Genomic DNA, 57,671 nt, shown 5'->3' on the forward strand with positions numbered 1-57,671 from the left:
AGCCTTAGAGGCGAACAGTGATGTTTTGACTGGGTGTTTTTGAGTTTGAGTATTCACGTGCCTTCAACCTTTTGTAACAAAATTGTTTCGCAATAGTTAAATCTTGCACTTTGACAGACGATAAATCGAACGGTAAATTTCTTACATTCGATAAAAAAAACTTATCACCTTACTGAGACTATGGTGAATAAAGGGATGGTAAGGAGTCCGAGTTGAGCATTAAATTTCAACAATTAAAGCATTTTGTGATGGTGGTCGAAGAAGGCGGTTTTCGCGCAGCATCACATCGCGCCAACCGTTCTCAGGCCGCATTATCCACATCAATAAAAGAGCTGGAAAAGATATTGGGACAAGCATTATTCGAAGCGGGTAACAAAGCCAAGTTAACCCCATTTGGTGAAATCTGCTTGCCGAAGATCGTTCAGTTTCTCAATATCTACACAGCGCTAGACAATGATTTGCGAGCTGCTGCAGCCGGCCAGCAAGGAAGGGTAAAAATTGCCAGTGTGCCCTCTGTCGCCGCTAAACTCATTCCGAGCGTTTTAGGGGCATTCTGCGAGCAACACCCAAACGTAGAAGTCAGTTTGATCGATGACAATGCCGCAGGGGTCGAAGCGAGATTACTCTCTGGCGAGGTTGATTTAGCACTGGGAAACCCGTCTCATCTCGATGATGACAACATGACGTTCACGCCTTTATTATCGGATCCGATTGGTGTGGTGTGTTTGAGTGATAATCCGATTGCGACTAGCCGAGAAGGCATTGAGTGGCAAACATTGCTCAAGCAGCCATTTATTCGTAACGGGACCTGCACTTTGCTTGATCCGACGCCTGCCCGAGCTCTAAGTCAGCAAGCCCTCTACTCGGTAGAGAACATTACCTCGCTGTTTTCCGTATTAGAACTGGGCATCGGTGTCACAACCCTGCCGAAATTGGCCTTCCCTACCAATGAAACCAAATTGGTATGGATACCACTTATCGACCCGCCATTGGAAAGACAAATCGGTATCTTCACGCTCAGCGACCGCACTATTTCTCCGCAGGCACAAGCGTTTCACGATTTATGTGTGGAGTACTTAAACTATCAGGATGATGAGAGTCGGGGGTGATTGTTTGATCTAAAAACAAACCCCGCCAAAATCAGCGGGGCCAGAACTAAAACCATTTTGGCTGGTTGAGTGTCAGCCAGTGGGATATACGCCGTGCTACTTCGTCTGGCCGCTCCATGCTGGAGAGATGGCCGCAGTTTGGTAATACGTGCAGTGTCACATCTGGGATGTGCTTGAAAAGCTTCTAGGCCGACATTGAGCGCCATTTGCTCGATTCTCGCCGTCAGAATCAACCCCGACATCAACACCTCAGGCGCTATCCATTGAGGCAGTAGTTTTGTCATGTTGCACTTCTTACAGCAAGGCTTTTTCCTTTTATGACTACGTACCTATTTATGTTAGGCTTGCTGTGAATTTCTTACCAAATGAATGATGGTCCATGAACTCAACTAAGCAGACGGTGACTTCGAAAGATGTCGCAAAACTCGCCGGCGTTTCTCAATCGACCGTTTCTCGCGTATTTATCCCTGGCAGTTCAGTGTCAGAGAAAACAAAGCAGAAAGTCTACGAAGCGGCGAAAGCGCTCAATTACCGCCCTAACGCGTTTGCACGTAGTCTTACAACCAACGAATCAAAGCTGATTGGCTTGGTTTTTCCTGATGCTGATTATCCAATTCATATGAAAACCCTGCAGCTCATTTCGTCAGAACTGCAAAAACTGGGTTACTCAGCAGTTTTGATTCCGTGGCAAGTTGACGACAAAGAAAATCATTCTATCCCGAATATTTTCCAGTACCGAGTAGACGGCGTGATTGCGGCTTCTGCCACATTCAACAAAAGCCTCTATGAAGAGTGTGAAGAGTTTAATATTCCCATCGTTCAGTACGCGCGCGTGGTGGAAGAAACCAAAAGCAGTTACGTGATCAGCGACAACTACGAAGCAGGACAGCAAGCCGCTCAGTTGTTATTGGATTGTGGTGTGAAACATCCAGTTTATCTGACGGGAGAAGTGCCTACCTTTACCAATGATGAACGGCACAAAGGCTTCAGTAGTGAGTTTGAAGATTTAACCGGTACACTCCCTCAGGTTGTTGAAGCAAACTATGACTATACTGCTGCGCTTGACGATATTCGTCAGTTGCTAAAAAAGAATGATCGCCCCGATGCGGTGTTCTGTGCAACGGATAATCTCGCGATGGCATTAATGGACGTTGCTCGCTACGAATTCAACTTACGTATTCCACAAGACTTGCAGGTAATCGGTTTCGATAACATCCCCCAGACTGAATGGCTGAGTTATCAGTTAACGACGTTCAGGCAAGACTTCAAACGTCTGGCAAGAGAAAGTGTCAAAATTGTGGTAGACCAAATCGACGAGCAAAACACCAGTATGGTTAAAATGATGGTGCCGGTGAAACTGCTCGAGCGAAACACCACCAGCCGTTAAACTAAAAGCGGGTAACTTTACTCCAACCAACTCACTTTCAGGGCATGTATGGACGCATTACTTCAGCAATTGAGTTTCTCACTGTCGATTACCGGCCCTATTTGTTTGATGCTGTTGTTAGGTGTGTTTTTCAAACGCATCGGCCTGATTAACGACAATTTCATAGAAGTCGCCTCGAAATTAGTCTTTCAGGTGACCCTACCAACGATGTTGTTCCTCAGTATTGTCGTATCTGAACATAACTTCACTGCTGCCAGTCGCTTCCTTGGATTTGCCGCGTTTGCGAGCATTACCTTTTTTGTCTTTACCACGGTCTCTGTCGCACTGTTATTCAAGTCTTCTCCCGACAAAGGCGTCATCACCCAAGGTGGCTATCGCGCCAACACGGGCATCATTGGCATTGCTTACGTGGCGAATGCGTTTGGAGAACAAGGGATCGCGCTCGCTGCACTGTATGTCGCCATCACCACTTTCATTTACAACGTTCAGGCGGTTATCTGCTTAGCACCCAAAGGGGGAACTTCCCCCGCCAAAGCCGCTAAAGTGATGCTGAGAACGTTAACCAAGAATCCACTGATCATCGCCATTGTCTCTGGCATTGTATTCTATCTGCTTTCTATACCTGTCCCAACGGTCGCTGTTGATGCGGGTAATTACCTGGCGAAAATGACCCTACCACTGGCTTTGTTGTGCACCGGCGGCTCACTGGATTTGAGTAAGATGAGAAAAGAAAAAGGGCCAGCGTGGTTTGCCAGTAGCTACAAGCTGGTACTGGCTCCTTTGCTGATCACCAGCGCTGCCTATTGGTATGGCTTTAGAGGGCTAGAGCTTGCGATCCTGTTTTTCATGAACGCCTCACCCGTTGCAGCAGCAAGCTATGTAATGACCCGCTCAATGGGCGGAAACTCAATACTGGCTGCTAACATTGTTGCCATGACGACGGTTATCTCAACTCTCACCTGTACCGCAGGACTAGTCCTACTTGTTAACATCGGGCTGATTTAAGTCAGCGTCATCAGTTAGAGAAAAATGTAGTTCAACACGGCGACCTGAATTGGTTGCGCTATTGTCGTAATACCAGCCGTACTGACTGATTAGGCGCTCGGTTAGCTCAAGACCTAGCCCAAAACCCAACTCCTCTTCCCCATCACCTTGGGATACGTTGTGATTGGTGATAACCAGTCGACTTCCAGACTGCTCGATAATCACTTCCCCCTGATAAGTATGCTGAAACGCATTACGAACCAAATTAGTTATGATGATTCGACACAGCCCGTGCGGTAATGATTGCTGCGTGGCATCTACTGTGATACTCACTTTGACCGCTTTTCCTTGCAGTAAATATTCGAGTTCATGATCGATCTGAGTAATGAGGTCACCAATCACGAGATCACTGAATGGCAGTGTCTTGTCTTCTTGTCGGTTGAGCCACAATAGCGTTTCAGTCAAATCTGTCATTGTGTACCCTGCCCGCTCAATGCGTTCCAACACTTCAAGCTGCTTGTCCTCATCCAACTTCTTGAGGATCATCTTTTTCAGTAGCTCTGAATTGGTACGGGTGACAGCAATCGGCGTTCTTAATTCATGACTAGCATAACCCAAAAAGCGCTGCTCTCGTTCAAGGCCTTCCTGTACAGAGCTGAGACTAGATTTAATAATTTCTGCTAGTGTGTTGAGCTCACTGTAGTCAAACCCCGGAATTGGCTGGCTGAGCTTTTCTTTGTCCAGAGATTTTGCCCAATCTTTGAGTTCTTCAACAGGAGTCGAGACACTACGAATAAAAGCAATGAGTATCAAAGAAAACGCGAAGATTGCAGCAATAGCAACAAACACGATGTAGATAAACTGGGGCATTTCACCCGGAGAAAATTCATTATCGAGAAACAACACCGACGCGTACCTGACGTCTCCTTTGTGCTCCATTTTCATTGCGAAATAGCCCGCTTTAGGCGATTCAATAAGAGGGACTCCGACAACTTTTTTAAGTACTTCATTGAGAACCAGTTCGTTTGGATTCAGGTTGTCTTGAATTGGCTGAGGTAAGTCTTGCCATCGTCTTGCCACTGTCAGGTCATTGATTTTCACTGGAGTGTTATCCGTCAATTCAACTTGGTACGCCTGCGTTCGCATGAACCCTGTCATAGCCATATCCAAACCTGAAAAGAAGTAACTTACCGCAACACCAGACATCGCTATAATCGTCAACGACCCTGTCAGTAGCATGGCAAACAAAAAATAAAGCCTCAGGCTACGTCTTATTTTCATTGAGAAGTCTCTTGTTTCAATGCAAAGCCACGTCCTGTGATCGTATGAATCAATTTGGTTTCAAAACGGCTATCGACGGCTTTTCTAAGATTAAACATATGCACCTTTAGGCTATTACTGTCTGGTTGCTCATCTCCCCACACACTCTGCATCAATTTTTCACGAGAGACAGTATTTGGACTCGCCCTAACCAACGTTTCAAGTAGCTTGAATCCGATTGGAGAGAGCTTTAATGACTCACTAGATCGGGTGGCGGTCTGAGTCTGCAAGTCAACTTCGAGATCGGAAACAGAAAGCTTAGTGACCTGCCCGCTGCGCCGACGAGACAAAACCTGCGCTCGAATAATCAGCTCTTCCATAGCAAAAGGCTTCACCAAATAGTCATCCGCTCCTTTCGAAAAGCCTGTTAACTTGTCATCAAGGGTATCTTTTGCCGTCAACATCAGAACAGGCACGTCAATCCCTTGCTCTCTGAGCCTTGCACACACTTCCAGGCCATTCATTTTTGGCAAGTTCAAATCTAGAATCACCGTGTCGTACTGGCCTTGTTGAATCAGGTTTAATCCGGACAAGCCATTTGCAGCGTGGTCACACTGAATATCTTCCAGAGCGAGGTAGTCAACAATCGCCTTAGCTAAATCCAGATCATCTTCGACCAGTAACAGCTGCAAGTTTTCCATGACTACCTCTTACTCTATGAAACTACTATTAATTTAGACGTTAAACGCTTTGAGCGAGCTTTTTCTCACCCAACACCGCTGCCTTCACTTTGTTCAGACCATTGTGAATATCACATTGGATCAGTAGAAGTGATGGGGTCAGCACCAATGTAATCATTGTTGCGAACAAAATACCGTAGCCTAATGCAGCGGCGGCTGGAATTAGGAACTGTGCTTGCATCGAGGTTTCGCTCAGCAATGGTGCCAAACCAGCAAAGGTCGTGACTGATGTCAGCAACACTGCCCTGATTCTGCTACTGCATGATTCAACAATCGCTTCACTCACCGGAACGTTGTGCTTTCGCGTCAGTTCATTGAAGCGTGATACCAGCAATAAGCTGTCATTGACCACGACACCACTCAAGGCAAGGATACCATTTAGCGACAGGATACTGATCGTCAGATCATTCAGCCAGTGACCTAAGATTGCTCCGACTATACCAAACGGAATCGCTACCATAATGATGAGCGGTTGAACGTAAGACTTTAATGGTATCGCCAGCAATGCAAAGATCACTACCAAAGCCATAATGAAGGTCGATTGCATTGAGTCTGTCGACTCTTGTTGCTGCTCCGCTTCGCCAGTAAAGTCAATTTTTAGCATCGGGTATTCCGATTTAAGCTGTGGAACCAGTGTTTTCTCCAACTGGGCCACCAGCTCATTCGAGGACACGACATCTTTATCCACTACCGCGGTTAAATAAACAGCACGTAAGTTGTCAATACGCGTAATTTCCGCTTGCTGATAGTCCGAATAGACATTCGCGACCGATAGCATTGGCACCACTGTACCATCAGGAGTGCGGACACTCGATTGTTGAATATCAGCCAGCGTTTGGCGATCACCTTCTGGATAGCGAACTCGAACTTTGACTTCATCTTTCCCACGCTGGAAGCGCTGAACAATGTCACCCCCGAAGGATTGTAATACCTGCTTCGCGAGGCTCGAAGTATCCATCCCTAGCGCACGCCCCTGCTCGGTCAGCTCAAAACGGTACTGCGGCTCACCAAGATCTAAGTTGTCATCAATACCGCTCACACCCGGTGTCTGTTCCAAAGCCTGTTTAAATGTATTACCAGCCTGAGTTAGAATCGTGTCATCGCTGGCTTTGAGCTCCACTTTAAAGTTATCGACCATTTCCATTGACGAGAGAACCTTAAGCTTCTTCATCCCTTCCATCTGCCCGGACATCTGCAACCACAAGTCAGCAAACTCACCTGAGCTGTATGTCGCATCCGTAGCAAGTTCTACTTGGACGGTTCCAGTGCGGTCTTCATCGGCAATCACCTGAAGGCTAGTAATGTAAGATGTATTCTGATCGTTGCTCTCGCTACTCGCTCTCAACTGCTGATCTGCTTTAAGCGCATTGGCTTCCAGTTCAAGAAGATTTGTTTGAGTCTGACCAAAGCTGGAATCGTTATACATACTTATTTCTGCACTAACGGTATCGCCTGCAATATCAGGGAAGAAAGCGATTCTCACCGCTCCGGTCAGTGGCATACCAATCACGAGAATGAACAGAGCGATAAAGGCCATGACCACAGCATAACGGAACTTTAACGCCTGCTTAATCACCTGTTTGTACACTTTATGATTGAACCACTCCAACCCGCTGTCCGCGCCTTGTTGAATGCGGTTCCAGATGCCTTTCTTATCACTTCGATGCGTATTGATATGGGCAAGATGCGACGGAAGAATGAACTTGGATTCAACCAATGATAGTAGCAAACAGATGGTAACCACAGTGGCAAACTGAGCATAAATCTGCCCCATTTTTCCATCAACCGCCGCAATTGAAAGAAACGCCACGACGGTTGTCAGTACGCCAAACACAGTCGGCGCCGCCACCTTTAATGTTCCGACAATCGTGCTATTGAGCGAGTCACCCTCTTTACGTCGTGTCGAATAAATACTTTCCCCGACGACCACGGCGTCATCAACGACGATTCCCAGTGCCATGATAAAACCAAACGTGGTCATCTCATTGATGGTTAAGCCAACGAAGGAGTCGGTCATAAAGAACAATGTGCCGAAGAATACGAACGGTAAGCTCGCCGCAACCCAAAATGCGACACGAATGTTCAAAAACAGCGCCAGTACGATAAACACCAGAACAATACCTGTGAGGGCATTTTTGGCCAGAAGAGACAATCGCTCTTTGATCAGCGTACTTTTGTCATACCAAGTCTCAACACTGACGTTGTCAGGCAACAGGTTACTGCTACGCCACTGTTCTACCACTTGTTTGGCTTGTTCTACGATTTGCACAACGTCGCTGTACTCATCCATGACAATCTGAATGCCCATCGCGTTGCTTTGGTTGTATCGTGACAGGCTGAAAGTGTCTTCCTCAAAAGTATCCGTGACACGGGCAATATCGCCTAGCGTAATTTGGCTACCGTCGGAATGGGTAAGAACAGGGATCGCTTTAAAGTCTTCAATCTCGTAAGCCTGCTCAGAGACCTTAAGACGTACAGTTTTCTCATCATTGCGCAAACTGGTTGAAATACTAGTGGATGACTCCGCATTGATCGCATCCGATACATCGGTGAGCGTTAAACCATAGGCTTGCAATCGACTTTCATTGACCTCGACCGAAATCATAGGATCAATTTCTGCTTTGATCTCCAGATCACGAATCGCACTTTCGGCAAGCAAATCGGCTTTAAGCTGCTCCGCTAAATCCTGCAATGTAGCGCGGTCCGCGTCGCCATAAAGTTGAACCCACAAAGCATGATCCTGCATCCGAGCCTTATCAATCACAGGATTGTCGGCTTCCGCTGGTAGATTGTTGATGGCGTCCACTTTGGTCTTCACGTCAGTCAGCAAAGTACCTAGACTGTAGTTGGTCTCTTTTTCGATGGAAACGTGACTACCCGATGCGCTGGAAGTTGACGTAATGCGTTTTATGCCGGCGACCGTTTCCAGAGCTTCTTCAATCTTTATCGATATCCCCTCTTCTGCCTGAATAGGATCGCCACTGTCATAATTGACAGACACAGTCACGATGTCCGGTTCTAGACTTGGGAAGGCTTCCTTGCGTAATGAATTGACCGAAAATAAGCCGACGATAATCACCCCTAACATGAGCAGGTTAGCGGCAACCGGATTTTGCGCGAACCAAGCGATCATGCCCTTTGGCGTTTTGGTTTGGTGCTCCATATTACCCCTCCTCCGTTGGTGTAACTTTCATACCTGGTTTGAAATTACTCAGCGGCCTGACAACCACTTGAGCCCTTTCTTCAGCCAAACTCGGAGTGACGTACACTTTGCCATCACGACCAAACAGTTTGCTGGCGTTCGATTTGTGCAGCAAACCTTGCTCATCTACCGTCCAGATTTCGCCCTGCTGAGATATCGCTGACGCCGGCACTTCCCAAAGGCCATTAACTTCAGCTCCGCTCAGTGTCGCTTTCACAAAGGTCCCCGGATAGAGAGGCGAGTCGGCTTCGAGAGGTTTATCTACAACCACAACCAGTGAGCGCTGGCGCGTGTCCTGAGTCACATGTTGGAACTTTCTCTCAACCTGACCAAGCCATTGGTGAGCACCGCTACTGTCAGTCAATGTCACCTGCCAGTCCCCCATATCGTTGGAGGTTGGCAGATTTGCCCATTGCTGCTCTGACAGTGGCACTTCCACTTCAACACGTTCAATACTGTATAAAGTGGCGACTGCGCCGCCCGCACTCAAATAGCTCCCCGGCTGAACCTCTCTGCTCACGACTAGCGCCGTAAAAGGCGCACGTATTACCGTGTCTTTTAGGTCTTTTTCTGCTTTGTTTAACGCCTGCTTTGCATTGGCTAATTTTGCTTCAGCGCTGGCGAGTTGAGGCTCTCTAAGGACCAGTGGTGAGTTCGGCTCGCCACTCAGACCTGAACGTTGCCATTCCGATTTAGCCTGCTCTCCTTCTCGCTGCTCTTCCAACAACTCAAGCTCAGCTGTTGCAACATCAGATTTGGCCTGAGCCAACGCCTGCTGATATGGCGTATCATCCAGCTTTGCCAGTATCGTACCTTTAGTGACTACTTTTCCTGTCTCAAAGTCATCAGACAAGGTGCTCACTCGCCCACTGACTTCACTGGCATAGTTAAGTTGATAACGAGACCGAGTTTCTCCATAACCCACAACCTGAGCCTGATAGCTTGCACTGGTTGTCATCTGCACTGCAACTTGCTGGAGGTTTAAGCTTTCTTTCACCAATGGCTGCTGCAAAGTTTCCGTTGCTTGTTGCTCAGACTGGCTATTCTCGCTCGCCTGAGCCATGTGACTACCGTTATAGCCAATGGCGGCAAAGATGCTTCCGGCAGCTGCAAGAGTCACCGCTAGAGTGATGGCATTTTTTTTCATGATGATACTCCCAAGCCCAGAGCTAGGCCTAAATCGATTCGGTTTAATAAACGTTGATAAGTGGCATTAACCAGTTGTGCTTCGGTGTCGTAGGTCTGCTGCTGAACGGTCAGTAAATCAAAGATGTCGACCAGACCTTTTCGATATTTCTCTTCGTAACTGACAAAGCTACGCTTCGAACTTGTGAAGGCTTGATTAAGATGCAGTTGCTGCTTTTCAAGTGAATACTCCTGCCCGACAGCGTTTTCCACTTCATTGATCGCTGTGAGCAAGGCTTCCTGATAAGCCCAATAGCTTTGCTCTGTGGTGAGTTGAGCAATTTCAGCCTGAGATTTAAGCTTTCCGCCCTGAAAAAGTGGCGCTGATAGCTGTCCGAGTAGGCTCCACAATGGATCCGTTAGCAAGGCCTCGCTGGGTGACTGCGCAATATCCGTTAAACTTGCCGTCAAGCTGAACGATGGCAACATGGCTTTGTAAGCTGCGTTGGTACGAAGGGCTTCAGCTTCGATATTGTAGAAAGCTTGCTGTAGATCTGGTCGGCCTGCCATATTCTGCTGGGCAAGAGAATCGAGAGGGTTGACGACTTGTGGAAACATCATCGCTACCTCTGGCTGCTGCAACTCGGATTGCCATTGCCCGGTTAACAGTTGGAGGCTACGTCTGCTCTGTTCTAGATTTTCTTCATACTCAGCGACAGTTGAGCGCGTCGACGCTGTGCTTGTCTTCGCGTTATCTAAGTCTTCCAGACTGCCTAGTCCCACTTGATAGCGCTCTAATACCAACACCTCATTGTTTTCCAACACATCCAGCCTTCTCAGCTCAATATCAAGTAATTGCTGATTGACGCTGATTTCTAACCAATTACGCATGATATTGGCCGCCAGCAAATCTTTTGCTGATTGCAAGCTTGCCTGAGAGGCCGCAACATCTTTTCGTGCTGCCTCACTGCTATCTGCCAGTTTTTGCCACAGATCCAGCTCCCAGCTCACGGTCAGCTCACCAGTGTAGCTGTCGTCGGTATCTTCTTTGGATTGACCTGTAAAGCTGGCATTCGCCGTAGGTAGCTGGTCTGCCACCGTGACTCCTTGCTGAGCATAAGCAATTTTCAGCGCGATCACGCTTTGCTGCAAACTAGGGCTATGAGCAAACGCGGCTTGTAAGTATTGCTCAAGCTCAGGGACAGAGATCAGATCCGTCAGTTGAGTCGGTTGGCTGATGTCGTCAGCCTCAAGTGAAAGTTGTCGCTCCGCTACCACCTGCGCCAGCAGTTGCTCAACAGACTGAGCACTATTCTGCTCAGCCTGTGTGGCAAAGTCGGCATCGGTCCCCGTCGCACAGCCCATAACGCCTGCCAGCGTCAGAGCAAGAATGGAATATCGCAATGTCATCGTTATCTTCTCCCGCAATTGTGCGAGAAAAGTAACAAACAGAGGGGTTAAGGCAGGGTTAAGACATTTCTAATACCCCTAAAGTAGTATTCTATACTTCTTTTTGCTTTGACATTGCTTCAAAAATGATGTGCAACTAGATTTATAAAAAGAATGAACTCACGGAAGGTACTAAGTGCCTGTTAGAGTGGACATAAAATGGAAAAGAAAACGTTATTGTGGATAGGGCTCTTTATCACGGCTGCCTCTATTGGCCTTCTACTCTATGAAGGCTTCAGCTCATCACATTCAAAACACAATGACGCAGAGCATGATCACGCCTCAGAACCCGAACACCATGACTCACACCAGCACGACCATAAACACAGTGAAACAGAACAAGACAAACGCTACGGCTTGATCTACCCCATTCCAGAACACCCAGAGTTTGACCGTACTCAAGCCAAGATCGGTTGGGTGCTTTTTCGTGACCCTAACCTTTCATCTAACAAAAAGGTCAGTTGCGAGAGCTGCCATAATCTACGCACTAACGGCGCTGAAACGACGGCGGTTTCTACTGGAGTAGAAGGCCTTGGAACCCGTAACTCCCCTACGGTATTTAATGCGAGCCTGAATTACCGTTTTTTCTGGGACGGTCGGGTAAACAGCCTCCATGAGCAGCTTGATGGCCCCATTCATGACCCGGTTGAGATGGACTCAAATTGGTCAAAAATTACCGAATACGTCAGCCAGTCTCCTATCTACCAACAATATTTTCTGCAGGCAGAGCTTCCTATTACAGAACACAACATTAAGACAGCTCTGGTTGAGTTTATGAATGCCCTCAGCACACCAAACTCCCCGTTTGATCAATATTTAGCAGGCAATGAAAACGCACTCAGCCCTGAAGCGAAACTCGGATGGCAAACCTTTCAGAAAGAAGGGTGTGTTCGTTGTCATCAGGGCAGCAACATCGGCGGCGGTATGGTCATGCGATTTGGCTACTTTGGCCAGTCGACTACTGGAGAAAATCGCAGCTCTGATAAAGGACGGTTCAACACTACTCAGGATGAGAACGATCTTTACCTCTTTCGTGTCGCCAGCCTAAGAAACGTCGCCCTGACGCCACCCTACTTCCACGATGGAAAGACACAGCACCTCTCAGAAGCAATTAAAATCATGGGTGAAAGCCAGTTAGGAAAAACGTTTGACGACGAAACCATCGCCTATCTCGAAGCTTTCCTGAATTCGTTAAGTGGAGATAGACCAGCCATCTTGCAGGAGTTTGAAAATGAATAAAATCAGGCTCGCCTTTGCAGCATTTATTCTCATTTTTATCGCCATGTGTTCATACGTCTATATGGCCTATGGCGAATTGAACAAATTGGCCAAATACGATGAGCAAGTACGAAGCATGGGACATGAAGTGATTGAACTGCGTGATGAAGTAATTGGTGCTTCCATCCGCGGTATTTCTGACCCTTATCAAATGGCCAATCAACTTGTGGAACTCGAAAGAGAACTGACGGAATTTCAGAAACGACATCAACAAGCAGACTTGCATTCAACGCTTTTTCAGAGCTTGCCAACCCAAACGCTACTCAATGATTTCCATTCATCTGCCATGAGTTTGGCGGGCACACTCGATCAAACCATCGGCTTAATCGTTGCTCGTGAATTTGTTTTACACTCCCTAAAGAACAAATTGATGGATGGAGGCGGCTTTAGATCCGACAACCAATCACTTGAGCAAATTATTTCCCATATGCTGGATGAAAACGCAATCGGTGCCGATGAAGAAGTCACGCGATTTGCTCAAACTTTTGTTCAGGTCAATGCACAACGAGAGCGGCTGTTATCCACCTTGCTGTCACACGACAGTGTTGTGTTCCTTGAACAAGCGGAGTTCGACCTCACTGCGACATCAGCTCGACTTAGAGACACTATCTCCCAAGTCTTGATTGGTGCTGCCATACTGTTTGTTGCTTTGGCAACGTTTGGCTTTATTGCCCGCATCGCCGAACTCAACCGTAACAATAATGCGTATCAGCTCGCCACTGAAAACGCCGAAAAAGCCAATGAAGCGAAGTCTATTTTTCTCGCCACCATGAGCCACGAACTGCGAACACCCATGAACGGTGTATTAGGTATCGCACAAATCATCAAAGATGAATCTCAAGAGCTGGAAACCAAGAAACAGGCTCAAATCCTTATCGATTCAGGTCAACACCTGATGACGATACTCAATGACATACTTGATTTCTCCAAGGTCGAGCAAGGAAAACTGGAGCTTGAGATTCATCCTTTCTCCATAGGCGAATTAGTACTCAGTCTGGAAAAAACACTAGGCCCCCAAGCCGTCAACAAAGGCCTACAACTAGTCACCCGCAACAAAGTGCCCGCCAATATCGAGCTGCATGGCGACCCTGCACGAACTCGGCAGATTCTGTTTAACCTAGTCGGCAACGCGATCAAATTTACCCAAACGGGTAAGATTGAAATCGAATTCGCACTCGACACGTCGACGCCGCCCAATGTCTGTATTAGCGTCACCGATAGCGGCATAGGAATAGAACGCGAGAAGCTTGACACTATTTTTACTCCATTTGAGCAAGCAGAGCTCTCCACAACGCGTAAATTTGGCGGTACCGGACTCGGTTTATCTATTGTTAAGCGGTTGGTCGAAATGATGGGCGGCAAAGTGTCCGTTTTCAGCCAGCCAAATGTGGGAACACAATTCACCCTCACTATCCCATTTGAACTCAAAGAGTTGGAAATAAGCGAAGCTCAAGTGCAACCCTCAGATGAGCTTTCCTTACTTGATAACTTCACCGTTCTGCTGGTCGAAGACAACCGAGTGAATGCTATGGTAGCGAGGAAGTTCTGCGAGTCTATGGGACTATTGGTTGATCATGCCAATGACGGGCTTGAGGCAATCAGCCGTCTTAAGCATTCCAATTATGATCTGATCATTATGGATAACCACATGCCAAACATGAATGGTCTGGATGCGATTGAACATATACGTACCAAACTCAACCTAAATACTGTCATTTTTGCTTGTACTGCCGACGTATTCAAAGAAGCACACGATGAATTCATCGCCCGAGGCGCCGATTTTGTCCTGACTAAACCTCTACAGAAGAGCAGTCTACAGAACGCATTAAGTCAGTTTTCACGTCAGTTTTCCACCCACCGGGAAGTGGCTGAAGCCGTGAAACAGTTACCTCAAAACGCAAACAACATATCGACTCTCATCCGCTTCCCCGTTGATAAGTTGCCGCTTACAGAAGAGGAAGTCTCACAGAGCCCGCTAATCAATCAGCTTGAACTTCAGGATAGAGAAAAAGTTGAATTGCTCGAATCATTAATATTTGAGTTGGATACTAAAACCGACTCTCTGATCGAACTACATTCCAATACAACGCCAACCGAACTTCACGCTATTCTGCACGCCATCAAAGGTATCGCTCTCGAGTTCTCTATGGGAGAAGTTCTACTGTTGACGAAAAAGACAGAAGACATTGCAAGACAAGGGGAAATTCCTGAAATCGAGCTGCTGCAAAAACTAGTCAACCGGCTGATGGTGAATAGCCACGAAGCCAGCCGATTGATAACCCGATTAAATCCGCACAACAAGACTGGCTAAGGTAAAGCAACATTATGAAATGGACCTTCACGAAAAGTCGATACGAACTACACGCCGCTCTTGCCCTACTAGCAGGATTGTTCTTGTACCTAGATTTAATAATGCCAGCTGAAGTGGCATCAGGCCTCCCCTACATCGCCATAATCCTGCTCTCCATGGCATTGAGAAACCAACATTCTATCGTTGCTTGGGCGATTATCTGTACCTTACTCACTCTCGTGGGCCATTACGTAACGTCCGCTGGGAACGCTGTTTGGAGTGAGATAGCAAATCGTCTGCTCGCAATTTCTGCAATCTGGGTCCTCACGATAGTATCGCTGGCTATCAAGGATCGAGAGCAGAAGCTATCAAAGCTTGAAATCGAGCTGGCTGTTTCTGATTTTCGTTCAACACAGGGATTTGTCGCAGAGTATGCCCGCGATGCCATCGTGGTAACAGACCCCGAGGGGTACACAACATGGGTCAACGAGGGTTTTGTGCAGTTGACGGGTTACCAACTGGACGAGATAAAAGGTAAAAAGCCAGGTGATATTCTCCAAGGTCCAAACACCAATATCAAGCAAGTCCAAGCACTGTCAAGTGCCATCAAACAAGCGAAGCAAATCGATTGTGAGCTGATTAATTACAACAAGGATGGTACTGAATACTGGATTGACATCTCGATTGCTCCTGTATTTAAAGACGGAGTACTCACGCGCTTTGTGGCTGTCGAAAGGGATATTACTGAACGAAAACAGTTAGAAGAGCAACTTAAGAAAGAGGTTCAATTAGCGAAGTCAGCCATGGAGAACAAGTCACGTTTCATGCGGCTGATTAATCATGAACTCAAAGTCTATAGCAACAGTATCGTTATACCGCTAAAACAAATCGAACGCAGCGATGACCTTTCACAGATCAAATCATTAGCCACTCGACTCAAGCATTCCGGTGATTTACTCCATGCTTCGATCAAACATATTCTCACCCTGTCGGCGACGGATGTGGATTCTCTGGCAAGCAAAGCGGAAGAGATTAAATTGGCCGAGCACTTGCAATCATTGAGTAAAAAGTTAATACCGCTCGCCAACGGTAACGACGTCAACTTCTCCACTCAATTTAACGTCAACGACAGCAAACAATATCTGCTTGATGGGAACTTACTCAACCAAACCGTGTGCTTCTTCGCCCTCACAACGATTAACCAAGCCCCAGGAGGAGACGTTGAAGTAAGCGCAGAAGTGATTGACGATAGAGACTCGGAATCTCTAATTGTACAGATACGTTCTACCGACAAGGGAGTTAGCTGTCGTTTGATGTCTGAACTGCCAGGAAGTCCTTTGCAGCGTCATGGATTGATGGAAGGCATCTGTGCCGGCTTCCACAAAGTTGAAGCTCTCATTTGCCAAAACGGCGGAAATATTCAATTAAGTTATACCCCGGAAGGTCACTCACTTATATCAATCAGAGTGCCGCTAACACATACAGAGAAAGAAACACCAGATAAGGCTTCGAACGGTACTCGTATTTTGATCGCGGAAGATAACCAAGTGAATGCACTTATTTTGTCGAAATTCCTCAAAGGGTTGGGTTATTACAATATTGATCGTGCAAAAGACGGGCAGGAAGCCGTAGAGATGGCGCTAGCGGGCAATTATGAATACATCTTTATGGATAATCACATGCCACGACTCACTGGGTTAGAAGCGACCAAACTGATTATTCAGTTTCACAACATTCCAACCACAATAATTGCCTGTACGGCTGACACTACTAACACCGCAAGGCAGCAGTTCTATCAGTACGGAGCAAAAGAAGTACTGCTTAAACCCGTTAAAAAAGATGCGCTGTATGCTGCAATGGAGACTTCTTCTCAATCAAATGGCCAAAGTGTTGGAAATGGCTAGGGGCCACAGTGTGCCCCTACCTGCCTTACACGGCTTTAATTTCTAACGTTTTGTTGATTCCGGCTTCATCGACAAAATCTTGATCATGACTGACCAAAATAAAAGGGCCTGGGTACGTAGATAATGCTTTGGCCAGCCGTTGCTTTGAATCGATATCGAGATGATTGTCTGGTTCATCAAGCAAAAGTAACGGCGAACAAGATTGGTGGCTCACCATTAATACCGCTAACTTCATTTTTTCTCCACCACTCAGCGCTGAGACCATCTTGTAAACACTGTCTCTGCGAAAGCCAACCCCAGCTAACAAAGTCCGAGCGTCACTCTCTGCCAGCTTGGGGCAAGAATTGCGTAACGTATCCAACATACTCATATTCGGACAAAGCAAACTAAAATGTTGATCTAGATAGACAGTCTTTACATTACATTTAATTCCTTGCTCAAGGCGTCCCGATGGTAAATTCAGTGCTTTCAATAAAGTCGATTTACCACAACCATTGTTTCCAGATAGGTGTATTCGGTCTTTTGTTCCCACCCTTATGCTCACGGTTTGCCAACGACTTTTATCTACGCTGAAATCCGCAATGGAAGCCAGATTGTGTCTCTTGTCCCCTTGAACATGGGCAAGATAAAAACTCTGCTCCTTCCCGTCTTCCTGCTGGCTTTTTAACGTCTCCAGCTTGTGTTGGTTCCTCTTCAACTGATTGCTCTGATTTGTAATAGCAGCAGAGCGAGTGACTTGCGCGCTGTCTTTCATCGCGTCCATAAGAATTTTTGGCTGACTGCCTGATCTTCTTGCGCGGTTGCCCATCGCCTCTCGCTGCTGAGCTTTTTCGGCATTGAGCTGGATCTGACGCTCAATCTCCTTCTTTTCGGACTTGAGGTGGTCGATCTTGCTGCTTAAAGCCTGTTTCTCTACGTCATATTGGCGCTGGAATTCATCATAGCCACCACGATAGCTTTTCAAACCTAATGATGAGAGGTGGCAGATAACATCCGCACAACGTAGCAACGCTCTATCATGACTGACCAATAGAATCTTACCGGGGAATGCTTTGAGTTTATTTATCAACCACTGCTTTCCTTGGGTATCGAGATGATTAGTTGGCTCATCAAGCAACAAAATATCCGGGCTTTGTTGAAACAGATGATAAAGCTGCAGCTTAGCCAATTGCCCTCCACTTAGGTGGCAACAAAAGTCGTCCAATGACAGAGCAATGCTCAACTGAGCCACAAGCTCGATTGCTCGCTGCTCTACCTCCCAGTCATCGCTAAGGCGGTCAAAATCTTCCTGCCGCGTGCTTCCTTGCTCTATCGCTCTCAGAGCCTGACGTTTGTCATCGATGCCAAGGTATTGCGCAATGGTCATATCACTGACTAACAACTCTGAAGGTAGCTGAGAGTAGGTAGCAATCCTCCCTTGACGTTCGACATTGCCAGCGTCAGGCAAGCAGTCCCCCGTCAAGATGGAAAGCAACACCGACTTACCACTGCCATTTTTTCCCGTTAGGCCAGTAATACCATGATTCAACGATAGATTGATCGAACGGAATAACCATTCACCCGTTTCGAGCTGATGTGAAATTTGAGATGCAATTAATGCCGGCATATCGCCTCCTTTTTAATTCAAAAAGGGGTCGCCATTGTGCGGTGATATGGCCGAGCGTATAAAATGCCGAGATGAGCCAGATAAACTGGCAAGAACCACCATTGGTGGATTTTAGAAATGTACTAAGATTGCGGCAACGCCCACTAACCCCGAGTGTCCAAAGTGTTGTTTATATTGGATGTCAGGAAGTTAGCTGTTCATTTAGGCATTGGCTCCTAGTAAAGTGATGCGCGAATTATAACCAGCTTCGTTCAAACGTTGCAATACGTGAAGCGGATAGTGCCAAACAAAAGATAAGATCTAAAAGGTCGCAAACACCCTTTCTAGATCACTGCTGAGATTGTTTTTGTTTATAGAGGTTACTGCACCTAAAAACTTGGCAGCCTGCAGGCTGCTTTCCGCAGAGGCATGTGTATAGCCACTCGACATAGCAATAACCGCGGTATCCGGATGATGACTCTTAAGGTGCTGTATCACCTCGTAACCATCCATTTCCGGCATAAACACATCGGTCAAAACAACATCAAAGTGATTTTCAGCCAAGAGCTGAGGGACCTCTGAACTATGAGTACAAATTTCTACTTCAAACTTGTCAGCAAATCGCTGCTCCATAAAGCTTTCTATCAACGCAGCGATCGTGGGCGAGTCGTCTACAATCAACAGTTTCATTTTATTTCCTAGCCAAAATAACTCTGGGTTATCAATTTTTTCTATCTGTATGAGTTAAGACCTATTTCCGTTACTTATCAATATATCTTGCTTGTTGTTTCGAGTAACAACAAACAGTAAAGCTAAATCACTTGGAAATGTTGGTATCAAACGATTCACCAAACCCTAGCGATTCTTGCCAACATAAAACCAGTTTGTCAGCTTCAACCATCAACTCATTAAGCATCACAATTCATATTAATCAGTTATTTCTCACCAATAAATATCTCAAGAAAAAGTAATAATAAAGAGCATTTACTCTAATAAAAATACTTTAAAGACTGTGTAAATAAGACTAATTAAGAATAAAAAATGTTCATTTGTGATTTTCTTTCCACAAATGTTAATTCGATGTTATCAAATAAATGCTAGTGTCTTGGTGTTATTTTTTGTCACGAAATTAAACCACATCCATCTCCACGACTTAGAAATGGGACCAAACTATGGACAGCTACGTCACTGAAAACCTCAACAAGCGTATTGAAACTCGGCTACCGCGGCTAAACAAAGTGGTTTTTGTCATCAAAGGAGAAAAAGGAAAAGGTCTTGGGCACTGCTACCGTGCATGGACGATTGCGCAATCCTTACCCAGTTTCATTGAATCCAAGTTTGTACTGACTCCAAATAGCTCCCTTGGTTTATCCTTTTGCGAGCAAAAAAACATCTCACAATACCAACTAGCGGCAAGCGACGACGACTTATTGAACATCATCGCCCAAGCAAAGCCTGATCTGATTATTAATGATGTCCTCAATACATCCGAAGCGTATGTGAGTACGCTGAAAAAGCTCAACACTCCAATCATCAATTTTGAGGATCTCGGCACTGGTGGAATACATGCAGACTGCGTCATTAATGCCGTCTATCCGAAAACCGGCCTGGGCCAAGAGCTGTCTGGCCATGATTATGTTGATATAAGAAAAGAGTTTTTTCTCCACCGAAAAAACAGCAACACCTTAAGCCCTTCGGTGCGTAGCATTCTGCTGACTTTTGGTGGCGAAGACCCAAGCAATCTAACCCAAAAAACCTTGGAAGTCATCGCCCGCAACGACTACCTCTGCCAATTGAACTATGTCATCGCTTTAGGCGGTTCTTATCAACAGCCAAAAGAAGTCATGCGGTTCATACAGGAAAAATCACTTAACGCGGAAGTGTTTATCGGCCAGGACATCGCACCGCTGATGACTCAGGTGGACATGGCGATTACCGCCAATTGCCGAACTGTCTTTGAAGCCGCTTTTATGCGCTTACCTACCGTTGTGATCTCGGCCAATGCGAGAGAGTGCCTTCATACCTTCTATCGAGATGCCCTTTTTCCATACTGCGGAAATGGCCAACTGGTGGATCATTCTGTTATTGAACGTCAGATCTTACGACTCGCCACCAATAATCAGTTGAGGCGCGCTATCTCACACCAGCTACAGACATTCGATTTGAGCAACGGCATGAACAGAATCATCAATCAAATTATCCAACTGCTCAATCGCAGTTCTTCTAATTGCAACACCGAATACCAACACATTACAGAGAAAGCATTATGAACGAGCAACACACAACAACATTCCCCAAGTGGCCTGCATTTCACCCCGACTCTCTTCGGGATGTTATAGAGCCACTGAAGTCTGGTGAGGTCAATTACTGGACTGGAAACAAAGGGCGAGAATTCGAAGACGCCTTTGCGAAGTGGTGCGGCTCTGATTTTGCCATCAGTTGCTCGTCTGGTACCTCTGCTCTGCACACCATCATCAGTGCGATGGACATTGGCCCGGGCGATGAAATCATCGTGCCTTCTTACAGCTTTATCGCCTCTTCCTATGCGGTTTTACAGGCTGGTGCCATCCCGATTTTCTGTGATGTAAGCGCCGATCACACGATCAATCCTGACAAAATTGAAGCTTTGGTGACTAAGCGTACCCGCGCGATTATCGTCGTTCATTTGTATGGTGTGGTCTGCGATATGCAGCCAATTATGGAAATCGCTGAACGCTATCAAATCAAGGTGATTGAAGATGCCGCACAGTGCATTGGAGGCCAATATTATAACCAGAAAGTCGGTACATTGGGTCATGCGGCGGCCTTTAGTTTTTGTCAAAGCAAGCATTTCACCACTGGCGGTGAAGGTGGAATGATTACCACCAATGATGAGAACCTAGCGTGGGAATGTCGCTCGTTTAGAGACCATGGTTTCGACGTTAAACACAAGCTGGCGTTACTGGAGATGGAAGAAAAGGAAAAATACATCCATCACCGTGTTGGCTACAACTATCGAATGACCGAAATTCAGTCGATTATCGGCCTCAACGAGTTGAAGCGTTTTGACGACTGGAACCTACTCAACCGACGCAAAAATGCCTTCATTTATCGCGAATGTTTATCTCAGTGCCAATACATTGAAAGCCTGCCGCTCGATACACCAGACAGACAAAATGCTTACTGGCTATTCCCAATTGTTTTCGACCAGTCATTTGATGAGCAACGCACAGAGTCCGTCTACAAGAAGCTGGTTGAGAAAGGAATTCCGGTAACCAAAGTGCTGTGGCCTGAAGCATACCGTGAAAAAGCCTACACCGATTTGATTGGTTTCGGTAAAGCCAACTTCCCATTTCACTCAAGCGAATACACAGACCCTCAATCGGTCAAGTATGACAATCAGATATGCCCAATGGCGTATTCGCTTTCTAAGCGCACACTCAACCTGCACCTCCACCCAACCTGGAATGCAGAGCACATTGAAAAATGTGCATCAACACTACTCGACGTATTGGCAGAAATTCACGGAGGCAATCATGGATAGTAAAAATGCCCGCTACTGGGATGAGAAACGAGCGCAGCTTGCAGAACAAGGTTATACCGTTATCGAGTCCATTGTCCCGCAGGAGTTATGCCAGTCATCCATAGAAGCGATCTGCTCTTTTATGGAAGTCGACCTCAACAATAGAGACACCTGGTACAAACAGGACCCAATCAATGACACGGGTTCCGTCCCGATGCATCATCACCCAGCATTTTGGCAGGTTCGTCAACATCCAGACGTTTATCAGGCCTTCGCTCAGCTTCTAAACGAAGAACAATTGTGGGTCACCATGGATCGCGCTTCTTTTAAGCCGCCGTGCCGTTATGACCTGCCGCAATATGGCAATGATTCGAATCGAATGCATTGGGATTACGATTTCCGTCAAATGGACATTCCTGTCTACCAAGGATTGATCTACCTGACTGATACAGAAAAAGAACAAGGTGCGTTTGGTGGTCTACCACAAGTGTATCGCCAGATTATCGACAACACGTTCCACGATCCAAGCTTGTTTGATCAATTCACCATTAATGGATTGTATCTGGAGGATGTCTACCCTTTCACCGAGCAAGACATCACGAAGATAGATGCCCCTGCTGGCAGTTTGGTCATCTTTGACAGCCGCTTACCTCATGGCAACGTTTGTACTCACCATCTCGACCCTCGTCTTGTTCAGTTTATTGCTATGTACAAAGCCGACAGCGAAGAGCACGTACCCCCTGTACTGTACCAATCACGAGAAGAGCGCGTAAATTGCTACCAAAACGCTCGCCCACCAGCGTGGCTACGTGGCTGGCGCGGTCAGCTCGATCCTGAACCCTTTACACCGCTTGAACTCTCGCCTCTTGGCAGGAAATTGGTAGGACTAGAGTCATGGTAAAGCCAAGTCACTCACGGCAGCCAAGTTGGCTGGCAGTTACTATGCCCGCTCTGTGCCTGTTCTTTGCGTTAGGCTTGAACATTGGCAGCTGGGCATCGCGACTCGCTGACTTGAAAATCGCTATGAGCATTACCGACATGGAGCTCGGTTTTTTCCTTCTCGCGACAAGTCTTGGGGCAATCTCCGCTTTTCCGCTCACCATCTGGCTACTGCGCCATGTAGGTGCGCGAAAAATGGCACTGCTACTGGGAAGTGTTGCCGCTTGTTTGCTCCCTTTAATCATGAACAACACTTCCTATCACTTAAGTTTGGTTTTGATGTTTATTGAGGGCATATGCTGCGCAGGGCTTAACGCCGCGATTAACACTTACGGCAGTGACATCGAACGTAAACACGACATTAAATGCATGTCCCGCTTGCATGCAGTGTTCAGTTTGGGATTGGCGGCAGCGGCTTTGATTTCAATGGGTCTGATTCGCTTTGTTTCGTCCGAACTGATTGTTCATGGCGCCGTCATTTGTGTATCGCTTCTGACATTGTTTGCCGTTGCTTATCGAACCTCGGAGCAGTGCCGAACATCCGATTCAGACGACAAACAGCCTGAACCAAAACTGATCAACAAAACAACCTTAGTGCTTGGCATCATCGTCCTGAGTGCAACCATCATTGAGGGCTCAATGAATGATTGGAGCGCGATCTATCTCAAAGATGTGATTGACGTCAGCCCCTCACTCGCCCCTTCGGGTGTATTGGTGTTCTCCGCTGCGATGTTTATTGGCCGACTCTTTGCTGACAGCCTGCGCTCGCAATACAACGACGCCATCCTGATTGCCTTTGCCGGACTTATCGTCAACGTTTCACTCGCAACAGGCGTGTGGCTGTCTGGGCTTTACGCTTCATGGATATCATTCGCTATTGTCAGCTTAACCGTCTCTTTGGTTTCACCCATCATTTACGCTTCAGCGGCTGCCATTGGCCCCGGGTGTTTATCGCTAATTTCCACCTTTGGTTCCATTGGCGGTTTAGCGGGCCCACCGACTATCGGTTTCATCGCCACGCATTTTGGCCTGACCAGCGGCATGTATTTCGTCGCCGCCAGCGGCTTAGTCATTGGTATTGCGGCCTTAAAGCTTGCCAAGCATCAGCACACACCTCAATACGCATCACTTTAGGAAAACAGCATGTTAATCAGTATCATTATTCCGACTTACAACTGCGCTAACCTTCTAGAGAAGACGCTCGAATCACTTTGCCAACAGTCTTTACAAACCGAGTACTTCGAAGTCATCGTTGCTGATGATGGCTCGTCAGATAATACCGAACAGCTGGTCAAAAGCTTTGCTTCTCGTCTGAACATCGGTTACTGCTTTCAACCCGATTTAGGATTCAGAGCGGCGAGCGCACGTAATCTCGGCAGCCAGCAAGCGGTTGGCGAATACCTATTTTATTTGGATAGCGGCGTAGTTCTTGAACAGCACGCACTACAAATACACCTTGCCGAAATGGAAAGAAACCCCGATCACATCCAGATTGGATTCTGCCACGGTTTTGAAGAGCACTTCGTCGCTAACAATACTTTCTCTCAGTTGCTCGATAGCAACGATTTCAACACGCTATTTGACTCTTTGACGCAACAGGACTCGAACTTGGATTGCCGCCAGCAACTGCTCAATCAAATCGGGCACATGAGAGGCTTCGACACTCATCCGTGGTTGTTTTTCTGGGGCGGGCATCTATTTGCTAAAACCTCTGATTTTATTGAAGCCGGCGGTTTTGATGAGAACTTTACCCATTGGGGCGGCGAAGATGTCGAACTGGGGCTGAGGCTATTTAACGCGGGACATAAGTTTACGCTTCTGTTGGATGCCAAGGCCTACCACATCCCACATCCAAAAGCAGAAACTGCCGGCTCAGAAGCAACACATAACAACTGCCATTACATCCACGATAAGCACCAGTTACCGATTACAGAACGTATGTTGGCAGAGAGTTGGGAAGACATCGTCCGGAGCGTTAGTTAATCAGGGCAATCAAACCTATGAGCCGTCCAAAACCTTCTTAACATTATCGGGCGTAAATCATTGCTATTGAGTGAAATCAGGAAGCGACCATGACAAGTGTATGTGATATTTCGAGCAGAGAGCCATTACAATCTGCGGCGATGTCTGCTGAAAGCGTTGCCAAACTAAACCTTAGAACCGGAGGGCAGCAAGAGCCTATTATAGTAAAGCATTCGCCTCCCCTGAATGATCCTAGCCTGAACATCGCCGCTTTACTCGGGCGTGAGGCTATCACTTCAAACCAGCAGCTACTGGCAAAAAACATTACCGGCAAGAATGTCATGGTGACAGGCGCTGGCGGCTCGATTGGCTCAGAATTGTGCCGACAAGTTCTCAAGCAAAACCCCAAGAGTCTGATTCTGTTTGAGCTGAATGAATATAACCTCTATCAAATTGATCAAGAGTTAAGCGGCGGTGCGAAAAACAGCACAGGCACAGTAAAAATTATTCCAATACTGGGCTCAGTCCAAACCGAGCAACGCCTGATAACGCTCATGAAAAACCACAAAGTGGACACCATCTACCACACCGCCGCCTATAAGCATGTTCCATTGGTCGAAGACAATATCATCGCGGGCATCCAGAACAATGTGTTTGGTACGTTATCATGTGCTCAAGCCGCGATTGAGGCCAAAGTAGAAAACTTTACCCTTATCTCCACGGATAAGGCCGTCAGACCGACCAATATCATGGGCGCCAGTAAACGACTGGCTGAGTTAGTTCTGCAAGCTTTAGCAGACAAAAAAACCGCGACTACCTTTACCATTGTCCGATTTGGCAATGTCCTTGGTTCATCGGGTTCGGTTGTTCCACTGTTCAAAAAGCAGATCGAAGCAGGCGGCCCAATCACTATTACCCATCCGGAAATCGTCCGCTATTTCATGCTCACTCAAGAAGCAGCGGAACTGGTCATTCAAGCCAGCGCTATGGGCCATAATGGACAGGTATTTGTGCTGGATATGGGCGAGCCGGTCAAGATCGTTGAGCTGGCACGTAAGATGATTCAATTATCAGGCAAGAAAGAAGGTTTACTTGGCAACACGCATCACGATGAAATTGCTATCCAGTTCATTGGTCTTCGTCCGGGCGAGAAACTGTATGAAGAGTTACTGATTGGCGGCAACGTAGAAGAAACCTGCCACCATAAAATAATGACGGCCATGGAAGAGAAGCTCAATTGGCAGGAGATGGCGTTAGTCTTAAACGAGCTTGAACGGAACTGCAACGAACATGATGTGGTCGCCATCAAGCAGACACTTCTGTCAGCACCAACGGGCTACCAAACCGCTAACGTTCACAAAGAAACCAGCGACGTTTGCTAACGAGGTAAAACGAACCGGAAACCTAAATGGGCTTCCGGTTGAATTTCTTATAGTGAAACGGTCTTTTTGCTACGCAGTGATTCCAGCGCCGCATCAGCCAGTCTGAGCGCATATTCGCCATCATCACCTGAACACTCAGGCTCAGCGCCATTGAGCACATCAACAAAGTGTTGCCATTCGGCGATGTAAGCGTCTTTGTATCGCTCTAGGAAGAAATGCATTGGCTTGGCTGATTGCCTGCCCTGCTCGCTAATCTGGCTGACCAAGTTTTCATTTTGGTTTGCCGCCTGAAGCATGCCAAACTCACCATGAAGCTCGATACGTTGATCATAACCATACCCTGAGCGGCGGCTGTTCTGGATCGTTGCCATTGCACCGGAAGGAAATTCCAACACCAAGACGCCAGTGTCGATATCACCCGCAGCTCCGATTTCTGGGTTCACTTTACAGCTGCCATGCGCCGTAATGGAAACAGGATCTTCTCCAAGAATAAAACGTGCCATATCTAAGTCGTGAATCGTCATGTCGCGGAACATGCCTCCAGACACCTTAACGTAATCAGCGCCCGGTGGTTCTGGATCGCGAGACGTGATAGTCAGCGTTGCCGGCTCACCAATTGCTCCCTGATTCAATTTGTTTTTCAGTGTTCTGAATTGAGGATCGTAACGTCGGTTAAAACCGACTAGCATTGGAACTTGATGCTGCTTAACCACCGCTAAACAGTCTCTGACTCGACTCAAATCAAGATCGATTGGTTTCTCACAGAAAATGGCTTTCCCTGCTTTTGCCGCCAGTTCGATCAAATCTGCGTGTGTATCCGTTGCAGAACAAATACACACAGCATCAATCTCACTGTCTTGCATTGCTTCTTCGATACTCTGTCGCTTAGCGCCATACTGCTGACACAGCATATTGGCATTAACGTCATAAGGGTCGATGACAGAAAACAAACGGGTTTCCGGGTGATTGGCAATGTTAACAGCATGCACTTGTCCAATCCGCCCTGCTCCAAACAGTGCGATATTAAACATTCTGTACTCCTTACAGATTAGGTAGGAAAGAGGCCCACTGGCATATCTCAGTGGGCATAAATGTGCGTGATTGGGGGTGACGCACTTTTCAGGAGCGCTTATGTACGCTCAAACTTTAGCGATATAAGTTCTTACTCAGGCTAATCACTCAGTATCTGAACTCTTTGCGTATTGCTCAGAATTAATCCAAGCGTGGTCTTTTTCCCATGTGAACAACCATTTTCGAGTTGGGCCAGCCATCACATTGAGGTAGTAGCTGTTATAACCCGCCATTGTCGCCACTGGGTGGTAACCTTTTGGCACCATAACCACGTCTTTGTTATAAACCGCCATACACTCATCCAACTCGCGATCATCGGTATACACGCGCTGCATGCAGAACCCTTGCTCAGGATCGAGTCGGTGGTAGTAGGTTTCTTCGAGATAGGTTTCCGCAGGCTCTGCATCTTGATCGTGTTTATGACTCGGATACGAACTGGTGCAGCCTTCATCGGTGTATACCTCAACCACTAACAAGCTGTCTGCTTCTTTGTCATCAGGAAGAATATTGTGCACATAGCGCTGATTCTGTCCCTGACCGCGATGTTCCGCATCAATATCTTGCGGAGCGATCAAGCGAGTTGGAAAGTTTCCCTTCCCCGGCGCCTGACATACGGCCAGCTCTAGCTGTGTATTTGCCACAACCTGCACAGCTTCTTTTGGTGCCACATACACAGCGTAAGGTTTGGTTTTCTCAAACGGAGACATACGCTGACCGATGTTTTCAAAACTCTGGCTATCGGTAGAAATGGTCGCTTTGCCAGCAACCAATACCAAGCAGAGCTCATCCTCATTAGCATCCAGTTGTATCGAATCACCAGCGTTCAACTCGTAAACCTTAAAGCCAACGTATTGCCAGCCAGCCGATTGCGGCGTAATAGACTGCACAAGCCCTTGTGCGCCATCGGGCTGATATTTGGAAAGCAGATACGACATTGCGAGACACTCCATTCTTCACAATAAAACGAATTTTCCATTACACTATCAAATGAAATAATTATTTCACCAATATTTTAGTTTGAAATATTCATTTTGTGGACTGAGTAACAAATAGCCAAAGTAGCTCAAATACTGAAACGACTAGCCAGATAAAAGTAAGCTCTTCATACGCTCTAACATCGCGGATGCGACATCATGATGATCATGTTCCCACAGTTGATCATTTAGGAACTCGCCGGAATAAAATCCGTCATAGCCAGTGGCACGAATAGCATTAAGATATTCCTCGAGCGGGATATCGCCATCACCAGGTAAGTAACCGCGCAGTAGCCTTTCGTCAGGCCATTCTTGATTAGGTTCAGGACGTTTGCCATCGGAAATATGGACGTTATAAATGAGAGATGAATCCAACGAGGCGAACTCTTCTGGTGATGCGCCGCGGCAGGCCCAGAAATGCCAGATATCAAGCACGAAACCAAAATTGTCTCTAGCCACCGCATCATGCAATTTGAGGCAATCACTGAGTTTAGCGATGGGTGTCCATGCCGCACCTTCGTATTGAAAGCGAATGCCAAAATCTCGGCCAATATCGGCAATGGAACGTATGTTTCGTGCCGTCAGTTGAATATTGTCTTCGACGCTGAGCCCGTTCAGCCCTTCAAAGGCGTTAAGCTGAATGGTCGGCGCACCAATATCGGCTGCAAACTGACACAAGGTTTCTGTCTCTTTCCACAAGGTTTTCTGCTGGCTTTTGTCGGTTGTTTCAACACCACCAATAATATCGATCGCACTGGGCGTGATACCAAACTGGTCAAGGCGAGATTTAAACTGCTCAGCGGTAAATCCAGCATGAATATAACGCCAGAGTTTTTCCGTGTGGATTTCTAATCCCTGATATCCGGTTTCTTTGGCAAGGCGAATATCGGACAGGATGTTGCTGTGCAACGAGCACATGCCATGAAGAGCAAAACGCATAAGAGCTCCTTATTGGGAGTCTGAAAGATTTTGGGCCACACAGAGGATCGTGACCCTTCGATTAAGTGAGAATTAACCGATTTCCCGACACATCAGGCTGACTGCCAGAGTTTGTGCCAGATACATGGAGCTACTGAGCGAGCGGAAACCCATGACTTCCCCTTCCTTCACTTCAAAACAAACATCGTACTTGCTGCCATTTTCCGTCATTTGGTTGTCGGTAATAGCAACGATAGGCACCTGCTTCTCGTGCGCATTTTCCACCAATTCACTGGTTTCCGGCGCGTAAGGCGTGAATGTCACACACAACAGGACATCTTTTTTGTTCATACGCTTTGTCAGAGGTTTCAGCATACCACCATGATCATCGATTAAGACCACGTTATTGTCTGACTTCATCAGTGCGTACCAGAGATAGAATGCAACCGGATAAGCGCGGCGCATGCCTTGAATGTAGATGGTTTCTGCTTCATCAAGCAGAGAGACCGCTTTTTCGAGTTTTTGTGGAGAAACGGCTATTTGTAACTGCTCAATAGCTTCAACATTGGCATGGCCAAAGTCTTGGAACACTGCCGCTGGCGAGTCCGATGCCATATCATCGTGCTCACGAGCCTGTCGCACACGCTCTTTATAATCACGCGGGCGATTCAGGTACTGCTCGCGGAACAACGCCTGCATCTGGCTAAAGCCTGAGAAACCCATAGTATTGGCAAAACGGCTCAGAGTAGAGAGCGGCACGTTCGCTTGCTCGGCAATGGTCGCCATAGTTTCGACGGCCACCAGCATGGGCTGGGCCATCACAAAATCCGCTACCTGCTGTAAACGCTGGCTGAGCCTATCGTAGCGCTTTACCACGCGATCACGTAGTGTATCTAAATCCGCAGGAACCAATTCCAACTGGCTGTTTTCCACTGTCATACCCTGCACTTCTCCTCGAAAAGCTTTTCTAATTCAAATAATAACTGATTGGTGCACAACTGAATACATCAAGCTATCTATTCTGGAAATACTTTAAGCCAGAATTTCAAAATTTCGGATTGCTTCTTGTCTTACCGCAGGTATGACTTTCTGCATAAAGTACAAGCGATCAAACTTATCCGGCTCCTGATTGAGCAAGTCGCGCAGTCCATGACCAAATGCCTGCCTCAAGCAAGTGCCTATGTTAAATTTGGCGACGCGGCTCTGCTTAAGCTTGAGCATGTCCACTTCACGAATACCGCTGGTGCCGTGAATCACCAGTGGAATATCAACTTGCGCAGCAATTTGGTCAAGTAAGCCAAAATCTATCTCGCAGACAGGCTGAGTAAGGCGGTGAATATTACCGACCGATATCGCGACACAATCTGCTTCGCTTTCTTCAGCAAATCGCTGGGCATCTTGCGGGCTGGTGTATATCGACTTAATGTGATCACGGCCTTCTTCATAAGGCACTGATCCGATTTCACCTTCAACACTCGCTCCCAAAGCATGAGCAACACGCGCGACATTACGCGTACGACGGATGTTCTCATCCAATGTTAATTGCGAGCCATCAAACATGACTGAGCTAAAGCCAGCTTTGAGTGCACGGAAAACAATCTCTTCCTCGTAAGTGTGGTCAAGGTGCAAACAAACTGGTGCACTGCTCTGCTTAGCGAGATTGAGAAACATGGATGCCGCGGTTTCAACACCGTAAAAATCCACCACGTCTTTGTTGCACGCCAGAATGACCGAGCGATTGGTTTCCTCAGTCGCTTCAACAACCGCTTTGGCGTCTTCATAGCCAAAAACGTTAAAACAAGGAACAGCAAAATCCCCTGCCGCCGCTTCCGGCAGCAAATCCTTTAAATTAACCAGCATAAAAGCTCCCTATTTGAATTTGGCGATCATGTCCTTGATGCCCGGAATGGTTTCAACCTGATACTCATGATGCGGATCGAAGTGTTGAATCAGTGACTTAGATGTCTTACCCACGATGATCGTGAAGTAATACATTTCGTAACCAGGGGCAGCAACACTCGGGTGATAGCCTTTGTCTATCGCTATGACAGAGCCAGTACGCACGTGGTAAACCGGGCCAAAGTCATCCTCATGTTCATATAGAAACTGAGCACCGAATCCGAAGTCCGGATTAAAGCGGAACTGATACACCTCTTCATAAAGGGTTTCTTTGCTGCCATCTTCTTTGACGCGGTCTTCATCGTGCTTATGTGGCGGAAAGCCCGACCAACCACCAGCGCCAACCGTAAACAACTCACTCACCAGTAGGCGACCACGCTTGTCCGCATTGCTCTGCCCTAGTACGTGCTTGATCTTACGGTGTGTTTTTGTATCGTCTGAGCCGTATTGAACGATATCGACATCATTTTGACGAACGCAGAACGGAGACAGTGTCTCTTCAAATCGACCACCTGCGATCATGATATCTGCATGGTCACTGACACACTCAAGCTTGGCTGTCATACCCACAGGCACGTAGACGGATTCAGGGTTACCTGTCCAGACGGATTCACGCTGACCAATATTGTCGAAAGCGTGCGTTTGCCCGTTTTGTTCAGTGACAGTGACACTACAAGTGCCTCCAGCCAGAACGACAACCGTTTCGTAGTCGCCTAACATGTAATCGAACGTTTCACCCTGAGCAAGGCGAACGTGATTGAAATAACACAACGGCGTAGTGTCATCATTGACATCAATAATCGCTTCATTGTGGTTATCAAAAGGTGGAATATGCTTTCCCATTGTTCTTCCTTTAATACTGACTGACCAAAAGAAAGCCGGGCCACGATGGTAGGTAGTCGGTGATCATTATTGATCACACTGGCCCGGCAAGACCTAAGACGCTAGTGGCATTCCGACACTTAACGTTGTTCTCTGGTCTCAATAAAATTAAACAGCGCTTCTCTGGTTGGCATGGCTTCCGTACAACTGGTGCCACTGACATTGATCGCTGCGGCAGCAGAGCCATGTTTGACCGCTTGTTCCAGCTCACCGCCGTTGACTAGTGTCCAGATGACACCACCAGCGAAAGAGTCACCCGAACCAAATGGCTTGGTCACTTCGACTGGGAAAATCCCCTGCTCGAAGTAACTGCCATCGCGGCCATAGACTTTTGAGCCGAGTTCTCCGGCTTTGATGATGACGACCTGAGTTGAGCCCGTCAGGAACCGCTGCGCGGTTGCGTCATCATCTTTATTACCCGGTGCGACAACGGTTTCCATCATGTCGAACTCTTCACGGTTACCAATCACGATGTCTGACAGTTGAGATGCAATACCAAAATAGATAGAAGCGTCAACGTCTGTGCGCCATGAATATGGGCGGTAATCTACATCCAGTACCACCAAGGTGCCGCTGGATCTTGCATACTGCATTGCGAGTAACGTCGCCTCTCGGCTCGGGCTTTGTGCCAACGCCGTTCCTGTGACAATCAACACCTTAGAACTGGCAATATAGTCAGCGTCAATTTGCTCTGGTTTGAGCGTCAGATCCGACGCGTTGTTACGATAAATCAGCACGTCGCAGTCGGAAGGTTTCATCTCGGTGAATGCAACTGAAGTCCGTGAGCCAGAATCATCCGTCATCATGCCGTTCAGATTGATCCCCAAACCACTCATATAGTGTTTGACGTAATCACCAAACGAGTCTTTGGCCACACAGCCAATGAAACCGACTTTGCCTCCGAGCTTGTTTACCGCAACCGCAATGTTAGCTGCAGAGCCACCCACGAACTTGTTGAATCCAGAAATATCCTGAATATCAGTATTCAGTTCGCGCGCGTAGAGATCCACACCAGCTCGTCCCAGCACGATGGCATCGAGTTGACGATCGTGTTCGATAGCAATCTTGGTCATATCGTTCCCTCTCTGTGATCTCTGGACTATTTGTAGTCAACCCAAGTGGCATTCTGGTCAGCGGATTCAACACACTTCTCACACAGACGAACCCCTTCGATACCCGCATCAATACCCGGATACCATAGGTTTGCCAGAGTTTCCTGATCGTCGTTATTCGCCGCCTGAAACGCGAGAGCAAAACGGTGGTAAAGGTTCGCCCAAGATTCGAAGTAACCTTCCGCATGACCACCGCCAATGCGGTTCGAGGCCACGCCCTCTGCGTCGTTATGCAGGTAACCCATACCACGGTCTAATAGACGTGGTGGCTCACCCTGAATTTCATACTTAAGCTGGTTTGGATGCTCATCCCACCACTCAATGGATGCTTTTTCGCCAACGATGCGAATCTTCTGCTGATGCATAGCCCCCGAGTTAACTGCAGACGCCCACAAAGTGCCTACTGCGCCGCCTTCAAATTCCATCATTACATGAGCGTTATCTTCCAGAGGAGCACGTGATTCGATGAAGCTTTGGCGCATACAAGCCAGACGTTTGACCTCCAGTCCTGTGATCATTTCACACAGGTAAAAAGCGTGTGTACCAATGTCACCAATCACGTAGGTAGAGCCCGAGACTTCAGGGCTAACACGCCACTTTAAGCCAGGGTCATTCTTTTCATGCTCAATGTTGTGGAAACCATGCGCAAAGGTCATGTTTACAACACGTATCTCACCCAAATCACCACGTTGAACCATCTCACGCGCCTGCTGGACCATAGGGAAGCCCGTATAGCCGTACATAACTCCAAGTACGCGGTTGTTCTGCGCTGCGATGGTTTTCAGTTCTTCGGCTTCAGCCACAGTAAAGGTGATAGGTTTTTCGCACACCACGTGCAGATTAGCTTCCAGCGCCGCTTTACAGATCTCGTAATGAGTCGAGTTCGGCGTTGCGATTGATACTGCCTGAATACCATCCTCTCTCTGCGCTTCGGCGGCAAACATCTCTTTATAGCTTGAGTAGCAACGATCGCTATCCAGACCTAAATTGGTGCCGAAATCACGACAACGCTCGGCATCCAAATCGAATGCACCCGCAACTAACTTAAATAAGCCATCGCGCTGCGCAGCATTACGGTGAGAATAGCCAATCTGGCTACCACGCCCTCCTCCGACCATCGCCCAGCGAATAGGTTGTTCAAATCGACGCTCTTCATTAAACATGTTTCAATTCCTTCTTAACGCCACACTTTTCAGGGCGGCTTAACAATGCACTAATAACTTTTTAGACACCACGACGTTGATTGACTCGGCCTTCTTCCCACTCCGCAACAATGCTGGCGGTCTCTTCGCTGCGAGTCACTTCTGGTAGTCCAACTTCCCACCAACAGTCGCATTTAGACCAAGTTGCAGGAGAGATAGGATCGATATCGACCACAATGACGTAGGTGCGATCCGCTTCTTTAGCGCGCTGGAACGCAGCATCAAACTCAGCAATGTCGGTCAGTTTCTCGCTGATCGCGCCTTGCGCTTCCGCATGTTTAGCGAAATCCACACGTGCCAGCTCACCATCAGGGCGTCGACAGTCTTCCAGTAAGTTATTGAATGACTGGTTACCTGTGTTGGTTTGTAGTTTATTGATCACGGCGAATCCGCCGTTGTCACACACAACCACAATCATCTTGTGACCCGTCAGAACGGACGAGTAGATATCTGAGTTCTGGATTAGGTAGGAGCCATCACCGACAAGCACGACTACGTCGTTGTCTGGATTTGCGACTTTCGCACCCCAGCCCCCTGCGATTTCATACCCCATACAAGAGAAACCAAATTCAATGTCAAACTTGCCAATCTGGTAGTTCTGCCAGTTCATAGCCAGCTCAGCAGGTAAACCTCCTGCCGCAGTCAGAACGGTGTCACCGGGTTGCATGGATTTGTTGAGTTTGCCAATCACTTCTGCATAAGAAGACATGCCTGGTAGCAAGTCGCCTTCTTGAGGGTTAGTACGGCGTTGAACGACCGCTTTCCACTCGTCGGCTTGCGCTTTGGCCGTCGACGCCCAGTCATCACTACTGCGCCAGTCTCCCAGCAGTTGTGACAGCTGCGCCATGCCACGTTGCGCATCACATTTTACCGCCAGTGCTCGGTGCTTAATCGCATCAAAACGGGCGACATTCATCGCGATAAGCTTCATGTCTGGATTGCGGAAAACGCTCCACGACCCGGTTGTAAAATCTTGAAGACGCGTACCGATTGCCAGTACCACATCAGCATGTGCAGCCATGTAGTTGGCTGAGTCTGAGCCAGTCACGCCGATTGGACCAGCGTTCAGTGGGTTGTCCTGCAGCATGGTGGCGCGGCCTGCTATCGTCTCAACAACCGGAATATTATGCTTTTCAGCGAACGCTTTTAGCTCATCGGTTGCCAGTGAGTAGTGAACGCCACCGCCAGAAATAATCAGCGGCTTCTCCGCCTTCATCAGCACAGCCTTTGCGTCCTCTAAATCTGCTAACTCAGGCTCAGGGCGGCGGATACGGTGGATTTTTTCTTCAAAGAACACTTCTGGGAAATCGTACGCTACTCCCTGAATATCTTGAGGTAAGCTTAGGAATGCTGGGCCACACGTTTCCGGATCTAACATAGTGTCAATCGCTTGCGGCAGAGTATGAATCAACTGCGAAGGTGATACGATTCGATCCCAATAACGAGTTAACGGTTTGAAAGCGTCATTACAGGTGATGGATGGGTCATAAAAGTTTTCTGGCTGCTGTAAAACAGGGTCAGGCAGACGACTGACATACGCGTCTCCTGAGATAAGTAGAACTGGCAGGCGGTTAGTATGGGCTATCCCTGCTGCTGTCACCATGTTGGTTGCGCCAGGGCCAATAGATGACGTTGCAATACCGATACGACGGCGCTGATTAGCCTTGGCGTAGGCAATAGCCGCTGTTGCCATCGACTGCTCATTCTGGCCGCGCCAAGTCGGAATTTTGTCTTCAATATTCTTTAGCTGCTGACCAAAGCAAGTCACATTACCGTGGCCAAAAATGGCAAATGCACAACCAAACAACTGCTCGACTTTACCGTCAGCTTCAATTTTCTGTGCTGCCAGATATTGTGCCAGTGCTTCTGCTACCGTAAGACGTATGGTTTTCATTATTGTCTGTCCTTAGTTTTGTCCCTAAGCCTCGTTAAGCCACTTGTTTGAGGCTCAGGGTCGACCTTTAATTCACATTGATATTTGATGCGCATTTAAGCAAAGCGTCCCTGCTTTACGCGTGCTTCCTGCATGACGTTGTTAGCCGTTATAAACCGTATTTTTCTGCATAACCTGAGATATTTTCGTAGGCGGTTTTTGCAAATGTGAGCGGATGAGCTTTGGCTGGATCTTGTTCAGCTTCCACCAGCAACCAGCCTTCATAGTTGCGCGCTTTGAGGGCAGCAAAGACATCGTCATAATTAACATCACCTGTACCTGGGACGGTAAAGACGCCATCAAGCACAGCATTGAGGAAAGATTTATCGGCGTCACGAGCCGTTTTCATCACGCCAAGACGCAAATCTTTAAAGTGCATATGGCCAATGCGATGTCCCCAACGCTCAATCATCGTAACTGGATTGCCTCCGCCATAAGTCACATGTCCTGTGTCTAACGTTAGGAATACTTCCGGCCCCGTCAGCTCCATCAGTAGGTTGATGTCATCTTCCGTTTCACAGATAGTGCCAACGTGATGGTGGAAGGACAGCTTGATATCGTGCTCTTCTAAAAGATACTTCGCCACTTTGGTCAGCTTTTCACCGTACGTTTTCCATTCTTCCATGCTGAGGATGACACGCTGTGAGAGCGGAGTATCGATATCGCCATGAACGCTGTTGCTCACTTCTCCATACACCATCGCTTTACAACCAGCGGCTTTAAGCAAACGAATGTGCTGTTGCATAGCATCGATTTCTTCATCCGCTGTAAGCGTCATTAGGTTACCGCTGTACCACCCTGATGCGAGAACCAAATTATGCTTCTCTAAAAGTGGGATCAGCACTTCTGGCTCTCGCGGGTACTTTGTTCCCAGTTCCGTACCGGTAAAGCCCGCTTGCGCCATTTCACTCAAACATGTTTCCAATGGGATTTCTCCCCCCAACTCAGGCATATCATCGTTGGTCCAGGTCAGTGGGCTAATTCCGTATTGCACCTTACTCATGTTTGTACTCCAAAGATTTAAGTTTTCGAAAAACGGATTGAATCAGAGCGCTAAAGCGGTGTTTTTTGAAAAATGCTTTTCATCTCTCGTTCAATCGCACCAATTCGTTGAGTTGCTGCTTACTATAAAACAACACCCATGATATGAAAAATATTTTTCAAACGATAAAAAACCTTTGCAAACTGCCGAAAAAACCTGCTAACAGTAATCACAATAAGGCCTCAAGCATAAAATTGACCCCGCTCAAATTTAAAATAAAATACTACAAATTCAGACACTTAAAAACCAATGTCGCCATTGAAAAATATTTTCCACAATTTGATTTGTGTAACAGTTTTCCGGAAAACACATCAACTGCACTTCCCGAACAACTTTTGAACGACTAGGATAAAAAACCGAAACAATGAAAAATTCTTATCATTAACAAACCCAACATAGCTGCAACATTTTAATAAGTCGTCAAAGACACTCAGCAGCCAACTGGAATTGCCATTACGTGAACAAACATCCAAACCCAGCTCACACTGTTCGATGGTAGAGCGAGAGACGGGTTCTCATATAAAGGAGTAGAGAAACATGTCATCGAGTCATTCGACGGATAAGAGTCAACGAAACTTTGCCTACATTATTAAAATCTGCTGTGTCGCCGCATTAGGTGGGATCCTTTTCGGTTACGACACTGCGGTCATATCTGGTGCCATTGGGCCCATTACAAATTACTTTGACCTAACACCTGCGCAAACAGGCTGGGCGGTTTCGAGCGTGGTACTAGGCAGTATTGTTGGCGCGGTCAGCGCAGGCTGGTTCTCTCTCAAATATGGCCGTCGTAAAACTTTATTCTTGGCCGCTATTTTGTTTGCTATATCGGCCGTTGGTTCAGCACTCGCCCCAACTTTCACCTTTTATACTGTGTTGAGAATTGTTGGCGGTGTCGCAGTTGGCCTAGCCGCCGTTGTCTCACCCATGTACATGTCTGAAGTCGCACCCAAGGATTTTCGTGGCCGTGCAGTGAGTATGTTTCAACAATCCGTTGTTGTCGGCCAAACAGTGGTGTTCTACGTCAACTTTGTGATTGCCAAAGGCATGACAGAAATGTGGCTTCAGGATCTGGGTTGGCGCTGGATGCTGGGTTCAGAGATCATCCCCGCAATCATATTTGGCGCTCTACTTTTCACCATTCCAGAGTCCCCACGCTGGCTAGTGCTGAAAGGCCAGAAAGACAAAGCGAAACAGGTCCTTACCCGCATTTCTGATGCAGAACATGCGCAGCGCGTAATCAATGAAATTGAAGACTCTTTGATGGCGAGTCGTGTGGTGAAGAAAAGCCAGGTGAGCCTTAAGTCTCCCCTCATGCTGTCAATCGTTGCTGTAGGTACCTTTGTTGCCGCGGCGCAGCAGTTCACTGGGATCAACGTCATCATGTACTACACCCCTGAGATCCTAAAACCCATTGTTGGCGGCACAGAAAACGCACTATTCCAAACCACCTTTATTGGCCTCGTGTTTATTCTCGGTAATGCGCTGGGTATGTACCTGATCGATAAAGTCGGAAGATTACCGTTAATGAAATGGGGAACGCTTGGCTGCGCGCTCAGCATGACCTATGTGGGTTTTGTGGTATACAACCAATCTGAAGGTTACTCTGCCCTGTTTGCTCTTTGCTTGTACGTAGTCTCTTATGCGACCTCGTGGGGCTGTGCGTGCTGGACTATGATTTCAGAGATTTTCCCGAATAGTATCCGCTCAAGAGCAATGGCGATCGCCGTCGGTGCTCAGTGGTGTGCAGGCTTTGTCGTCACGCAATCATTCCCAATGCTTAATGAGAATACCTTCCTCAAAGAGCAGTTTAATGGCGGGTTCAGCTTCTGGTTATTTGCTGCTCTCTCTATGATCTGCATGTATTTTGTGGTCAGATATGTACCAGAAACCAAAGGTGTTGCGCTGGAAAAGATGGAAGAAGTGATGGCTCAGAAGCTTGGCAAGGCCAAACCCTCCACCACTCAACAGGAAAGCGCACACGTATAGAAATAATGGAAATACCGCGAGCACTCAGGTGCTCGCTTTGGCGCATAAGGAAGTCGCATGCTGGATAAAATGGCCTTTTTTGTATACGTGATTCGAACCGGATCCATCTCCGCTGCATCGCGCCATTTTAATCTCAGTGTTTCCGCCGGCAGCCGCTGGTTGCAAGAGCTCGAAAATCATTTTGGCGTGCCACTTTGCCACCGCTCCAACCGACTTCTTACCGCAACACAGGCTGGCCAGACTCTTTTCGATGAGTTTTCACCACTGGTCGATAACGCTGAACGCATTAGCCGTAAGTTGGAAGACTTTCAGGCCAGTGACAAAGGCCACATCAATATTGCCGTTACGCCCGTATACGCCAATCATTTTCTGATCGATAAGATCGCCGACTACATGACTGAAAACCCAGACGTGACTTTCAATTTGAATGTCACGCCCTGGGCTTTAGATCATGCCAGTGAGTGTGATTTGATGATCAGCGCCAATGCCTCATTTCAGGGGTATCGTGAAAAAGACCTGCTACTTGTGAAGCGCGAAGTGATGCAGTGCCCGTTTATCGTTGTCGCTTCACCAGAATACCTACAGCGCCACGGTGAGCCTCTACACCCTCAGGATCTCACTCAACATCATTGTTTATTCGCAAGGACATTAACCGGCAGTAACGATTGGATATTCCGACAAGACGCAGAGACCTTGCAGATGAAGGTACCAAAAAGTGTCGAAGTCAACGACAGTGACCTTCTCCTGAAAGCCGCGCTCAAAAGTACTGGAATCGCCTATCTTCCCCAGTTTGTTGTCGAAGAAGCAATATCACACAAATCGTTAGTCCCTTTAATGGAAGATTACGAAACCAGTATCTGGAGCCTTAATCTTTATTATCATCCTCCCCAAAAAGCCTCACCACTCGTGACCCGCTTCAAAGATTTCCTGCTCGGGAGTACGGGCTCCTCCCTATAAGGCTTAAGTAAGCGTTATAGCTCACCCTAAAAACATTCATGTCAGTAGGATGTTTTTTGTACATCTTCGCGTTTTAATCCTTCTGATAACAAAAAAGAGAAGGAATAAAAATGAACGCGAGACAAAAAGCTCAACAAGACTTCGACCTCAGTGGCGAGCCGCTTATCGTCGGCGACAAAAGCCGCTGCCCATTGCCACCGGAAGAGCTCATATCACTGACCGATGAGTCACCCTATGTGGTTAAGATTGTTGACTCAGGCCTGACCGCTGAGGTCTTCCACCTGCGTATCAACGGCCGCGACTACAACATGAAAAAGCGTCGCCCGACCGCCAAGGTGAAAAACTTAGATGGCCAGTATTCATTTTTGAATGAAGTCCAGCGCAGGCAGCGCTTCCAACAATTACGTGAAGACCCGACCACATCCGCTCTGTTTCAGAATATTGTACCCACTTTGTACGCCGACTATCGCCTTGGGTTTATGATTTCACCTTGGATAGAAGGCGAACATGTGCAGACGCTCACTCCGTCGATCATCAAGCAATTGTTCAATACTCTGGAAGCGTGTGAACAACATGGTCTGATGGAATGGGACTTGTGCAGTGGCAATCTGCTGGTGGATAAAGTAGGCAAGCTATGGCTATTCGATTTTGGTTATATGTACCCGTTTGATCCACTCTCTGAACTCAACAGCAATGGATTGAACGACCCGCTTTTCCACTTTGTAGAACGCTTTGAAACGCGTTTTTTCTTTGGCTGGTTACTAGAGCAAAATCTTAGCTCGGCACATCAGTTATCTCTTTATGAAAGCGTCAAGCAACTCGGGCTTGAAAGCTACCAGCGAAAGATTCAGTGGCTAACCTTGAAGGCAGCTTTACCCGAAGTTATTACTCACTTTCAATCCATTGCTCAGCGCTGGAAAGCAGCATTGGATAACGAAAAAGCGCTCAGTCAACAGTTCAAGCTTGAAGCATTTCGTTCTTACGTTTTGGATATTGAAGATGATTTGCACGGCCAATCTTGTACACCAGCAACACTGAAAAAAATCGATGTTGTGCAAGAAGAAATCGAGCATGGTTATGAGTATCTGGCTGAGCATGGCGGCCTGTTTTATGGCAATGCCGATAAGAGCCAACAAGAGTTATTAGAAGACTACGCGAAAAAGTACCAGCTCGCGCTTAACTACCAGATAAAATAACCGATGAATACCTTGCCCCATCGACTTAATAGTGATGGGGCTGCTTATCCAAGGATTCCATCCCAACACAGTTTTACACCTGACAAAAACAGGAACAGATAGCACAGTTGATAAATTCTTTGTTGGCTGACTCTGTGGAGTAAGAATACCCCCAGCTTAACCCCGACTGGCGCCAGTGGAATCAGCACTAAGGCGGTCAACAAATTCGTCTTGTCAAACTCACCTAGTGCCGCGTAAGGGATCAACTTGAAAAGATTAATAATGGCAAAAAGCACCGCCATTGTTGCGATAAGGCGTACCTTTTCCAACTGTAAAGGCAGAAGATAAATGCTCGCTGGCCCACCTCCCGCGTGAATCGCCGTGCTGGAGAAGCCACTCAATGAACTCCAGAACCAAGCACTGACTTTACCCGGAGTTTCATTTGACGAACGGCCACCCAACCAGTGTTGTAAACAAAAGCCAAGCGACAATAATCCAATCGTCAATTTCAAGCCTGTTTCAGGCGTCACACTGAGAAATGCCCACGCCAAACCAACACCCAGAATAGCGCCAGGCAACATTGTCTTAAGTACGGCATAGTCGGCATTTCGGTAGTGCTGTTTAACCGCAAACGCATCCATAACCACCAAAATAGGCAACAATATTGCCGCTGCTTGGGTGGGTGAAATCACCAAGGCCATTAGAGGCACGGCGATAATACCTAAAGCGCCGCCTAGCCCACCCTTGCCAATCCCGTAGATCAATACTGCGGGAATCGCTGCGGCGTAAAACCACGGGTCCGTCACTATCGTCATTCCAATACTCCGGTGTTGGTGGCGATACAGATTTCAACAGCAGAAATAGACATATAAATGCTCTTATCTCATTAATTTTCAATACATTAATGAGTAAGTCACCAATCAACAGTGAACTGTTCCACATTGTTGTTTTGCATATTTGCAAAGTCGCTTTGAATTCCTGGGGATAACACCTTGGCGATGGCTTTCCATAGACTATACCCATCGAATTCAGGCAAAAGGATTGAGAAATGAAACGTGTATTTATCGTCGCAGCTAAGCGCACACCGATTGGAAGCTTTAATGGATCGTTAGCACCACTGTCAGCGGTTGAGCTCGGCGCACATGCTATCCAAAGCGCCATTGCACAAGCGAATCTCTTCGCCGAATTGGTTGACGAAGTCATCATGGGTAATGTTCTGACCGCTGGGACAGGCATGGGGCCAGGAAGACAAGCGGCCATCAAAGCTGGCATCCCCGACTCTGTCCCTGCTTACACCATCAATATGATTTGCGGTAGCGGCCTGAAAGCGGTGATGGATGGCGCCAGCCATATTCGTGCTGGTGATGCGGAAGTGGTCATCGCAGGCGGTATGGAAAGCATGTCTAACGCTGCGTTTATTACCAGCGGGCAGATTCGTCGAGGCTACCGCATGGGCCACCAAACCCTCGAAGATTCAATCATCAAAGATGGCCTGACCGATGCGTTTCATCACTATCACATGGGTATTACAGCGGAAAACGTGGCCAAACACCTCGACATCAGCCGCGAAGCACAGGATGAGTTTGCCCTTTCTAGCCAGAACAAAGCGGCGGCAGCGAATGAACAAGGTCATTTTAAGGCTGAGATAGAACCCATCACAGTGATTCAACGTCGTGTTCAGACTGAAGTCTCTCAAGACGAATACCCGAAAGCTAATGCGACAATAGAAGGTCTAGCGAAACTAAGAGCCGCTTTCGATCCAGAAGGGACGGTGACAGCAGGCAACGCTTCAGGAATCAACGATGGTGCTTCGGCCATCATTCTTGTTAACCAAGAAGCACTAGAACGTTACAACCTTAAACCGTTAGCTGAAATTGTCGAATATGGTCAGGGGGCGCTGAAACCCGAAGTCATGGGTCTTGGCCCCGTCACTGCAATCAATAATACCCTCGAAAAAGCGCAGCTTAGCCTGAGTGACATCGATGTATTCGAACTCAATGAAGCCTTCGCTGCTCAAGCTTTAGGAGTAATAAAAGAGCTTAGCCACCAGCACAACGTCGAGCCACAGTGGTTACTCGACAACAGCAACCTGAGTGGCGGTGCAATTGCTTTAGGTCACCCCATCGGAGCTTCTGGTAACCGAATTCTCACTACCCTTGTCTATCAACTGCAGAGAAACAGCAAGCAATTGGGTTTGGCCTCATTATGTATCGGCGGCGGAATGGGTGCGGCAGTGATCTTAAAACGCTGTGAGGAACAATAATATGAAGAAACGTATTTCAGCCGACCAGATAGGCCAGCACTTGCGCGATGGCATGACGATTATGATCGGCGGCTTTATGGGCACAGGCGCGCCTGAAAAACTCATCGATCTACTGATTGAAAATGATGTCCGTGATATTACCTTGATCAGCACAGATACAGCCTTGCCAGGTATAGGCACCAGTCGCCTGATTGCCGAGCAGCGCGTATCCAAACTGTACGCGTCACACATTGGACTCAACCCTGAAACTGGCCGCCAGATGAACGATGGCGTGCTCGATGTAGAGTTGGTACCCCAAGGCACGCTAGCCGAAAGAATCCGTTGTGGCGGTGCTGGTCTGGGTGGCGTTTTGACGCCAACAGGATTGGGAACTCTTGTTGCAGAAAGTAAGCAACTTATCGAAGTGGATGGCCAGCAGTTCCTACTTGAAAAACCCCTCAAAGCTGACCTTGCGCTTATTCGCGGCTCAAAAGTCGACCTCAGAGGCAATGTGTTCTACAGCAAAACAACCCAAAACTTTAACCCCTTAATGGCAACTGCCGCTGAGTGCGTGATCGTCGAAGCTGAACAATTGGTCGAGATTGGGGACATTCAGCCAGAAGCCGTCCATACCCCGAGCTTGTATGTCGATCATATTTTTGTGGGAGAAGCCTGATGAGTAACAACGAAAAGCACCTTATCCGTAAACGTATTGCCTCCCGTGTTGCTCAAGAGCTGAAAGACGGAGATATCGTTAACCTCGGCATAGGCTTACCGACTTTGGTTGCCAACGAAGTCGACAAAGACATCGAAATCTTGATGCAAGCAGAGAACGGTCTACTGGGCATTGATGAGCTGGCCGATGAAAGTAATCAGGACCCAGATTTAGTCAACGCTGGTGCACAACCGATCACCGCTATCGAAGGCGCGTGCTATTTCAATAGTGCCGACTCCTTTGCCATTATCCGAGGTGGACACGTAGACGCGACAGTGCTGGGCGCACTTCAGGTGGATCAACAAGGTAATCTGGCTAACTGGATTATTCCGGGAAAAATGGTTCCGGGAATGGGTGGCGCAATGGATTTGGTTGTCGGCGCGAAAAAGGTCATTGTGGCAATGGAGCACACTGCAAAAGGCAAGCCCAAGCTTTTGAAACACTGTACCCTGCCGCTCACGGCGATGAATCAGGTCAACTTGATTGTGACCGAGCTAGGCGTCTTTACCATCACACCACAAGGTATTGAAATCATTGAGATAGCCCCAGATACCGACCTGGATTATGTGCAGTCAGTCACAGCAGCCGAGCTAATCGTCTCTCCTAACCTCAAAGCCATGCCTTGCTAAACGATCAAAAACGGGAATAGCACTTCCATGCTACTCCCGTTCACTCTCTTTTGAATCTCGGCGAGATCAGAACTTAATATTCATACCTGCAAAGACCACATCGGATTCAAAATCATCAGCCAGAACAAACTTTCTGTACTCTAGGTTTAGGCCAACAGTACTAAAAAAAATCAGTTCAGCACCCGCTCCATAGTATGGATGTAATCCGGTGTGAGAATCGGTTCGTTCCGTCCCACCTGAAGGCGTGTACGTCTTCTCAACATCAGAATAGTTCGCGCCACCGACAACATAGAGATTGAGGAAAGAGACAGGCGATACGCCTGCTTTCAAGCCCGCAAAACCAGTAGAGTATTTCACTTCTTGCTTGGTCGTCCCCAAAACGGTTGTGACGATGTTGCTTGTCATACCATCAACCGCGGCATAACCGACTTCCGCAGCGAAGTTCGGGTGGAATTGATACGCGTAATCAATTTTGCCCGCAAAACCCGAGTCACTCCAGTCATTAGGACCATCTGTACCGCCGCCCCCAATACCAAAGCCGATTTGATGATTCCCCGCGAACGCCGTTGAAGACAGCAATAATGGCAAGAGTAAAAGCGCTTTTTTCATAGTTGAGTATTCACCATAGACACGAAACAGAGCTGGAAAATACGACAACCTTTCAATAAGTTGTATATCGTTTTTGTAAGGCTTTGTCAGAAGAATGTATCAAGCTCTGCCATTGCGCCTACTCCTCGACTACGCCAATATTCAATATAGTGCGGTATTTACCTTCTAGTTCTTTCAGGGCTACTTCTAAGGTGGGTTCTGGCTTACTCAAGTGAGTAATCAGAGTCATAAAGTAGCAGTCCATAATCAGCGGCATTTTCTCTGCCACGCTGGCCGGCAGGTTTGAGTTTGCAAACACCGCATCATTATAAGACTGGTAGTAGTCCATATCCCAGATGACTTCTTTAAGTAGCGCTCGGCTCAGATTCACATTGGAAAAGTAATAACCGTAATAGGTTGTCGCGAACTGCATCCCCATTTCCATTGCGTCGTTCACAGGGTTGGTCAAGCCTTGCTGCGCAAGCTGAGTTAGCTGGTTGAGCATACCTTCACGCAATATCGCGAGCTTGTTTTCAAAGTGGCTAAAGACCGTACCATCTGCCACTCCCGCTTGCCTAGCTATCTGACGCGTAGACGTTTCCTGATACCCCTGCGTTTCAAACAATTCCCATGCCGCGCTAAGAATCCGCTCTCTCGTTTGTTCTCTTTTTCCCATGCTCTTTTCACCCAAAATATTGCTGCTAGATCATACCTCTACCCAGATGAGTTGACAAATTGAGCGCGCTCACTTATTAATTGAGCGAGCTCAATTTTATGATTAGGAAAGAATGCAATGGAAGATAACCTCAAGAAAGTCGTGACTCTATTAGGCCAGTGGTTGGTATTTATGCCGAGCTTGTTTTGTTTCTCCTACGTATTAAGGCCGATAATGATGGCGCTGTTGATCCCGGGAGGCCTTTTGTTTCTCGCTCTCATTGGAGGCTCGGAAGTAAGAGACGCGTTAAAACAGATAATGTAGGAGAGATGATGAAAACACTCGCAAGCAGTGAGCTCCCAGCACAAAGTGCACTGGTTGGGCGCTTAAAGAAACGGGGCTTTTGTGACGCATTGAGCTTTGAGATCCCAGACCAACAACGCTCCCCTAGTCAGGTTTACGTGGATGTATTTGGCCACCTTCCAAACATCGTTGAAACACTGATGGCGCTGAGAAACCGTTTGGTCGCTCCGTTAGGCTTTGCTGCGTCAGCAGAAAAGATGACGTTGCGGGTCGAAGATTTACGGCAGGGACAAGGCATCGGATTACATCAAGTCGAATTACTCTCAGACACAGAGATCATTTGCACCAGTGAGGACAAACATATGCAGGTCTCCCTTTCAGTGGTCAAGCTCGCTCCGGGGCGGTTTACGCTCTCCACTTTAGTCAATACTCGGACATGGATTGGTTACGCCTACTTGCTAGCGATCATTCCTTTTCATAAGTTGATCGCCGCTGCTAGCATTCGTGCAATGCTTAAAAGGGTCAACACTTAGGGGCTGTTTACCCCACTCTCAGGCATTTGAACATAAAAAATCCCAGCGATTTATGCTGGGATTTTTTGTCAACAAGTCGGAGCAGTCACTTAGTCCATGGTCGGCATAGTGAACGTACTCGCATGTTGTTCAAGTCTCACGCTCGTAGGCCAACGGCTTGTTACCGTCTTCATTCGGGTGTAGAAACGAACGCCATCATTTCCGTGAACATTGAGTGGGCCAAATACGGAACGCTTCCAGCCGCCGAAGCTGTGGAACGCCATAGGTACTGGAATAGGTACATTCACTCCAACCATGCCCGCCAGCACGTCTTCACCAAACTGACGAGCCGTTTCGCCATCACGGGTAAATATTGCGGTTCCATTGCCGTATTCGTGACGATTGATTAGGTCCAGCGCTGTCTCGTAGTTTTCAACTCGCACTACCGACAAGACGGGGCCAAAGATTTCTTCTTTGTAGATCGTCATGTCTGGTGAAACATTGTCGATCAACGTCGGGCCAACAAAGTAACCTGTTTCGTGTCCTTCCACCACAAAATCACGGCCATCAACCACTAGTTTGGCACCCTGATGTTCACCTGATGTGATGTAATCGCATATCTTAGCTTTGTGCGGAGCTGAGATCACAGGCCCCATGTCATTTTCTGGCCCGTCTACGATACCCGGCCCGACACGCATTTGCGCGATCTTCTCTTCGAGCTGAGCGATGAGCTTGTCACCGGTTTCATCGCCGACCACAACCGCCACTGACAACGCCATGCAACGTTCTCCTGCGGCACCAAAGGCCGCCCCCATGATAGCGTTAGCTGCCATATCAAGGTCTGCATCCGGCATTAGCACGCAATGGTTCTTGGCTCCCCCTAATGCCTGACAGCGCTTACCGTGTGCAGAAGCGGTGCTGTAGATATACTTGGCAATTGGCGTCGAACCAACAAAACTGACGGCTTGAACTCTAGGGTCTGTAAGCAGTACGTCCACCGCTTCTTTGTCGCCATTAACAACGTTGAACACCCCGTCAGGCAACCCTGCTTCTTTCAGTAGTTCAGCCATAATCAGGGCCATACTCGGGTCTTTTTCCGATGGCTTAAGGACAAAGGTGTTACCGGTCGCAAGGGCAACTGGGAACATCCACATTGGTACCATAGCAGGGAAATTAAACGGCGTGATACCCGCACAAACCCCCAGAGGTTGCATCAGTGAGTGGCTATCGACACCCGTCCCGACGTTGGCTGAATGCTCCCCTTTTTGAAGATGTGGTATGCCACATGCGAACTCAACCACTTCCAGACCACGCGTCACCTCTCCAACAGCGTCTGAATAGACTTTACCGTGCTCGTTGGAGATCACTCGCGCCAAACGATCCATGTTTTGTTCAAGTAGTGCTTTGAATTTGAACATCACACGGGCACGCTTGAGAGGCGGTGTCTTCGCCCATAGAGGGAAAGCCCTCTCAGCTACAGCAATCGCTTCGGCGGTTTCCGCTGCCGAACTTAACACTACTTGGCGACTTTGCTCGCCTGTCGCAGGGTTAAATACAGGTGCGAAGCGACCTGTATGACTCTCGCTTAGTTGACCATTAATAAAATTCTGAACCGTTTCCATTTATCGAGCTCCTTCCTTGCTCTACTGGTTAAACAAACCAGCATCAGAGGCAAATTGATGTAAATTTTTGAATCCTAATTTGGCGTAAGTCAGCGGATGTGCCACCGACGGATCCTGCTCTGCTTCCACCACTAACCAGCCTTGGTAACCGTTTTCTGCCAGCAATTTCAGTACGGGCGGGAAATCCACGCCACCGTCACCAGGCACCGTAAACACGCCATCCAATACCGCATCAAGAAAGCTGGTCTTACGGTTTTTGACGTCTGCCAGAACATCAAGACGCACATCCTTGGTGTGAACATGGTTGATGCGATGAGCCCAGCGCTGAGCGACAGCAAGCGGATCCGCACCGGCAAAAGTAAGATGTCCGGTATCTAAAAGCAGCCCAACTTCCTTATCGGTATGCACCATTAGATTGTCGATGTCTTGTGCCGACTCGATAACCGTTCCCATATGGTGGTGATAAGCAATTTGAACGCCCTGACTTTGGGTGTATCTGGCAAACTCAGACAGTTTTTCGCCATACTCCTGCCATTTGTCTTCCGGGAAATGAGGACGTAAATGCGCTGATGTTGTTTGATCGCCATGAATGCAACCTGTCACTTCAGCAAACACCATCACTTTCGCACCGAGTTCTCGCAGTAACGTCAGATGCGACTGCGCGGCTTCAATCTCTTCTTCAACGCTACGAGTCAGCAACTCGCCGGAGTACCAGCCAGAGACTAATTGCAACTCATGTCCGGCTAAGATTGGCCCAAGTTGACTCGCTTCACGCGGGAATTTATTACCCAATTCAAATCCAGCGAAACCCGCCAGTTTTCCTTCCGACAAACACGTTTCAAGTGGTGTTTCAGCCCCAAGAGACGGCAAGTCATCGTTCGTCCACGTTAGTGGATTAATTCCTAGTTGTACTGTCATGATTGTTCCCTTAGATAACCTGATCTTTCTTGGCTGCTTCGTAGCGTTTACGCGCTTCTCTTACTGGCTCACGAACTGAAACTTCTGGCACAGCGACCTCCCACCATGAACCACCAGATTCAGTGGTACTGAGCGGATCGGTATCCAGCGTGATGACATACGTACTCTCCGCCGCTTTCGCGCGAATCAACGCCTGCTCCAGTTCAGCAATGTTACCCACTTTTTCTGCGCTAGCGCCAAGTGAGCGCGCGTGTCCGGCAAAGTCGGTCTTCGGTGCCCCCGCCTCAACGGTATTGCAATCCTGAAGCAGATTATTGAAACCCGCACCACCACAAGCTTGCTGAAGACGATTAATACAGCCATAGCCGCGGTTATCTAACACCACCACAACCAGCTTCTGACCTAACATCACCGAGGTGGCGATCTCTGAGTTAAGCATCAGATATGAGCCATCACCCACCATGACGAAAACCTCTGAATCAGGCTTCGCCATTTTGACGCCAAGCCCACCAGCGATTTCATACCCCATGCACGAAAAACCATACTCAAGGTGGTAACCCTTGTCGTAACGTGTCCGCCACAATTTATGCAGCTCACCCGGCAGGCCGCCTGCCGCGCAGACAACAATGTCTTTCTCTTGCGCGGCACGGTTAACAGCGCCAATCACTTCCGCATCGGTAGGTAATTCGCTTTGGCGATCAGTCATCGCAATCTCGACGGTTTCATTCCATTTCAATCGCAGTGATTCCGCTTTGCTCTTCCAGTCAGGGCAAATGTGCCAGCAAATCAGACCACTACTGAGCTGTGGCAAGGTACGTTTGGCGTCTGCAACCAGAGGGGTGCTGTAGTGCTTGGTCGCATCGAATCCATTGACGTTGAGTGAAACAATTTTGGCATCAGAGCGGAATAACGCACGAGAGCTGGACGTAAAGTCCTGTAAGCGAGTCCCGACAGCGATGACAATGTCTGCCTCACTGGCAAGCGTATTAACTGCTTCTGAGCCCGTAACTCCGATCGACCCTAGATTACTCGGGTGATCCCATGCCAATGTGCCTTTGCCCGCTTGTGTTTCACCGACGGGCAAACCAAAGGCTTCCACAAAGTCGCTGAACTCTTGGGTTGCTTCTGCGTAATGGATGCCCCCACCCGCGATAACCAGTGGCTGCTTAGCCTGCGCTATGGTCTCAATAGCAAATTGGAGTTCATACTCATCTGCCCCTGGTCGGCGTATCCGATGGACTTTTTCTGCAAAGAAATGTTCAGGGTAATCAAACGCCATGGTCTGCACATCCTGAGGGAGAGAAAGCGTCACAGGGCCACATTCAACCGGATCGGTCAGTACTCGCATTGCCTGAGGTAAGCTATTCAACAACTGCTCAGGGCGAGTAATGCGATCAAAAAAACGGCTCACAGGCTTAAAGCAATCGTTCGGCGTGATAGTGGCGTCACTCCAGTCTTCAACTTGTTGAAGGACAGGATCCGGTTCGCGAGTCGCAAACGTATCACCCGGTAAAAGCAAGACGGGTAAACGGTTAACGTGTGCCAAAGCCGCAGCGGTTACCATGTTCAACGCGCCCGGACCAACCGAAGTCGTGGCTGCCATCATGCGGCGGCGATTGTTGACTTTTGCAAAGGCAATCGCACTGTGCGCCATTGCTTGTTCATTGTGCGCGCGATAGGTCGGCAGTTCATCGTTCACATGGAACAACGCCTCTCCTAAGCCTGCAACATTGCCATGGCCAAAGATGGCAAACACGCCCTCAAATATCGGTTGCAGCTGGCCATCAATTTCCACTTTCTGTGCCTGCATAAACTTCACCAGCGCTTGAGCCATAGTCAGTCGAGTTGTCTTCGTCATTCTTTACCCCTCCTGACCTCGTTCACGCCACAGACTTATCAGGTTGTGGTAATTACGTTTAATCTGATCGATGAGCGTTTGATCATCGATCTCATTAGCTAACCAAGCACGAGATGGCTGACCAAATATAGTTCTCCCTACCGCAAACCCTTTGACTACATTATTCTGCGCAGCTTGCTTAAAGCCTTCACGCAGCACCTCTTCCGGCGCATCTAACCCGAGTAATACTACGCCTCGACAATGCGCATCACGCTCGTTGATCAATGCCTCAGCCGCTTGCCAGCTTTCTGTTTGCATTGGTGGAAGTTTCCACCAGTCAGGTTTCACACCTAGGTTATAGAAGCGCTGCATGGCGCGAAGGTAAAGGGCGTCATCGCGCTCCATGTCAGCGGGTAGAATAACTTCTAAAAGCATTTCATGGCCGGATTTGCAGCAGGCGGTGTAGACTTCCTGCACCTGTTTTTCCTGCTCCAAACGCAACGCATGATTGTCTTCAGGGTGGAAGAACACCAAACACTTAACGACATGCTCAAGTGGCCAGTCGATCAATTGTGAACCGATGTTGCCGTGCTCAAGCTCTAGTGGGCGCGAACCCGGTAGCTCGACTGGACGCCCTATCCACCAACCGCTGCCCGTAACCTGATTCAATACCGATTGACCGAAAGAGCCATCACACAATAAACCAGCTTTACCTTGCAAGTCGGCCTCACACGCCACTTCCTGACTGGCTTTATAGATCAGTTCTTTAAGAGGAGAAATCCGACTGATATCAGCACCGACTGAGCGCGCCATATCGACAAACTGAATACGGTGATCGAACGCCAGTACACACAACTCATCCCACTCTTTATCTCGCGTTGTTACTCGATGAAGGTGATTGAGGTGTGAGTCAAGATCCGGACGCGGTACCTCTTCAGCTCGCGCCAGATAATCATCCAGCTCCTCTTTACTTGGCATTGCTGGCGCACAGCCGTGTCTTGAAACCACCAGCGCGCCACATGCATTTGCGTACGCACAAGACTGCTGCCAACTCTCACCATTGAGGTAGCCACGCAATAACCCAGACATAAACGCATCCCCAGCTCCGAGTACATTGAGCACTTCCACTCTTACGCCGCGAGCGTTGATACCACCGTCAAGATCGTCTGGTAGCTCACCACTAAATACAGAACAGCCAAGTGGCCCTCGTTTGCAGACCAGTTCCGCATCCGATACTTCACGTACACTCTTCAACGCTTGCAAAGTATCTTCAGACCCTCCAGCAATATGGAATTCTTCTTCTGTACCGACAATAAGGTCAAATAATCCCAGTACCTCTTTAAGTGATGCTGTAACGTTTTCTGACTCAATATAACGTGTTTCACCGTCACCAATGGAAGTCAGACCCCACAATACTGGTCGGTAATCGATATCCAGTGCCGTTTTTACACCATGTTTGCGGGCATATTTCAGTGCTGTTAGCACTGCTTCTCTGGTCTGGGGATGAGATAAATGCGTACCTGTGATTGCTAGACAACGGGCTGAAGCGATATATTCCTCGCTTATATCGTCAGACGTTATTGCCATGTCTGCGCAGTTATCGCGATAAAAAATCAGTGGAAACGTGTCCTCATCTTTGATCCCTAAAATCACCAGCGCGGTCAGGCGTTGCTGATCGGTGATCAAATGGCTGGTGTCTACGCCAAGCCGTTGCAACTCTTCACGCACGAATCGTCCCATATGTTCATCACCAACACGCGCTAACATAGACGATTTCAGCCCCTGACGCGCCGTACCGTAGGCAACATTGCCCGATGACCCACCGAGATACTTTGCGAACGATCCCATGTCTTCTAGACGGGCACCAATCTGTTGCCCATACAGGTCAACGGCCACACGTCCCATACATATAAGATCGAGTTTCTTATCGATGGCCTTCATTTGGTTACTCCTTTAATACTTTGCTGGTTTTAACCGGGGACACCAACCCGGTTTCCAACTATCGCCGAATAAGGTTATTTGTGTTTCACAACCTTTATACGAAACATTTATTTCATTTTCAATGAAAAATGAAATGCAAAATCCAGACTGTGATCCATGGCTATTTTTTACTCAAATCCATTCTTTTCATTTCTAAGATACACATAAAATGAAAAATATTTATCAAAATACCACTCAATATTTTCCGCTGAAACAAAAATTCCACAAATGAAAGACTCAATTAACACAAATATCAAAAACAGGTCACATAAATTTTTTATTTATTAAAAATCAATAACTTAATATTGAACGGTATATTGAAATGTAAATTTCAGTGAGATCGCGATAACAGTTTTAACAATTGAGAAACAATTCGACTGGTCAGAATTCAAACATCCACATATAGTTTCTCACCGACACCAATAAAAAATATTTTTCAAACCAATGAAGTATGTTTTGCAAGTTTGAAAAGATAACGATTGAAACAGCTGAATAGGACTCACAGCCGCATTCAAGCAAAAATGAAATGAAAATTTCATTATGTGTGGAACGCGGTTGAACAAGAACGAAGGAGGCAATGATGCCATCATTACATCAAGGACTTACCATGCTGCTGACCAAGGTGAAACAACTCGCCACTACCTCTAAAACCTTACTTAAAGGCCTACTCGTGACTTCTGGGTTACTTCTACTGACAGCTTGTGGTCAGGAAGAAGCCAAGTCGGACGTCGCACGGGTCGGCGTTGCCATTCCCAACTTTGATGACACCTTCATGGTGTACATGAAAGATGCAATGGACAAATACGCGCAACAATTTGACGGCAAAGTTGAACTGACCTTTGTCGATGCTAAGGAAGATACAGCGAAGCAGTTGGGTCAGGTAGAGAACTTTATCGTCCAGCAAATGGACGCAATTATTCTCGTCCCTGTAAACACAGACGCAACTCAACCAATGACCGACCGCATCCTTGATGCCGGTATTAAGCTGGTGTATCTCAACCGACGTCCTTCTTACCTGCCGGAAAGCGTTTTCTACGTTGGCTCTGAAGAGCTGAAGTTCGGCGAAACGCAGGCGGAATACGCCGCCAACATTAAAGACGGTGGCAACGTGGGTATCCTGATGGGGATGCTGACTCAGGAAGCCGCCATCATGCGAACTAAGGGTGTGGAAGATTTCTTCCAAGACAAACCAAATTTCGATGTGGTTCGTAAGCAAACAGGTCTATGGCAGCGCGCTCAAGGGATGACCGTTATGGAAAACTGGCTCAACTCTGGCGACCAGTTAGACATTATCTTGGCTAACAACGATGACATGGCACTGGGTGCAATTCAGGCTCTACGTGCAGCGGGCAAACTTGATGACACCTTAGTCGTTGGTGTCGACGCTACGCCAGATGGTCTGATCGCAGTTAAGAATGGTTCTCTGAATGCGACGGTATTCCAAGACGGTGGTGGTCAGGCTCGTGGCGCGATTGATGCCGCAGTTGATGCCGTTAAAGGTAAACAGCACGATCAAATTACTTGGATCCCAGCAGAGCTGGTCACACAGGACAACCTAGCCGCGTTCGAAGCGAAACAAAAAGGTTAATGGAATAACAGCGCTCTGCACCTTCAGTGCAGAGCACTTTTTGGAGTAGTAGTTATGAGTCAAGTTTTACTCGAAATGCGTGGTATCACCAAAACCTTCCCTGGTGTTAAAGCATTAGACAACGTTCAGCTTACCCTTAAACAAGGCCGAGTCATGGCATTGATGGGGGAAAACGGCGCTGGTAAATCAACCCTGATGAAGGTGATGTTCGGTATTTATCAGCGTGACAGTGGCACCATTCGCTACAAAGGAGAAGCCGTTGAGTTCTCGGGCGCAAAAGAAGCGCTTGAATCAGGTATCTCTATGATCCATCAGGAACTTTCTCCTATTTTATATCGCAGTATTGCAGAGAACATCTGGCTGGGACGCGAACCGCTTAAGGGACCGTTAAAGCTAATTGACCACGATAAGATGTATCGCGATACCGAAGAGCTGCTGAAAAAGCTCGATCTGGATTTAGATCCACGAACTCCTATGACTGAACTGACGGTGGCAACGATGCAGATGGTTGAAATAGCCAAAGCCATCTCCTACCACTCAGAAATCATCATCATGGATGAGCCAACTTCCGCTCTAACCGACAAAGAAGTCGACCATCTGTTTGAAATCATTGAAATGTTGAAAAGTCGTGGCTGCGCTATCGTCTACATCAGCCACAAAATGGATGAAATTTTCCGCATCTGCGACGACATTACCGTCTTCCGCGATGGCTGCTTTATTGGTGAACGAGAAGCCAAAGAGACCAATAACGAAGAACTGGTGCAGATGATGGTGGGTCGAGATCTTGGTGACGTATTTCCACCTCCGACAGCCAAACCGGGCAAAACTCGCCTCGAAGTGCGAGATCTCTCCGTTGAAGGCGCCTTCAGCAACATTAACTTTGACCTTCACGAAGGCGAAATTCTTGGCATTGCCGGGCTGGTGGGTGCAGGTCGTACGGAACTGATTGAAACTCTGTTTGGGGTTCGCGAGAAAGACACCGGAGTGATCCGCATCAACGGAAATGAAGTGGAAATCAAAACCCCACAAGACGCGATCAGCCACAAGATGGCTTTCCTGACCGAAGATCGTCGCCATTCTGGCTTATATCTGATGCTAGATATCTTTGCGAATACATCTATTGCCCACCTCGACGCGTACCGCAACAAAGTGGTGAATGTGCTTGATGTCCGCAAGATGCGCTCAGACAGCGAAGACCACTGTAAAAAGCTCAGAGTTAAAACCCCCGGCATGTACGAAACCATCGACAACCTCAGTGGCGGTAACCAGCAAAAAGTGCTGCTTGCCCGCTGGATGCTAACCAAACCTGACATTTTGTTCCTCGACGAGCCTACACGCGGCATTGATGTTGGTGCTAAGTCTGAAATTTACAAACTCATGCGTCTACTTACCGGTATGGGTAAGAGTTTGGTGATGATTTCCTCCGAGCTGCCCGAAGTGATGGGGATGAGTGACCGCATTCTGGTCATGCATGAAGGTCAGCTAAAAGGTGCGATTGAAGGACAAGAAGCAACGCAGCAGAAAATCATGTCAATGGCGCTCAATTAAGGTCTCAGATCGTCATTCGTTTATCAGGATTTGTTCACCTGCTTGGCAGGTGATTAAGAAGTAATTCAAGGAATGCAGTTATGATTGCAAAACTGATTAAGGCTACCTCAACCGAAGGCGAGCCAAACAAAAATTTCAAACGTCTTGTCTCTAAGTACGCGATTTACATTGTCTTTGTTGCCATGTGTATCGTGATGACGATTTTGTCTCCGGTATTTTTGACCGTGGCGAACCTGCTCAATGTGGTCACTCAGATGGCCAGTATCGGTCTGCTAGCGTTGGGCGTGACCATCATCATTATCACTCGTGGTATCGATCTTTCATCCGGCTCAGTGCTGGCCGTCGCAGCGGTGGTATCGGCCAGTATGGCGCAAACACTCGACTGGAGCATGCGCATGTACCCGAACATGCCAGAGTTTCCAGTGATCGTGCCCATCATCGCAGCATTAGCGGTAGGTGCATTGTGTGGCTACATTAACGGTGCCTTGATCGCGTACACAGGTATTCCGCCATTCATTGCGACGCTAGGAATGATGATCGTCGCGCGTGGTGCTGCCCTGCTCTACTCTGACGGTCGCCCGGTCAGTAGCCTGATTGACTCCTATCAGTGGATTGGACAAGGCAACATTGCTGGGCTGCCCGTACCTGTGGTGATCTTCATCGTCATGGCTTTTGTCTCCTACATACTGCTCAACTACACCCGTTTCGGTAAGTACGCTTACGCGATTGGCGGCAACGAAACCGCCGCTTACGTCTCGGGTATCAACGTCAATAAATACAAAATTCTGGTTTACACCTACGCAGGCCTTCTGGCGGGTATCGCAGCCTTGATTCTGGCTGCTCGCATCAACTCTGGTCAGCCGGGTCTTGGGGTGATGTATGAGCTGGATGCGATTGCCGCTGCAACCGTTGGTGGTGTATCCCATGCAGGCGGTATCGGCACAATTCAGGGCACCATCATAGGCACTATGATCATGGGTGTGCTCCAGAACGGGCTCGATTTGCTCAATGTTTCTGCGTACTGGCAGCAAATCGTCAAAGGCTTAGTCATCATTTTTGCTGTGATGTTCGATATGAAACGTCACAAGAAAAGCAAATAACGTTTTGTAGGGCTGAAGCTATTGTCCTTTCACGAATATCTTGTCTGATGCTGCGCTCACAACGTCAGCCCTGATATGGCAATAGCTTCTGGGGACTACCCTGTTTGCGCCGCTTTACGTTGCGGCGCTTTTTTCTTCTCGCATCCCGCTTCTGACCATTTTTGGAAGCCATCACTAATCTCGTT

Annotated in this window: 48 protein-coding genes and 2 pseudogenes (1 of these 50 only partly in view); 23 read left to right on the top strand and 27 right to left on the bottom strand. The window is 47.7% G+C overall.

What is annotated here, in order from left to right; genetic code table 11:
* On the bottom strand, window positions 1-57 hold the 5' end (the start) of the coding sequence (locus IX95_RS18590; protein WP_006962603.1) for a RidA family protein. It extends 342 nt beyond the left edge of the window; only the first 57 of its 399 coding nucleotides appear in the window; its start codon is at window positions 55-57; its stop codon lies off the left edge, out of view.
* A gap of 155 nt (window positions 58-212) precedes the next feature.
* Here IX95_RS18590 and IX95_RS18595 point away from each other — a divergent pair, with 155 nt between their 5' ends.
* On the top strand, window positions 213-1,109 hold the full coding sequence (locus tag IX95_RS18595) for a LysR family transcriptional regulator (protein WP_038162950.1): 897 nt from the start codon (window positions 213-215) through the stop codon (window positions 1,107-1,109).
* Here the strand turns inward: IX95_RS18595 and IX95_RS27085 are convergent.
* Complete coding sequence (locus IX95_RS27085) at window positions 1,085-1,393, bottom strand: hypothetical protein (protein ID WP_436411198.1); 309 nt, start codon at window positions 1,391-1,393, stop codon at window positions 1,085-1,087. The two genes, IX95_RS18595 and IX95_RS27085, sit on opposite strands and share 25 nt — an antisense overlap.
* 95 nt (window positions 1,394-1,488) lie before the next feature.
* Here IX95_RS27085 and IX95_RS18600 point away from each other — a divergent pair, with 95 nt between their 5' ends.
* Together IX95_RS18600 and IX95_RS18605 are read left to right on the top strand one after the other, a co-directional pair.
* The gene (locus tag IX95_RS18600) at window positions 1,489-2,496 is read left to right on the top strand and encodes a LacI family DNA-binding transcriptional regulator (protein WP_038162953.1); all 1,008 of its coding nucleotides are present in this window, start codon (window positions 1,489-1,491) and stop codon (window positions 2,494-2,496) included.
* Window positions 2,497-2,544: 48 nt separating this feature from the next.
* Window positions 2,545-3,501 (top strand): AEC family transporter, encoded by a 957-nt coding sequence (locus IX95_RS18605; protein ID WP_038162956.1) that lies wholly within the window; start codon window positions 2,545-2,547, stop codon window positions 3,499-3,501.
* Here IX95_RS18605 and IX95_RS18610 read toward each other — a convergent pair.
* From IX95_RS18610 to IX95_RS18630, 5 genes are read right to left on the bottom strand one after another with little or no spacing between them, the layout of a single operon-like run.
* Window positions 3,475-4,761, bottom strand: a complete 1,287-nt coding sequence (locus IX95_RS18610) for a sensor histidine kinase (RefSeq protein WP_038162959.1) — start codon at window positions 4,759-4,761, stop codon at window positions 3,475-3,477. The two genes, IX95_RS18605 and IX95_RS18610, sit on opposite strands and share 27 nt — an antisense overlap.
* Window positions 4,758-5,441, bottom strand: a complete 684-nt coding sequence (locus tag IX95_RS18615; RefSeq protein ID WP_038162962.1) for a response regulator transcription factor — start codon at window positions 5,439-5,441, stop codon at window positions 4,758-4,760. Before IX95_RS18615 ends, IX95_RS18610 begins: the two co-directional genes overlap by 4 nt.
* 40 nt (window positions 5,442-5,481) lie before the next feature.
* Window positions 5,482-8,643, bottom strand: coding sequence for an efflux RND transporter permease subunit (locus IX95_RS18620; RefSeq protein WP_038162963.1), 3,162 nt, complete (start codon window positions 8,641-8,643; stop codon window positions 5,482-5,484).
* A 1-nt stretch (window position 8,644) separates the two neighbouring features.
* A complete protein-coding gene (locus IX95_RS18625; protein ID WP_038162964.1) occupies window positions 8,645-9,829 on the bottom strand; it encodes an efflux RND transporter periplasmic adaptor subunit in 1,185 nt (394 codons plus the stop codon).
* The gene (locus IX95_RS18630) at window positions 9,826-11,217 is read right to left on the bottom strand and encodes a TolC family protein (protein ID WP_038162965.1); all 1,392 of its coding nucleotides are present in this window, start codon (window positions 11,215-11,217) and stop codon (window positions 9,826-9,828) included. Before IX95_RS18630 ends, IX95_RS18625 begins: the two co-directional genes overlap by 4 nt.
* Window positions 11,218-11,415: 198 nt before the next feature.
* Here IX95_RS18630 and IX95_RS18635 point away from each other — a divergent pair, with 198 nt between their 5' ends.
* From IX95_RS18635 to IX95_RS18645, 3 genes are read left to right on the top strand one after another with little or no spacing between them, the layout of a single operon-like run.
* Window positions 11,416-12,495: a cytochrome-c peroxidase gene (locus IX95_RS18635; RefSeq protein WP_038162966.1), complete on the top strand. Its 1,080-nt coding sequence runs from the start codon at window positions 11,416-11,418 to the stop codon at window positions 12,493-12,495.
* A complete protein-coding gene (locus IX95_RS18640) occupies window positions 12,488-14,845 on the top strand; it encodes an ATP-binding protein (protein WP_038162969.1) in 2,358 nt (785 codons plus the stop codon). Before IX95_RS18635 ends, IX95_RS18640 begins: the two co-directional genes overlap by 8 nt.
* Window positions 14,846-14,859: 14 nt before the next feature.
* The gene (locus tag IX95_RS18645; protein WP_038162971.1) at window positions 14,860-16,728 is read left to right on the top strand and encodes a response regulator; all 1,869 of its coding nucleotides are present in this window, start codon (window positions 14,860-14,862) and stop codon (window positions 16,726-16,728) included.
* 25 nt (window positions 16,729-16,753) lie between these two features.
* Here IX95_RS18645 and IX95_RS27090 read toward each other — a convergent pair whose 3' ends face one another.
* The 3 genes and pseudogenes from IX95_RS27090 to IX95_RS18655 form a co-directional block, all read right to left on the bottom strand.
* Window positions 16,754-17,536, bottom strand: a complete 783-nt coding sequence (locus IX95_RS27090) for an ATP-binding cassette domain-containing protein (protein ID WP_443082995.1) — start codon at window positions 17,534-17,536, stop codon at window positions 16,754-16,756.
* A 300-nt stretch (window positions 17,537-17,836) separates the two neighbouring features.
* Window positions 17,837-18,283 (bottom strand): annotated as a pseudogene (locus IX95_RS27095) (ATP-binding cassette domain-containing protein); the annotation flags it as partial.
* A 351-nt stretch (window positions 18,284-18,634) separates the two neighbouring features.
* A complete protein-coding gene (locus tag IX95_RS18655) occupies window positions 18,635-19,003 on the bottom strand; it encodes a response regulator (protein WP_006962629.1) in 369 nt (122 codons plus the stop codon).
* A 482-nt stretch (window positions 19,004-19,485) separates the two neighbouring features.
* On the opposite strand from IX95_RS18655, the gene IX95_RS18660 reads away from it, so the two are divergent.
* The 6 genes and pseudogenes from IX95_RS18660 to IX95_RS18685 all read left to right on the top strand — a co-directional run.
* A complete protein-coding gene (locus IX95_RS18660) occupies window positions 19,486-20,583 on the top strand; it encodes a PseG/SpsG family protein (protein WP_038162985.1) in 1,098 nt (365 codons plus the stop codon).
* Window positions 20,580-21,836, top strand: a complete 1,257-nt coding sequence (locus IX95_RS18665; RefSeq protein WP_038162987.1) for a DegT/DnrJ/EryC1/StrS family aminotransferase — start codon at window positions 20,580-20,582, stop codon at window positions 21,834-21,836. Before IX95_RS18660 ends, IX95_RS18665 begins: the two co-directional genes overlap by 4 nt.
* Window positions 21,829-22,716: a phytanoyl-CoA dioxygenase family protein gene (locus IX95_RS18670; RefSeq protein WP_038162989.1), complete on the top strand. Its 888-nt coding sequence runs from the start codon at window positions 21,829-21,831 to the stop codon at window positions 22,714-22,716. The genes IX95_RS18665 and IX95_RS18670 overlap by 8 nt, the downstream gene beginning before the upstream one ends.
* Entirely contained in the window at window positions 22,710-23,888 is a 1,179-nt protein-coding gene (locus IX95_RS18675; RefSeq protein WP_038162991.1) for an MFS transporter, read from the top strand. Before IX95_RS18670 ends, IX95_RS18675 begins: the two co-directional genes overlap by 7 nt.
* A 9-nt stretch (window positions 23,889-23,897) precedes the next feature.
* Entirely contained in the window at window positions 23,898-24,737 is an 840-nt protein-coding gene (locus IX95_RS18680) for a glycosyltransferase (RefSeq protein WP_038162992.1), read from the top strand.
* 194 nt (window positions 24,738-24,931) lie between these two features.
* Window positions 24,932-26,098 (top strand): annotated as a pseudogene (locus IX95_RS18685) (UDP-N-acetylglucosamine 4,6-dehydratase family protein); the annotation flags it as partial.
* Window positions 26,099-26,145: 47 nt separating this feature from the next.
* Here IX95_RS18685 and iolG read toward each other — a convergent pair.
* The 10 genes from iolG to iolE (IX95_RS18735) form a co-directional block, all read right to left on the bottom strand.
* Window positions 26,146-27,129 (bottom strand): inositol 2-dehydrogenase, encoded by a 984-nt coding sequence (iolG, locus tag IX95_RS18690; RefSeq protein ID WP_038162996.1) that lies wholly within the window; start codon window positions 27,127-27,129, stop codon window positions 26,146-26,148.
* 144 nt (window positions 27,130-27,273) lie between these two features.
* Window positions 27,274-28,104, bottom strand: a complete 831-nt coding sequence (gene iolB / locus IX95_RS18695) for a 5-deoxy-glucuronate isomerase (protein ID WP_038162999.1) — start codon at window positions 28,102-28,104, stop codon at window positions 27,274-27,276.
* A gap of 144 nt (window positions 28,105-28,248) precedes the next feature.
* Window positions 28,249-29,082: a sugar phosphate isomerase/epimerase family protein gene (locus tag IX95_RS18700; RefSeq protein ID WP_038163003.1), complete on the bottom strand. Its 834-nt coding sequence runs from the start codon at window positions 29,080-29,082 to the stop codon at window positions 28,249-28,251.
* A 72-nt stretch (window positions 29,083-29,154) separates the two neighbouring features.
* Window positions 29,155-30,000, bottom strand: coding sequence for a MurR/RpiR family transcriptional regulator (locus tag IX95_RS18705; protein ID WP_006962640.1), 846 nt, complete (start codon window positions 29,998-30,000; stop codon window positions 29,155-29,157).
* 93 nt (window positions 30,001-30,093) lie between these two features.
* Window positions 30,094-30,921 carry a class II fructose-bisphosphate aldolase gene (locus tag IX95_RS18710; RefSeq protein ID WP_006962641.1) on the bottom strand — a complete coding sequence of 276 codons (828 nt, stop codon included), beginning with the start codon at window positions 30,919-30,921 and terminating at the stop codon, window positions 30,094-30,096.
* A gap of 9 nt (window positions 30,922-30,930) precedes the next feature.
* The gene (locus tag IX95_RS18715) at window positions 30,931-31,803 is read right to left on the bottom strand and encodes a 5-deoxy-glucuronate isomerase (RefSeq protein ID WP_038163016.1); all 873 of its coding nucleotides are present in this window, start codon (window positions 31,801-31,803) and stop codon (window positions 30,931-30,933) included.
* 119 nt (window positions 31,804-31,922) lie between these two features.
* A complete protein-coding gene (gene iolC, locus IX95_RS18720) occupies window positions 31,923-32,915 on the bottom strand; it encodes a 5-dehydro-2-deoxygluconokinase (RefSeq protein WP_019274787.1) in 993 nt (330 codons plus the stop codon).
* A gap of 26 nt (window positions 32,916-32,941) precedes the next feature.
* Window positions 32,942-34,117 (bottom strand): Gfo/Idh/MocA family protein, encoded by a 1,176-nt coding sequence (locus IX95_RS18725; RefSeq protein ID WP_038163018.1) that lies wholly within the window; start codon window positions 34,115-34,117, stop codon window positions 32,942-32,944.
* 61 nt (window positions 34,118-34,178) lie between these two features.
* Window positions 34,179-36,050: a 3D-(3,5/4)-trihydroxycyclohexane-1,2-dione acylhydrolase (decyclizing) gene (gene iolD, locus IX95_RS18730; protein ID WP_038163020.1), complete on the bottom strand. Its 1,872-nt coding sequence runs from the start codon at window positions 36,048-36,050 to the stop codon at window positions 34,179-34,181.
* Between the two features lie 148 nt (window positions 36,051-36,198).
* A complete protein-coding gene (iolE, locus tag IX95_RS18735) occupies window positions 36,199-37,092 on the bottom strand; it encodes a myo-inosose-2 dehydratase (protein WP_006962651.1) in 894 nt (297 codons plus the stop codon).
* A 576-nt stretch (window positions 37,093-37,668) separates the two neighbouring features.
* Between iolE (IX95_RS18735) and IX95_RS18745 the strand changes: the two genes are divergently transcribed.
* The 3 genes from IX95_RS18745 (at window position 37,669) to IX95_RS18755 (ending at window position 41,270) form a co-directional block, all read left to right on the top strand.
* Entirely contained in the window at window positions 37,669-39,117 is a 1,449-nt protein-coding gene (locus IX95_RS18745) for a sugar porter family MFS transporter (RefSeq protein WP_038163023.1), read from the top strand.
* A gap of 57 nt (window positions 39,118-39,174) precedes the next feature.
* On the top strand, window positions 39,175-40,074 hold the full coding sequence (locus IX95_RS18750; RefSeq protein ID WP_038163025.1) for a LysR family transcriptional regulator: 900 nt from the start codon (window positions 39,175-39,177) through the stop codon (window positions 40,072-40,074).
* Window positions 40,075-40,184: 110 nt separating this feature from the next.
* On the top strand, window positions 40,185-41,270 hold the full coding sequence (locus IX95_RS18755) for an AarF/UbiB family protein (RefSeq protein WP_038163032.1): 1,086 nt from the start codon (window positions 40,185-40,187) through the stop codon (window positions 41,268-41,270).
* 44 nt (window positions 41,271-41,314) lie between these two features.
* Here the strand turns inward: IX95_RS18755 and IX95_RS18760 are convergent, their stop codons facing one another.
* On the bottom strand, window positions 41,315-42,064 hold the full coding sequence (locus IX95_RS18760) for a sulfite exporter TauE/SafE family protein (protein WP_081885464.1): 750 nt from the start codon (window positions 42,062-42,064) through the stop codon (window positions 41,315-41,317).
* 233 nt (window positions 42,065-42,297) lie between these two features.
* Here IX95_RS18760 and IX95_RS18765 point away from each other — a divergent pair, with 233 nt between their 5' ends.
* From IX95_RS18765 to IX95_RS18775, 3 genes are read left to right on the top strand one after another with little or no spacing between them, the layout of a single operon-like run.
* Window positions 42,298-43,512, top strand: coding sequence for an acetyl-CoA C-acetyltransferase (locus tag IX95_RS18765; protein WP_038163035.1), 1,215 nt, complete (start codon window positions 42,298-42,300; stop codon window positions 43,510-43,512).
* Between the two features lies 1 nt (window position 43,513).
* Window positions 43,514-44,167 (top strand): CoA transferase subunit A, encoded by a 654-nt coding sequence (locus tag IX95_RS18770; protein ID WP_038163037.1) that lies wholly within the window; start codon window positions 43,514-43,516, stop codon window positions 44,165-44,167.
* Window positions 44,167-44,835 (top strand): 3-oxoacid CoA-transferase subunit B, encoded by a 669-nt coding sequence (locus IX95_RS18775; protein ID WP_171354473.1) that lies wholly within the window; start codon window positions 44,167-44,169, stop codon window positions 44,833-44,835. Before IX95_RS18770 ends, IX95_RS18775 begins: the two co-directional genes overlap by 1 nt.
* 66 nt (window positions 44,836-44,901) lie before the next feature.
* Here IX95_RS18775 and IX95_RS18780 read toward each other — a convergent pair whose 3' ends face one another.
* Together IX95_RS18780 and IX95_RS18785 are read right to left on the bottom strand one after the other, a co-directional pair.
* Window positions 44,902-45,444, bottom strand: a complete 543-nt coding sequence (locus tag IX95_RS18780; protein WP_038163043.1) for an outer membrane protein — start codon at window positions 45,442-45,444, stop codon at window positions 44,902-44,904.
* A gap of 118 nt (window positions 45,445-45,562) precedes the next feature.
* Window positions 45,563-46,099 carry a TetR/AcrR family transcriptional regulator gene (locus IX95_RS18785; RefSeq protein ID WP_081885465.1) on the bottom strand — a complete coding sequence of 179 codons (537 nt, stop codon included), beginning with the start codon at window positions 46,097-46,099 and terminating at the stop codon, window positions 45,563-45,565.
* Between the two features lie 117 nt (window positions 46,100-46,216).
* Here IX95_RS18785 and IX95_RS18790 point away from each other — a divergent pair, with 117 nt between their 5' ends.
* The gene (locus tag IX95_RS18790; RefSeq protein ID WP_038163047.1) at window positions 46,217-46,402 is read left to right on the top strand and encodes a hypothetical protein; all 186 of its coding nucleotides are present in this window, start codon (window positions 46,217-46,219) and stop codon (window positions 46,400-46,402) included.
* A gap of 8 nt (window positions 46,403-46,410) precedes the next feature.
* Window positions 46,411-46,914: a DUF2867 domain-containing protein gene (locus IX95_RS18795; protein ID WP_038163050.1), complete on the top strand. Its 504-nt coding sequence runs from the start codon at window positions 46,411-46,413 to the stop codon at window positions 46,912-46,914.
* 89 nt (window positions 46,915-47,003) lie between these two features.
* Here IX95_RS18795 and IX95_RS18800 read toward each other — a convergent pair whose 3' ends face one another.
* From IX95_RS18800 to IX95_RS18815, 4 genes are read right to left on the bottom strand one after another with little or no spacing between them, the layout of a single operon-like run.
* Window positions 47,004-48,515 carry a CoA-acylating methylmalonate-semialdehyde dehydrogenase gene (locus tag IX95_RS18800; RefSeq protein WP_038163054.1) on the bottom strand — a complete coding sequence of 504 codons (1,512 nt, stop codon included), beginning with the start codon at window positions 48,513-48,515 and terminating at the stop codon, window positions 47,004-47,006.
* Window positions 48,516-48,536: 21 nt separating this feature from the next.
* Window positions 48,537-49,433: a myo-inosose-2 dehydratase gene (gene iolE, locus IX95_RS18805; protein ID WP_038163057.1), complete on the bottom strand. Its 897-nt coding sequence runs from the start codon at window positions 49,431-49,433 to the stop codon at window positions 48,537-48,539.
* A 10-nt stretch (window positions 49,434-49,443) separates the two neighbouring features.
* Window positions 49,444-51,291 (bottom strand): 3D-(3,5/4)-trihydroxycyclohexane-1,2-dione acylhydrolase (decyclizing), encoded by a 1,848-nt coding sequence (gene iolD / locus IX95_RS18810; RefSeq protein ID WP_038163060.1) that lies wholly within the window; start codon window positions 51,289-51,291, stop codon window positions 49,444-49,446.
* 3 nt (window positions 51,292-51,294) lie between these two features.
* Window positions 51,295-53,211, bottom strand: a complete 1,917-nt coding sequence (locus IX95_RS18815; protein WP_038163063.1) for a bifunctional 5-dehydro-2-deoxygluconokinase/5-dehydro-2-deoxyphosphogluconate aldolase — start codon at window positions 53,209-53,211, stop codon at window positions 51,295-51,297.
* 619 nt (window positions 53,212-53,830) lie between these two features.
* Here IX95_RS18815 and IX95_RS18820 point away from each other — a divergent pair.
* From IX95_RS18820 to IX95_RS18830, 3 genes are all read left to right on the top strand, one after another.
* Window positions 53,831-54,838: a sugar ABC transporter substrate-binding protein gene (locus tag IX95_RS18820; protein ID WP_038163065.1), complete on the top strand. Its 1,008-nt coding sequence runs from the start codon at window positions 53,831-53,833 to the stop codon at window positions 54,836-54,838.
* Window positions 54,839-54,892: 54 nt separating this feature from the next.
* Window positions 54,893-56,386 carry a sugar ABC transporter ATP-binding protein gene (locus IX95_RS18825; RefSeq protein WP_006962669.1) on the top strand — a complete coding sequence of 498 codons (1,494 nt, stop codon included), beginning with the start codon at window positions 54,893-54,895 and terminating at the stop codon, window positions 56,384-56,386.
* A gap of 80 nt (window positions 56,387-56,466) precedes the next feature.
* The gene (locus IX95_RS18830; protein WP_038163066.1) at window positions 56,467-57,486 is read left to right on the top strand and encodes an ABC transporter permease; all 1,020 of its coding nucleotides are present in this window, start codon (window positions 56,467-56,469) and stop codon (window positions 57,484-57,486) included.
* Window positions 57,487-57,671 lie beyond the last annotated feature (185 nt).

Source organism: Vibrio sp. B183 (assembly GCF_000740665.1).
Lineage (GTDB): Bacteria > Pseudomonadota > Gammaproteobacteria > Enterobacterales > Vibrionaceae > Vibrio > Vibrio coralliilyticus.

Bases quoted from the DNA above. Each gene is read 5' to 3' on its own strand.
- IX95_RS27085 (WP_436411198.1), bottom strand. From the start codon at position 1,393: ATGACAAAACTACTGCCTCAATGGATAGCGCCTGAGGTGTTGATGTCG.
- IX95_RS18600 (WP_038162953.1), top strand. From the start codon at position 1,489: ATGAACTCAACTAAGCAGACGGTGACTTCGAAAGATGTCGCAAAACTC.
- IX95_RS18605 (WP_038162956.1), top strand. From the start codon at position 2,545: ATGGACGCATTACTTCAGCAATTGAGTTTCTCACTGTCGATTACCGGC.
- IX95_RS18610 (WP_038162959.1), bottom strand. From the start codon at position 4,761: ATGAAAATAAGACGTAGCCTGAGGCTTTATTTTTTGTTTGCCATGCTA.
- IX95_RS18615 (WP_038162962.1), bottom strand. From the start codon at position 5,441: ATGGAAAACTTGCAGCTGTTACTGGTCGAAGATGATCTGGATTTAGCT.
- IX95_RS18620 (WP_038162963.1), bottom strand. From the start codon at position 8,643: ATGGAGCACCAAACCAAAACGCCAAAGGGCATGATCGCTTGGTTCGCG.
- IX95_RS18625 (WP_038162964.1), bottom strand. From the start codon at position 9,829: ATGAAAAAAAATGCCATCACTCTAGCGGTGACTCTTGCAGCTGCCGGA.
- IX95_RS18630 (WP_038162965.1), bottom strand. From the start codon at position 11,217: ATGACATTGCGATATTCCATTCTTGCTCTGACGCTGGCAGGCGTTATG.
- IX95_RS18635 (WP_038162966.1), top strand. From the start codon at position 11,416: ATGGAAAAGAAAACGTTATTGTGGATAGGGCTCTTTATCACGGCTGCC.
- IX95_RS18640 (WP_038162969.1), top strand. From the start codon at position 12,488: ATGAATAAAATCAGGCTCGCCTTTGCAGCATTTATTCTCATTTTTATC.
- IX95_RS18645 (WP_038162971.1), top strand. From the start codon at position 14,860: ATGAAATGGACCTTCACGAAAAGTCGATACGAACTACACGCCGCTCTT.
- IX95_RS27090 (WP_443082995.1), bottom strand. From the start codon at position 17,536: ATGGGCAACCGCGCAAGAAGATCAGGCAGTCAGCCAAAAATTCTTATG.
- IX95_RS18655 (WP_006962629.1), bottom strand. From the start codon at position 19,003: ATGAAACTGTTGATTGTAGACGACTCGCCCACGATCGCTGCGTTGATA.
- IX95_RS18660 (WP_038162985.1), top strand. From the start codon at position 19,486: ATGGACAGCTACGTCACTGAAAACCTCAACAAGCGTATTGAAACTCGG.
- IX95_RS18665 (WP_038162987.1), top strand. From the start codon at position 20,580: ATGAACGAGCAACACACAACAACATTCCCCAAGTGGCCTGCATTTCAC.
- IX95_RS18670 (WP_038162989.1), top strand. From the start codon at position 21,829: ATGGATAGTAAAAATGCCCGCTACTGGGATGAGAAACGAGCGCAGCTT.
- IX95_RS18675 (WP_038162991.1), top strand. From the start codon at position 22,710: ATGGTAAAGCCAAGTCACTCACGGCAGCCAAGTTGGCTGGCAGTTACT.
- IX95_RS18680 (WP_038162992.1), top strand. From the start codon at position 23,898: ATGTTAATCAGTATCATTATTCCGACTTACAACTGCGCTAACCTTCTA.
- iolG (WP_038162996.1), bottom strand. From the start codon at position 27,129: ATGTTTAATATCGCACTGTTTGGAGCAGGGCGGATTGGACAAGTGCAT.
- iolB (WP_038162999.1), bottom strand. From the start codon at position 28,104: ATGTCGTATCTGCTTTCCAAATATCAGCCCGATGGCGCACAAGGGCTT.
- IX95_RS18700 (WP_038163003.1), bottom strand. From the start codon at position 29,082: ATGCGTTTTGCTCTTCATGGCATGTGCTCGTTGCACAGCAACATCCTG.
- IX95_RS18705 (WP_006962640.1), bottom strand. From the start codon at position 30,000: ATGACAGTGGAAAACAGCCAGTTGGAATTGGTTCCTGCGGATTTAGAT.
- IX95_RS18710 (WP_006962641.1), bottom strand. From the start codon at position 30,921: ATGCTGGTTAATTTAAAGGATTTGCTGCCGGAAGCGGCGGCAGGGGAT.
- IX95_RS18715 (WP_038163016.1), bottom strand. From the start codon at position 31,803: ATGGGAAAGCATATTCCACCTTTTGATAACCACAATGAAGCGATTATT.
- iolC (WP_019274787.1), bottom strand. From the start codon at position 32,915: ATGACCAAGATTGCTATCGAACACGATCGTCAACTCGATGCCATCGTG.
- IX95_RS18725 (WP_038163018.1), bottom strand. From the start codon at position 34,117: ATGTTTAATGAAGAGCGTCGATTTGAACAACCTATTCGCTGGGCGATG.
- iolD (WP_038163020.1), bottom strand. From the start codon at position 36,050: ATGAAAACCATACGTCTTACGGTAGCAGAAGCACTGGCACAATATCTG.
- iolE (WP_006962651.1), bottom strand. From the start codon at position 37,092: ATGAGTAAGGTGCAATACGGAATTAGCCCACTGACCTGGACCAACGAT.
- IX95_RS18745 (WP_038163023.1), top strand. From the start codon at position 37,669: ATGTCATCGAGTCATTCGACGGATAAGAGTCAACGAAACTTTGCCTAC.
- IX95_RS18750 (WP_038163025.1), top strand. From the start codon at position 39,175: ATGCTGGATAAAATGGCCTTTTTTGTATACGTGATTCGAACCGGATCC.
- IX95_RS18755 (WP_038163032.1), top strand. From the start codon at position 40,185: ATGAACGCGAGACAAAAAGCTCAACAAGACTTCGACCTCAGTGGCGAG.
- IX95_RS18760 (WP_081885464.1), bottom strand. From the start codon at position 42,064: ATGACGATAGTGACGGACCCGTGGTTTTACGCCGCAGCGATTCCCGCA.
- IX95_RS18765 (WP_038163035.1), top strand. From the start codon at position 42,298: ATGAAACGTGTATTTATCGTCGCAGCTAAGCGCACACCGATTGGAAGC.
- IX95_RS18770 (WP_038163037.1), top strand. From the start codon at position 43,514: ATGAAGAAACGTATTTCAGCCGACCAGATAGGCCAGCACTTGCGCGAT.
- IX95_RS18775 (WP_171354473.1), top strand. From the start codon at position 44,167: ATGAGTAACAACGAAAAGCACCTTATCCGTAAACGTATTGCCTCCCGT.
- IX95_RS18780 (WP_038163043.1), bottom strand. From the start codon at position 45,444: ATGAAAAAAGCGCTTTTACTCTTGCCATTATTGCTGTCTTCAACGGCG.
- IX95_RS18785 (WP_081885465.1), bottom strand. From the start codon at position 46,099: ATGGGAAAAAGAGAACAAACGAGAGAGCGGATTCTTAGCGCGGCATGG.
- IX95_RS18790 (WP_038163047.1), top strand. From the start codon at position 46,217: ATGGAAGATAACCTCAAGAAAGTCGTGACTCTATTAGGCCAGTGGTTG.
- IX95_RS18795 (WP_038163050.1), top strand. From the start codon at position 46,411: ATGAAAACACTCGCAAGCAGTGAGCTCCCAGCACAAAGTGCACTGGTT.
- IX95_RS18800 (WP_038163054.1), bottom strand. From the start codon at position 48,515: ATGGAAACGGTTCAGAATTTTATTAATGGTCAACTAAGCGAGAGTCAT.
- iolE (WP_038163057.1), bottom strand. From the start codon at position 49,433: ATGACAGTACAACTAGGAATTAATCCACTAACGTGGACGAACGATGAC.
- iolD (WP_038163060.1), bottom strand. From the start codon at position 51,291: ATGACGAAGACAACTCGACTGACTATGGCTCAAGCGCTGGTGAAGTTT.
- IX95_RS18815 (WP_038163063.1), bottom strand. From the start codon at position 53,211: ATGAAGGCCATCGATAAGAAACTCGATCTTATATGTATGGGACGTGTG.
- IX95_RS18820 (WP_038163065.1), top strand. From the start codon at position 53,831: ATGCCATCATTACATCAAGGACTTACCATGCTGCTGACCAAGGTGAAA.
- IX95_RS18825 (WP_006962669.1), top strand. From the start codon at position 54,893: ATGAGTCAAGTTTTACTCGAAATGCGTGGTATCACCAAAACCTTCCCT.
- IX95_RS18830 (WP_038163066.1), top strand. From the start codon at position 56,467: ATGATTGCAAAACTGATTAAGGCTACCTCAACCGAAGGCGAGCCAAAC.